The following is a 57,671-nucleotide window of genomic DNA, read 5'->3' on the forward strand; positions in this document are numbered from 1 at the left end:
GTAGAAATCAAACAAAGTATTGGTGCTGAAGAAATTTCAAAAAAAGGAATTGGTGATGTTGCTGCAGCAGTTGCCAAAACTTCGGGTATTTCTAAACAAGAAGGTTCAAGTGATATTTTTGTTAGAGGTTTGGGTGATCGATATAATTCTACTACAATGAATGGATTACCATTACCTTCAAACAATCCTTCAACAAAAAATATGTCTTTAGATGTTTTCTCTACTGATATTGTAGAGTACATTGGAATTGACAAAACATTCAACTACAAAAACTACGGAGATTTTGCTGGAGCCAATGTTGATATTGTTTCTAAAACATACAAAGGAAGTGGAATGATTGAAGTAGGAAGTGGAATGAATGTAAATTCAAATGCTATTTCTCAAAATAAGTTCTACTTACAAGATGGTCCAAATTTTCACGGATTTAGCAACCAACCGATTCCAAACAATCCTTTAAATGGATATAATTTCACAACAAGCTGGGACAAACAAGGAGCAACACCAGTAGGTAGCGCATTCTACTTAAGAGGTGGTGACTCTTACTCTGTAGGCTCAAACGGAAAACTTAGTTTCTTTTTAAATGCGTCGTTCGATAATAATTACAATTATAAAGAAGGAGCTAGAAGAGGTGGTGTTAGCACACAAGCAATTGCTGCAAGAGACTTTTTTAGACAATCGTACGAGTACAATACTAGCTCAAATGCAATGGCTAATATTAACTACAAAATAAACAGCAATCATAACATCAAATGGAATTCAATGTACATTAATTCTAGTTCACAAAAACACGAGGAATTTAGAGGTATAATCGATGTGTTTGATGCACCTGGAAATGGTTATTTATCGCGTTCAACTTTCGAAAGAACCTCTTTGCTTATCAATCAATTATTAGGTAATCATACACTTAGCAATCGTATAAATTTTGATTGGGGAATTTCATATAATATGATGACAAATGTAATTCCAGACAGAATGCAAAACACGTTTGTTCCACTAGACAATAACAATCCTAACTCTCCATTAATTGTTTCTGATTTAAATCAATCAGACAATCATAGGTTTTTTCAAGAAATGACAGATGATGAAATTGCTGGAAACTTTACTTTATCATACAAATTTGGAAAAACAGCAGATGATACATATAAAGGTAAATTTATTGCTGGTTATAGCGCTCGTTACAAAGAAATTAATTTTGATGCAACCCAATTTAATTTTGATATTTTAGAGCCTAATGTTAATTTACCAATTATCGATTTAAATAATATAGATGGTTTCTTTAATCAAAACGGAATTGATTTAGGATATTACCGCATTTCAACATTTAGAGGTAATTTAAGTAATCCAAATGCATTAAATCCACAAAATTATAATGGTCAACAAATTATTTCTGCTGGTTTTGGAGCAATTGAATATCAGTTTACCCCAAAATTATTTGTAATTGCAGGTTTCCGTTCTGAGTTTATTATTCAAGATATCTTCTATAGTACTTCATTAAAAACAGGTAAAAAACTAACTGACACTATGGAGTATTTACCTTCATTAACAGCAAAATACGAAGTAAGCGAAAAACAAAACATTAAGATTGCAGCTAGTAAAACTTATACTTTACCACAATTTAAAGAAAGAGCTCCTTTCTTATTTGAAGAAGTAGGACAAAGTTATTTTGGAAATGAAAACTTATACAACTCAACCGATTACAACTTTGATTTAAAATGGGAAATGTTCCCTAAAAATGGTGAAGTAATATCATTCACTGGATTTGGAAAATACATACAAAACCCAATTAATCAAGTTACTGTAGCTTCTGCAACAAATGATATTTCTTGGGTAAATTCTGGAGAAAGAGCTATTGGATTAGGAATAGAGGGAGAATGGAGAAAAAGCATTATTTCTAGAGAAAACAACACTACGGGTGAGAAAACCAACTTAGGATTTGGAATAAATGTATCATACTTACATACTACTCAAGATTTAGATACTGAAAAAGTAATTAACGAAAATCCTGGAATAAGTGTTGCGTTTACAAATCAAGATTCAAGATTATCAGGTGCTTCAGATTTATTAGTAAATTCAGATATTAGTTTTAATAAAGAATTTAAAAATGATAAATCGTTAACAGCAACCTTAACAGGTGGCTATTTTTCTGACAGAATTTATGCGCTTGGAGTTACAGGAAAAGGTGATTTAGTAGACAGCGAAGTAATTACTTTAGATTTTATTCTAAAATATAATATTAGTAAAAATATCGGATTTGGGTTTAGTGCAAGAAACTTAACTGATCCAACAATCGAAAGAACACAAGATATTCAAAATGTGGTTGTTGACTCTTATAAAAAAGGAAGAAACTTTAGTTTTTCTATGAAATATTCATTCTAAACATTGAATTAACAATTAATAAACAAAAGGTGAATTTTACATAAAATTCACCTTTGTTTATTTAATAAACTCATAACATTTAGATAAACACCCGAAAACAATTCAATTATAGCTTTGTAACAACAAATTAAATAACACAAAAAATGAAAAATTTATTATTATCAGCTTTAGCCATAGCTGTTTTAACTTTCACTTCTTGCTCAAGAGATGAAGATTCAAATGACAACAACAATACAGTAACTATTAATCCTGCTGATTTTAAAGGTGAATTACTAAGTGGACAATCTGCTACTTTAGACGCAACACAAGTTTACAACTTGACCGGATCTTTTATTGTAAGAGGTGGAGCAACTCTAACTATTCCTGCTGGAACAAGAATTGAAGCTACTGGTGGAACTGCATCATACATTGCAATTGCACAAGACGGATTACTTTATGTAAATGGAACTTCTACAAACCCGGTTGTTATGACAAGTGGTAATGCAGTTAAAGCTACTGGAGATTGGGGTGGTTTAGTAATTTGTGGTAGAGCAAACACAAACAAAGGTGGATCTACTGGACAAACTGCAACTTCAGAAGTTGGAGATTTAACTTATGGTGGTACTGAAAACACTGATAGTTCTGGCGTTATTCGTTATTTAAGAGTTGAATATACTGGAGCTGCTTTTAATGCTACTAAAGAATTTAATGGAGTATCATTATTTGGAGTTGGAAGTGGAACTGTTTTTGAATATGTTCAAGCTTACAAAAGTGGTGATGATGGAATTGAATTTTTCGGCGGAAATGTAAATGCTAAATATTTAATTGCTTTACACAGTGAAGATGATGCATTAGATTTCGCAGACGGGTATTCTGGAACACTTGAAAATGTTTTCATTAAAGATGCAGCTAAAGCTGGTGTTGAAGGTTCTAATAATGGAGATAACGGTGCTGCAACACCAACAACTAACGCAACTTTAAAAAACTTTACAATTCTTAAAGGAAGTTTAGCTGGATCAGAGCACGGAATGTTTATGAAAGAAGGTTCTGGAAGATGGAATTGTCAAAATATCTACATTGATGGTTTTACAAAAGGTTTAAAAATCAACTCTGTTGCTGTAGATCCAAGTTCTAATACAAATGTAGATAACGGATTTATTACTTTCAATCCTATCTATTTTGGAGCAACAATTACAACAAATTCTGAATACGCTGGAACAAATACAACTTATATTACTGTAGGTTCAAATACAGGTGCAGGTAATAGCGGAAACACTCCAAGCTGGACAACTGGTTGGACAACTGGATTCTAATATAAAACATAACTACAAAAAACATCAAAATCCCTCTTCATGAGGGATTTTTTGTTTGGCATTGTATTTGTAATTAAAAAATAGTTATCTTTACACTCAATATTAGTTTCGCATGAAAAAAAAATACTTTTATACTATTTTTCTTCTAACGGTTTTGTTTTCTTTCAGCCTTCAAGCTCAAGAGAACAAATCTGCTATTGCAACTAAAACTCAAGAACCTACAATTGAGGGCTTAGCCATTTACCCAAATCCCGTAAACTCTGGAAAAATTTACATTACTACCAAATCGTCATTAGACAAAAAGGTAGAAATTTTTAATGTACTTGGAAAAAAAGTACTAGAGACGGTTATTACTTCAAAAGAAGTAAATGTAAGTAATCTTTCGGCTGGCGTTTATATCATCAAGATAAAAGAAGGTGACGCTACTGCCACAAGAAAACTAATTATCAACTAGTTATTTAATTTATTATTCTAAAAATTAATTTAAAGTTAACATCTGATTTTGCCAGAAAACTTTAATTCTTTTTTATCTTTGTACTCAATTTTTAATTCATATAACATGAAAAAACTTTACACTTTACTATTTATTACTTTAGCCAGCGCTTCCTTTGCACAAGGACCATTTACAGGGACTTATACTTTTGCATCTGTAACAAATTCAACTGGCTTAACAGACCCTACTCCTGTTCCAACAACAGCAGGTATGACTTTTGGTTCTTTTATAGGCGTTAATCCAGCTGCACTAAATTCTACCGCTGGCGGTAGATTTTCTTTAGACAATCAACCAAATGGAGGTCTAAGCGGAGACAATACATATGCTGCTTACACAGGAACTTTAAGCACATCGCATTATTTCGAAGTTACCGTTTCTCCAAATGTCGGTACGACTTATGATTTAACAGGAATCACATTTAGACAACAAAGATCTGGAACCGGCGTAAGGACATATTCTGTTCGCTCTAGTGTAGATGGTTTTGCAGCTAATTTACCAGCTTCAATAAATCCTGCAAACACAGAATTATCCGTTGAAAGTGGAAACGTTTTTTTCAGAGTATTAGACACAAATACTGGCCATAACGGTAGTACAATCACATTAAGCGGACCTAGCTTTACTGGATTAACAACTCCAGTAACTTTTAGATTTTATGGATGGAATGCAGAAGGAACAGGCACTGGAGGAACATTTAGTATTGATGATGTTGCAATTTCTGGAAACGTAATTACTTTATCATCTTCATCATTCAACGCAATCGATGGTTTAACTATGTATCCAAATCCATTAAATGGAAATACATTATATTTAACTTCAACTGCAAATGCTGATATGTCAGTTCAGATCTTCGATATCGTTGGAAAAGAAGTTGTAAAATCAACTGTAATAAATAACTCTATAAACGTTTCTGGTTTAAACGCTGGAGTTTATATTGTAAAAGTTACTGAAGAAGGCAAAACAGCTACAAGAAAATTAGTTATTCAATAATTAGTTATACTATCATAATTAAAAGCGCCAACATTAGTTGGTGCTTTTTTTATTTAAAAAAACTGAAAATTAAGCGATTAATTAAAAAATACTCTATAAATTTGCCTCCCCAATTAAAAATTTTCACAAAATGAAAAAACTTTACACATTACTACTATTATCTATTTCGTTATTATCTTTCTCTCAAGGAAGTGTAAATTTTGATGATGTCGCAAAATGGACTCAAGGTGGAGGCGGAACTATTGCGTTTACAACTTTTTCTGACCATAGTTATGTTGATGCATCTCTAAATTTTACTGCTGTAGGAAATAGCGTTATAAGAAACAGTACAGCTGCACAAGATGGCTTCCCCTTAGCAAACGGAACTTACTCTTTTAGATTGAATCAAACTGGAACTTCAGCTTTAACCATGACAATTGCATCTGGTGGAGTTGGAAATTTTTCATTTGCAACAAGAAGATGGGATTCCGCTCCAGCAACAAACTTTACTGTTGAATATTCTACTAATAATGGCACAAGTTGGACAACATCTTCTATTATTGATGCATCAGTTACTACAGATTCAAACTGGAAAACAGTAAGTGGAGTAATTAACAGCACTAACGCAAATATTCAAATCAGAGTACGTTCAAACGGAACAACAGAACGTTTAATGATTGATGATTTTACATGGACTGCACCAACTTCAAATCCTACATTAGTTATATCATCACCAACTAATGGTACATTGTACAACCCTGCAACAACAAGTGTAAATATCAATTTCGCAACATCTAACTTTGTAATTGCAACAGTTGGAAATGGAAACGGACACTTAAACTATACTATCAATGGCGGTGCTGTACAATCAAAATTTGACAATACTGCAATTGCATTAACGAGTTTAACGCCTGGAACTTACAATTTAGCATTAGAACTAGTAAATGATAGTAATGCATCTCTTTCTCCAGCTGTTACAGCAACTGTAAGTTTTACAATACAATCTTATACCAATGCTGCAAACTTAAATGACGTAAGATTAGATGTATTAAATGATGGTATTGGAAAATATTATAACATTACAGGTGAAGCAATAGTAACATATGCAAGAGCAACTAGAAATCAGAAATATATTCAAGATGCTACTGCAGCAATCTTAATTGATGATTTAGCTGGAGTAATTACAAATCCTTTTGTTATAGGTGATGGAATTACTGGACTAAAAGGCCAAACAACTTATTTTAATGGTGTACTTCAAATTGTACCATTAGAAAACAACACTCCTTCATCAAATGGAAATGTAATAACACCCCAAGTGGTTACAGCTAGCGCTATTAACGCTAGTATTGAACAATACGAAAGTGAATTAGTAAGAATTAACAATGTAACTTTTGCTGATGGAAACGGTACAAATACATTCGCAGCAAACACTTCTTATAATATCTCTGACGGTAACACAATAGAATTTAGAACGTTTTTAACTGAAGTTGATTATGTTGTTAATACTAATGTAATTCCTAACGTAACTAGAGATGTTATCGTATTAGTTGCCAAAAATGTAACTACTCCAAGAATTGTTGCAAGATCTTTTGTTGATGTTAACACACTTTCAACTAATGATTTTGATGCAATCGAAGGTTTAAAAATGTATCCAAACCCATTAAAAGGAAATACATTATACCTAACTTCAACTGCTAATGCTGAGATGTCAGTTCAAATTTTTGACATCGTTGGAAAAGAAGTTATAAAATCAAACGTAATGAATAACACTGTAAATGTTTCTGGTTTAAACGCTGGTATTTACATTGTAAAAGTTACTGAAGAAGGTAAAACTGCTACAAGAAAATTAGTTATTCAATAATTAGTTTTTACTTCATATTGAAAAGCATCAACGAAAGTTGGTGCTTTTTTAGTTATGACAAATTTGTTTCCTATTTTTGCATCATGATTTCACAAGAAGATATTTTCCAAATTGGTTCTAAAAAAGAATTTGAAAAAATTACTTTAAAAGTTTTTCGTCATCAGTACGATAACAATTTGGTGTACCAACAATTTTGCAACTTCTTGAAGAAAGACAAAAACAATGTGAAATCGTTAACAGAAATTCCATTTTTACCCATTCAATTTTTTAAAAGCCATACTGTTTTAAGTTCATCAGAACCTATTCAGCAAACATTTACAAGTAGCGGCACAACAGGAATGCAAACGAGTAAACACTTAGTTACAGATGTGAGTTGGTACGAAATGAGTTACCGCTTGGGATTTTCAGAATTCTACGGAAATATTGAAGATTATTGTGTTTTAGCCTTGCTCCCATCCTATTTAGAGCGTGACGGTTCTTCGTTGATTTACATGGTAGAAGATTTAATTCAAAGCAGTAATCATGAAGATTCTGGATTTTATTTGAACAACTACGACGAATTGATTTCTAAATTGATTGAATTGGATAATTCAGGTCAGAATGTGATTTTAATTGGCGTTACATATGCTTTGCTAGATTTAATTGAAAAGCAAAAATTCCAATTAAAAAACACCATTATCATGGAAACCGGCGGCATGAAAGGCAAAAGAAAAGAAATGATTCGCGAAGAATTGCACACTCTTCTATGCAACGGATTTGGTGTTTCAAAAATTCATTCAGAATATGGCATGACCGAATTACTTTCGCAAGCGTATTCTCTAGGCGATGGTGTTTTCGAATGTCCTCAATGGATGCAAGTTCTTATTCGTGATACGGAAGATGCTTTAACTTATGTTTCTGAAGGAAAAACTGGCGGAATTAACGTGATTGATTTAGCAAACATCAATTCGTGTTCGTTTATTGCTACGCAAGATCTGGGGAAAAAACATCCCAACCATTCTTTCGAAGTGTTGGGACGTTTTGATAATTCTGATATTCGTGGTTGTAATCTTATGGTAGTTTAACTGTTAAAATGTTTATTTGTTAAATCGATTCTACAGCTCTACAATTTAACGATTAAACAATTTTTATCACATAATAATTTTTCTTTCCTTTTTGCAATAACAAGAATTGATTGTTGATTAAATCGTCTTTCGTAATGATTTTATCTTCACCTACTTTCTCTTTGTTTAAAGAAATCGAGTTTTGTTTTAATTCTCTACGAGCATCACTATTAGAAGCTAAGAAGTTTGTTTTTGCTGCTAATGCTGCAATCATATCCAAACCTGCATTCAAATCTTCCATCGAAATTTCGGCTTGAGGAACGCCATCAAATACTTCTAAAAACGTTTTCTCATCTAACTTTTTCAACTCATCCATCGTTGGACTAAAGAACGCATTTGAAGCCGCGATAGCATTTTCTAAATCTGCCGCAGAATGTACCATCACAGTAATTTCTTCTGCTAAACGTTTTTGCAATGCTCTTAAATGAGGTGCTTCGTTGTGTTCTAAAATTAATTTTTCAATTGTTTCTTTATCTAAGAAAGTAAAAATCTTAATGTATTTTTCAGCATCAACATCCGAAGTATTTAACCAGTATTGGTAAAATTTGTAAGGAGAAGTTCTTTCTGCATCTAACCAAATATTTCCACCTTCTGATTTTCCAAATTTCGTTCCATCTGCTTTTGTGATTAATGGACAAGTTAACGCATACGCTTTCCCAGATTCAATTCTACGAACTAATTCTGTTCCTGTTGTGATATTTCCCCATTGATCACTTCCACCCATTTGTAGCGTACATTTTTTAGCACGGTATAAATGTAAAAAGTCGTAACCTTGCACTAATTGGTACGTAAATTCAGTAAACGACATTCCTTCTGAAGTTTCTCCAGTTAAACGTTTTTTAACCGAATCTTTCGCCATCATATAATTCACAGTAATGTGTTTTCCCACATCGCGAATGAAATCTAAGAATGAAAATTCTTTCATCCAATCGTAGTTATTTACTAACTCCGCAGCATTAGCTTCCGCAGAAGTAAAATCTAAAAAGCGAGCCAATTGTGCTTTAATCGCTTCTTGATTGTGACGCAAAGTAGCTTCATCTAACAAATTTCTTTCGTTAGATTTTCCTGATGGATCACCAATCATTCCAGTTGCTCCGCCTACAAGCGCTAACGGTTTATGACCACTCAATTGGAAATGTCTCAATAACATTACACCAACTAAATGTCCTATATGCAATGAATCGGCGGTTGGATCAATACCCACATACGCCACACGCATCTGCTCCATCAAATGTTCTTCTGTGCCTGGCATTACGTCGTGGAGCATTCCTCTCCAAGTCACTTCTTCAATAAAATTTTTCATGATTTCAAATAATTTGAGCAAAGATAGTTTTTAGTTTAAAAGTTTAAAAGTTTGAAGGTTTAAAAGTTAGTCCGTTTTTAAAAGATTTGCTATTTTTACATCATGATTTTAGTCACAGGAGCAACAGGTTTAGTAGGTTCGCATTTGTTAGTACAACTTCTTCAAGAAAATGAGGAAGTTAAAGCGTTATTTCGTTCTGAAAAACAAATTGAAAAAGTAAAGAATGTTTTTGCTTTTCATAATCAAACTGCTCTATTTAATAAAATCAATTGGGTTAAAGGTGATATTACTGATATTCCATCTTTGGAAATTGCTTTTGAAAATGTCACTCATGTGTATCATTGTGCTGCTTTGATTTCGTTTGATCCTAGTGACGAAGACGAACTTCGAAAAATCAATATCGAAGGAACTGCAAACGTGGTGAATTGTTGCATTGATTTTGATGTAAAAAAACTTTGCCATGTGAGTTCGATTGCTGCCTTAGGAAATCCAAAAGAACACGAAACTACTATCACAGAAGAAACCGAATGGAATCCTGAAGAATTACATAGCGATTACGCAATTACAAAATACGGCGCCGAAATGGAAGTTCTACGCGGCCATCAAGAAGGTTTGGAAGTTGTAATTGTGAATCCGGGAGTAATTTTTGGTTATGGTTTCCCGAAAAAAGGCAGTGATGTTATTATTCAATCGGTAAAAAAAGGATTGTCATTTTATACAAAGGGTAACATTGGAATTGTTTCGGTAGCTGATGTTACTAATTGCATGACTCAACTCATGAAAAGTTCAATAAACGGAGAACGTTATACTTTAGTAGGTGAAAATATTTCTACAAAAGCATTACTCGACTTTATCGCAGAAGAATTGAAATTGAAAAAACCTTCAATAGAAGCAACCAAACTAATGACTTCTATTGCTTGGCGAATTGATTGGTTGATTTCAAAAATATTGAATCGCAAAAGGAAGTTATCTAGAAATACCGCAATCTCATCACATTCTGTAACCACTTTTGATACTTCAAAAATAGAAAAAGAACTTAATTTTACTTTTCAGAAAAAAGAAACATATTTAAAAACTATTCTACAGAATTATTATACCCGCCAACACTAGTTTCATTATTTATATTCTGAGTGTTTGCTGGATTTTCTTTCTCAAATCTTTCTATTACTTTTTTATAGATTTTTTTATATTTTCTTGCGTCAGCAGCATAATAACGTTGGTTTTCACGATAAGTAATACTGTCAATTTTATATTTTTCGAAAATATATTGATCCATTTTAATATTGTGATCTGACAACTTATATGACATAGAACCATCTGTTGCTTGTAGAATTGAAATATCGTAAATGATATTCACCATTACTTCCTCGTCCAATAAGTTATCAGGTTTTGGAACCGGATTCTTAGAACAAGAAAGCACAAATAAGCTTACAAATAAAAATAATACCTGCTTCATTACACTTCTCTTTCAAATAACAAACGCTGTCCTGCTTTTGCTTCTTTTACTTTACCATTATGATAAACTAATTTTCCGTTAACAAAAGTATGTGTTACACGTGATTTAAAGTTATAACCTTCAAACGGAGACCAACCACATTTTGCAATAATATTTTCTTTTTTAACATTCCAAGGTAAATAAGCATTTACAATTGCAATGTCTGCATAATATCCTTCCTTAATAAATCCTCTTTTCTCGATTTTGAAAATTTTAGCCGGATTGTGACACATTTTTTCTACAATCTTTTCTACTGAAATTTTTCCTTGGTGATGTGCTTCAAACATAGCCACAACAGCATGCTGAACCAAAGGCCCACCAGAAGGACATGTCAAATAAGGATTACATTTTTCTTCTAAAGTATGAGGAGCATGATCGGTTGCAATAACATCAATTCTGTCATCTAGTAACGCTTTCCACAAAGCATCTTTATCTGCTTGTGTTTTTACAGCAGGATTCCATTTAATTAAAGAACCTTTGGCATCATAATCAGCATCAGTAAACCATAAATGATGGATACATACTTCTGCCGTAATTTGCTTTTGTTCTAATGGAATCTTATTGGTAAACAAATCTAATTCTTTTGCAGTAGATATATGAAATACATGAAGTCTAGCTCCTGTTTTTTTTGCTAAAGCAATTATTCTTTCAGTCGACACATAACAAGCTTCTACACTACGTATTTCAGGGTGTTTTTCGACTGGAATATCTTCCCCATAAATTTCTTTAAACTTTGCTAAATTATTTTTAACTATGGTTTCATCTTCACTATGAACAGCAATTAACAACTTTGTACTTGAAAAAATCTTTTCTAATGAAGCGGAACTATCAACAAGCATATCTCCAGTAGAGGATCCTAAAAAAAGCTTTAATCCAGCTACATTTCTAGGATTTGTCTTTAATATTTCTTCAAGATTATCATTAGTACCTCCCATCATAAACGAATAATTCGCATACGATGTTTTAGCAGCAATTTGATATTTATCTTCTAAAAGTTCTTGAGTAACGGCATTTGGAACCGTATTTGGTTGTTCAATAAACGAAGTAATTCCACCAGCAACGGCTGCTTTACTTTCCGTCTCAATAGTTCCTTTGTGAGTAAGTCCTGGCTCTCTAAAATGCACTTGGTCATCGATAGCTCCTGGCATTACATAACTCCCTTCTGCATCAATAATAACACAGTCGGACGATTTTGGACTAATTTGCTTGGCGATTTCTTTTATGAATTCATTTTCAATCAATATATCACCTTCAAAAACAATTCCTTCGTTTACAATCTTGGCATTTCTAATTAAAAAACAACTCATTATAATCTATTAAATATTTTACGTAATCTCAACATTATCACTCCTACTACAGCTTCACGAATAATTCCACCGCTCATTTTAGATTGTCCTTTTGTTCGGTCTGTAAAAATTATCGGAACTTCTACAATTTTAAAATTATTGACAAAAGCACGATATTTCATTTCTATTTGAAACGCATAACCTACAAATTTTATTCTGTCAAGGTTAATTTTTTCTAAAACTATTCTTCTGTAACATTTGAATCCTGCTGTGGCATCAGCAATTTTCATACCAGTAATCATTCTAACATAAACTGAAGCAAAATAAGACAGTAAAACTCGACTTAAAGGCCAATTCACTACATTTACTCCGTTTGAATATCTTGAACCAATAGAAACATCTGCACCATTTTCGCAAGCAGCTAACAACTTTTCTAAATCATTAGGATTGTGCGAAAAATCGGCATCCATTTCAAAAATATAATCATATCCATGTGAAAGCGCCCATTTGAAACCCGCTACATAAGCTGTTCCCAAACCCGATTTTTTCGTTCTCACTTTCAAATGCAGTTGTGAAGGAAATTCTTGTTGCATTTCTTTCACTTTTACAGCTGTACCATCAGGAGAATTGTCATCTACTATTAAAACATCAAATGGCGTTTGCAAAGCAAAAACAGCCTTTATGATTGCTTCAATATTTTCAATTTCGTTAAAAGTTGGAATTACAACAACACCCTGAGCCATAAAAAATCGTGTATTTTAAGTGCAAAAATAAGCTATTTCTAGTAGACAATTCTTAATAATTTTATAATAATGAATATGACAGTATTTTTTGTAATTTTGCGCCAATATGTTAGCAATTCAATTACACGACCGAATTATTGAAAGCAAAGACTGGGCAACCATCTTGTTTGTTATTTGCGTGGCCATAATTGCGATTAACAAAACCATCTCTTCGGTTCGTTTTAATGAGTTTGTTCGATTGGCTTATTCAGATAAATACACCAAAATTTACCGTGATAGTAGTAACCTAATGAGTGGTTTTACCATTTCGATGTTTATACTACAACTGATTTCGTTTTCATTCTTTACTTTATTAGTATTAAATCAATTTGATAGAGCTGAAAAAACCGACTTAATTGTTTACATCCAAGTTTTTACTTTTTTAACTGTTTTTATTCTTTCGAAATTTTTAATTGAGAAAATTATTGCAACTGCTTTTAAAATTGAAGAATTTAACGAACAATTTAACTTGCTGAAAGTGAATTACAGAGCTTATTTTGGATTCATTTTATTACCCGTTAATATCATTTTATTTTACAATTCATTAAATGCCGATTGGTTCTTTTGGACTTTATTGATTATCCTAATCACTATAAACATCACTACTTACTTGGTTGCACTGAAATTATATCAAAATTTACTATTACGTAAAATATTTTATTTTATTTTATATCTTTGCACCCTTGAAATAGCACCTTACTATTTTATTTATAATTGGTTTACAAAAAATTAGAGAGAAATATGTCAAATTTGAAAGTGAAAACAATATTAGTTTCACAACCAGAGCCTAAAGTAGAAAATTCTCCTTATTTTGAGCTTCAAAATAAACTGAAAGTTAAGATTGATTTCAGACCATTCATTCACGTAGAAGGTGTTCCTGCTAAAGAAGTTCGCGCTCAAAAAATCGATTTAAACAACTATACTGCCATCATATTAACGAGTAGAAACTCTGTAGATCATTTTTTCAGAGTAGCTGAAGAAATGCGTTACAAAGTGCCAGAAGATTTAAAATATTTCTGTCAGTCTGAAGCGGTTGCTTTTTACTTACAGCGTTATGTAGTTTATAGAAAAAGAAAGATATATGTGGGTCAAAAAGACTTTGTAGATTTGTCTCCGCTAATTAAAAAATATAAAGACGAGAAGTTTTTATTACCGTCTTCTGACCAACTGAACGCTGATGTACCTCCTACATTAGACGGCTTAAAAGTAGATTGGACAAAAGGAACTTTTTACAGAACTGTAATGAGCGACTTAACCGATTTAAAAGATGTATATTACGACGTTTTGGCTTTCTTTAGCCCAACAGGAATTAAATCATTATTCAAAAACTTCCCTGATTTTCAACAAAACAATACGCGTATTGCTGTTTTTGGAAGTACCACTCAAAAAGAAGCTTTAGAGCACGGTTTACGTGTAGATATTATGGCGCCAAGCCCTGGAACTCCATCTATGACTGGTGCTTTAGAAAAATACATTGCTGAAGCAAACAAAGGAAAATAATTATTTTTTCAATATATAGAAAACCCAAATTCGAAAGAGTTTGGGTTTTTTGTTTGATTTATACAAACAAAAAAGTCCCGAAAATTTCGAGACTTTTTCCTATATAAATGTATTAGATTACAATTGAGGACCAGCTGCTACTAAAGATTTTCCTTCTTCATTGTCTGTATATTGAACGAAGTTTTTGATAAATCTTGAAGCTAAATCTTCTGCTTTTATTTGCCATTCAGCAGCATCAGCATAGGTATTTCTTGGATCTAAAATATTAGTATCTACATTTGGTAAAGCAGTAGGCACTACAAAATTAAATACTGGAACTGTTTTAGTTTCTGCATTCTCGATTGAGCCATCTAAGATAGCATCGATAATTGCTCTTGTATCTTTAATTGAAATACGTTTTCCTGTTCCGTTCCAACCTGTGTTTACCATGTAAGCTGTAGCATTGTGTTGCTCCATTTTCTTAACTAATTCTTCACCGTATTTTGTTGGGTGTAATGATAAGAATGCTTTTCCGAAACAAGCTGAGAATGTTGGTTCTGGTTGTGTTACCCCTCTTTCGGTTCCTGCTAATTTAGCTGTAAATCCTGATAAGAAGTAATATTTTGTTTGCTCTGGAGTTAATTTAGAAACTGGAGGCATTACTCCGAATGCATCTGCAGTTAAAAAAATAACTTTAGTAGCGTGACCTGCTTTAGAAACTGGTCTTACAATATTTTCAATATGGTTAATTGGATAAGAAACACGTGTATTTTGTGTAACTGAACCATCTTTGAAATCAATTTTTCCGTTGGCATCAACAGTTACGTTTTCTAATAACGCATCTTTTTTAATAGCTCCGAAGATATCTGGTTCGTTCTCTGCACTTAAATCGATAGTTTTTGCATAACATCCACCTTCAAAGTTGAAAACACCATCATTATCCCATCCGTGTTCGTCGTCTCCGATTAATTCACGTTTTGGATCTGTTGATAAAGTAGTTTTTCCTGTTCCTGATAATCCGAAGAAAACAGCAACATCGCCATCTTTTCCTTTGTTAGCCGAACAGTGCATAGAAGCAATTCCTTGTAGTGGTAAGTAATAGTTCATCATAGAGAACAATCCTTTTTTCATTTCACCACCGTACCAAGTTCCTCCAATTAATTGGATTTTCTCAGTTAAGTTGAACGCTACATATACTTCAGAGTTTAATCCGTGAGCTGCGTAATCTTTGAAACTTGTTTTTGAACCATTCATAACAATGAAATCTGGCTCACCAAAGTTTTCTAATTCCGCTTCCGTTGGACGGATGAACATATTTTTTACAAAATGTGCTTGCCATGCTACTTCCATGATGAAACGAACTTTTAATCTCGTGTCTTCGTTAGCACCACAAAATGCATCTACAACAAACAATCTTTTTCCAGAAAGCTGCTTTACCGTAGTTTCTTTCAAAGCATTCCATGTTGTTTGAGAAATTGGTTTGTTATCGTTAGCCGCTTTATCAGAATTCCACCAAACTGTGTTTTCTGTAACGCTGTCTTTTACAATGTATTTATCTTTAGGAGAACGCCCGGTGAATTCACCTGTCATTACGTTAACCGCACCAAGTTCAGATAACTGTCCTCTTTCAAATCCTTCTAAAGCTGGATTTAATTCTTCATTATATAAATAGTCGTATGAAGGATTGTATATTATTTCTGATACATTAACGATTCCGTACTTTTCTAACGAAATCGATTTCGTAATATGCGCATTCGTATCCATAAATAGTTTGTTATGTTGTGTATTTAATAAAGTGCAAAATTATAAATTATATTTTAGATAACGTTTTTTAATCACTGTTTTTTAGATAAAACAGCATAAAATAAGTATCCCCAAGCTGAAACTAAGAATAAACCACCGATTGGCGTTATTGGTCCTAGAAATTTAGTCTTCAAATTGGTAATAGTATTTGTCGCTAACAGATAAATAGACCCTGAAAAAAACAAAACACCTACTATCGTTAAATAAAAAATAATCGAACGTTCTTTCTCTCCTAAAAAAGCAAAAGTACCTACAAAGAGAAGAAACAACGCGTGATACATTTGATAACGCACACCAACCTCAAATGTTGCCAATTGCTCTACCGAAAGTAATTTTTTTAATGCGTGAGCTCCAAATGCCCCTAAAATTATTGCTGTTACTCCTAAAAATGCAGCAACCAACAGTATTCTTTTATCCATTTTTTTAAATTTGAGACCAAAGATAACAAAAGTTTTTATGTTAAATTATGACATAAATAAAGAATTTGTTTTTATAAATATAACATTTTACTATCTTCGTGTGATATTTTTAGAATTCCAAAAAATGAGACATATTTTAGTCATTGGAGCGGGTCGTTCTGCTTCTTCTCTTATAAAATATTTATTAGACCATTCCGAAGCACAAAATCTTCATGTTACTATTGGTGACTTGTCGGAAGAATTGGCCAAACAAAAAACCAACAATCACAAAAATGCCAGAGCCATTACTTTTGACATTTTTAATGAGGCGCAACGAAAAGAAGAAATTCAAAAAGCGGATGTCGTAGTGTCGATGTTGCCTGCACATTTACATTTAGAAGTAGCTAAAGATTGTATTACCTACAAAAAACATATGGTTACAGCTTCTTATATCAGCCCAGCGATGCAAGAATTAGATACTGCTGCTAAAGAAAATGGCTTGGTTTTCATGAACGAAATTGGGCTTGACCCAGGAATTGACCACATGAGTGCCATGAAAGTATTGGACGAAATTCGTGAAAAAGGTGGAAACATCATTTTATTTGAATCATTCTGTGGTGGATTAGTTGCTCCTGAAAGCGACACCAATTTATGGAATTATAAATTTACTTGGAATCCAAGAAATGTGGTATTAGCGGGACAAGGTGGGGCTGCAAAATTCATTCAAGAAGGAAAATACAAATACATTCCGTATTCAAAATTATTTAGAAGAACTGAGTTTTTAGAAGTTGAAGGTTACGGAAGATTTGAAGCATATGCTAACAGAGATTCTTTAAAATACAGAAGCGTTTACGGTTTAGACGATGCTTTAACTTGTTATCGTGGCACCATCAGAAGAGTTGGTTATTCAAGAGCTTGGGACATTTTAGTACAATTAGGTATGACTGATGATTCATACACTATTGATAACTCGGAAGACATGTCGTACAGAGAATTTACGAATTCATTCTTGCCATATCATCCAACCGATACTGTTGAAATCAAATTGCGTCATGCACAAAAAATTGATCAAGATGACATCATTTGGGACAAATTAGTGGAAATCGATTTATTCAATCCAAACAAAAAAGTAGGATTAGTTAAAGCAACTCCAGCTCAAATTTTAGAAAAGATATTAGCCGAAAAATGGGCGTTAGAACCAAATGACAAAGACATGATTGTCATGTATCATAAATTTGGTTACGAATTAAACGGCGAGAAAAAACAAATTGATGCTACTATGGTTTGTATTGGTGATGATCAAACCTATACTTCAATGGCAAAAACAGTTGGATTACCTGTCGCTATTGCTACATTAAAAATCTTAAACAAAGAAATTACAACTCCTGGCGTTCAATTACCAATTACAAAAGAAGTGTACAATCCTATATTAAAAGAATTAGAAGATTACGGAGTAATTTTCAAAGAAATGGAAGTGCCTTATTTAGGTTACAATCCATTGAATGTGACAAATTAATCCTCAATCCAAAATTTTAAAAATCCGAAATCGTAATTGGTTTCGGATTTTTTTATTTCAATTGAAATCGATTTTGTATTTTTACTTTCAAATCAACTCAGTATGAAGATAAATCACTTACAAATTGAAATCGATGGAATCGACAAAGAAATCCTTCGCGATTTAATGGACGACGCTCGTAAACCTATTTTACAAATTGCTAATAAAATTGGAATTTCGGGCGCTGCGATTCATCAACGTTTGCGTAAATTAGAACAAGCTGGAGTGATTTCGGGTTCAAAATTTATTGTGGATACGAAAGTTTTAGGCTATAGCACAATGGCTTTCATTGGAATTTATTTAGAAAAAGCTTCAAGTAATCCTGAAGTGGTAAAAGAATTAAAGAAGATTCCAGAAGTTTTAGAATGTCATTATACAACGGGAAATTGGAGTATTTTAATCAAACTAATTTGTAGAGATAACGAACATTTGATGCAATTACTTAACAAAAAAATCCAACCTATTGAAGGTGTTTCACGAACGGAAACCTATATTTCTTTGGAACAGCAGATAGAAAGACAAATTCAATTATAAGTACAAAATAAAAAATCCGTCAAACTTACGTCTGACGGATTTTGATTTTATAAAATATTCTTTTAGTCTCTCGAACCTAAAATCTGGAAAGCCCAATATAATAAGGAAGCTAAAGCTCCTAAAGCAGCTACCACATAAGTTCTTGCTGCCCATTTTAATGAATCTTCGGCACCAGCATATTCTTGTTGGCTAACCATGTTTTTATTTTTTAACCAAGCCAAAGCTCTGTTACTAGCATCGTATTCTACTGGAAGTGTTACAAAACTAAAAGTAGTTGCAATTGCCATTAAAATCAAACCTGCAACTGCTACGTAAAAACCTATACTTGATTTTGAAGCAAAACCTAAAATCAAACCTCCCATAATTAACCATTGTGACATATTTGACGAAATGTTCACTACAGGCACCATTTTAGAACGCATCGTTAACCATTGATACGCGTGCGCATGTTGCACCGCGTGACCAACCTCGTGAGCTGCAACTGCTGCTGCCGCTGCATTTCTTTGATTGTAAACTGCTTCTGACAAGTTAACTGTTTTGTTTGCTGGGTTGTAATGATCGGTTAATTGACCAGGTGTTGAAATTACTTTTACATCAGTAATTCCGTGGTCTTGCAGCATTTTTTCTGCAATTTCGGCACCACTCATTCCGTTACGCAAAGTGACTTTTGAATAATACGCAAACTTGCTTTTTAATTTTCTACTTACTAACCAACTGAAAAGAGCAATTGCTCCAATCATAATATAATATCCTAACATATCTTTTATATTTTAATTTCTAAATTTACTAAAATCAATAACAAATTACAAGCCAAAGTTACAAAATGACAATTTGACATTAGTTAAATAATTCTAAAAACAATTACTCTTGCATTTGTTTTACTGGAGATTTTTTCGAAACATCCATCACTGGAACCATTCCGTTAGTTGGCACGTAGATGATTTGTGGTAAATCGCCTTTATCGGCTAATTTCTCTAAGGTTCTAATGAATAAATATTGGTTGTAGGTTTCGCTTAACGTTCCATTTTCTAATTTCATGGCTTCTGCCATTCCTTTTGCACGTTCAATTTCGGCTTGTGCGTTTAATTTTTCGGCTTCTAATTTGGCTTTAGCTTCTTCTACTAAAATTCTACGATTTTGTTCCGCTTTTGCCATTTCTGCTTTTCCTGCCATTTCTTGTTGCCACACATTATATCTTGGCAATCCAAACATTAAAGCGGCAATAAACACAAACCCAATGACCACAACTCCAGCAATTAGTTTCCCAATGTTTCTCTTTTCCATTTTTATAGTTTTAGTTTATCTATTATACGCAAAAAATGAAAAATGTTACAAAAAAATCCCAAACTTTTAGATTTGGGATTTTAAGTATTATTATTTGAAATTTATATTATCCAACCAAATTAATAATCTTACCAGGAACGATAATGACTTTGTTTGGTGTTCTACCTTGTAATTGCGCTTGCGTTCTTTCATCAGCCATTACGATTTCTTCGATTTGAGCTGCAGTTAAATCTAAAGGCAACTTAATAGTGAAACGCATTTTTCCATTGAATGAAACTGGATATTCTTTTTCAGATTCAACTAAATATTTGGCTTCAAATTTTGGAAAAGCAACGGTTGCAATTGAACCTTCGTGACCTAAAGCGCTCCATAATTCTTCTGCAATATGTGGTGCATAAGGTGAAACTAAAATAGCTAATGGTTCTAAAATCGCACGGTGATTGCATTTTAATTGTTGCAATTCGTTCACGCAAATCATAAACTGAGAAACCGAGGTGTTGAATGAGAAATTCTCAATATCTTCTGTAACTTTTTTGATGGTTTTATGTAACGATTTGTACATTTCTGCCGTTGGTTCATCATTTACAATTACAGAACCGTTATCATCAAAGTATAATCTCCAAAGTTTTTTCAAGAAACCAGAAACACCTGTAATTCCTGCTGTGTTCCAAGGTTTAGATTGCTCTAATGGACCTAAGAACATTTCATATAAACGTAAAGTATCAGCACCATATTCTTCACAAATATCATCTGGAGAAACCACATTGTATTTCGATTTCGACATTTTTTCTACTTCACGACCAACAATGTATTTTCCATCTTCTAAAATGAATTCTGCATTTGCATAATCAGAGTATAAAGGATGATTTTTAAATTTTTCTATATCCAATTCATTCGTAATATCATTGATTACTGATAAATCAACATGGATTGGATGAACGTTTTTATCTTTAATTAATCCTTTAGAATATAAAGTTTTAGAATCTTCACTTCTGTAAACAAAAGCACTCATTCCCAAAATCATTCCCTGATTAATCAGTTTTTTGAATGGTTCTTCTGTTGGTGCGTAACCTCTGTCTTTTAAGAATTTATTCCAAAAACGAGAGTACAATAAATGTCCGGTTGCGTGCTCGCTTCCACCAATGTATAAATCTACGCTTTCCCAATATTTAATAGCTTCTTCGTTAGCAAACTCTTCTGTATTGTGCGCATCCATGTAACGCATCCAATACCATGAAGAACCCGCCCAACCTGGCATCGTGTTCAATTCTAATGGGAAAACTTTTGTGTTATCAATTAAATCATTGTTAACTACTGCATTGTTTTCAGAGTCCCAAGCCCAAACTGGCGCGTTACCTAATGGTGGTTGTCCGTCTTCGGTTGGTAAATATTTTTCTACTTCTGGTAAAACGATTGGCAAGTGTTTTTTGTCAATCATTTGTGGTAAACCATTCACGTAATACACTGGAAAAGGTTCACCCCAATATCTTTGGCGAGAGAAAACAGCATCACGTAAACGGTAATTTACTTTGGCATTTCCTGCTCCGATTTTTTCTAATTCTTCAATGATTTTCTTCGTTCCCGATTTGTAATCTAATCCGTTTAAGAAATCAGAATTTACTAATTCGAAACCACCTTTTTCTCCGTAAGCTGCTTCTGAAATATCTTGATTGAAAATGTTTTTAATTGCAGGCATTCCGTTAGTTCCTTTGAAGAAATTCGCGAAAGCATAATCACGTTCGTCACCACAAGGAACGGCCATAACAGCTCCAGTTCCGTAACCAGCTAATACATAATCGCCAATCCAAACTGGAATTGGTTCTTTTGTGAAAGGATGTTCGGCATAAGCACCTGTGAAAACACCTGAAATGGTTTTAACATCTGCCATTCTTTCACGTTCTGAACGTTTTGCAGTTGCTTCTACATACGCTTCAACGGCTGCTTTTTGTTCTGGAGTGGTGATTTGTGAAACTAATTCGTGTTCTGGAGCTAAAGTCATAAAGGTAACTCCGAAAATGGTATCAGGACGAGTTGTGAAAACTTCAATAGATTGCTTCGCTTCGCTCGCAATGACTTTGAATGAAACCATCGCTCCAACCGATTTTCCAATCCAGTTTCTTTGCGATTCTTTAATAGATTCACTCCAATCGATTTCGTTTAAACCTTGTAATAATCTTTCCGCGTAAGCAGAAATTCGCATTGACCATTGTGTCATTTTCTTGCGAACAACTGGATGTCCACCACGTTCTGAAACGCCGTTTACAATTTCGTCATTCGCTAAAACGGTTCCTAAAGCCGCGCACCAGTTTACTTCGGTTTCTGCTAAATACGTTAATCTGTATTGTAAAAGAATTTTTTGTTGTTGTTCTGAGGAGAATGATTTCCAATCTTCTGCTGAAAATGGTGCAATATTATCATCGCAAACCGCATTCACATTCGCATTTCCGTTCTTTTCAAATTCTTGAATTAACGTACAAATGCTTTCCGCTTTATCCGAATTTTTATTGTACCAAGATTCGAATAATTGAATGAAAATCCACTGTGTATGCTTGTAATAATCTGGATTCGAAGTTCGCACTTCACGACTCCAATCAAACGAAAAACCAATTCTATCCAACTGATTTCTGTAGCCTTGAATGGTGTTCCCTGATTTATCCACACCACCTTCGATATTCATACGAGTCGTATCTGCTGGATGTTGTCCCGTTTGAATCGCATATTGTTCGGCCGGCAAACCAAATGAATCGTACCCTTGCGGATGCAATACATTAAAACCTTGATGTCTTTTATATCTTGCGACAATATCAGAAGCAATGTAACCCAGCGGATGCCCAACGTGCAAACCCGCTCCAGAAGGATAAGGAAACATGTCTAATACATAGTATTTTGGTTTTTCGCTATTATTTGATGCAGCAAAAGTTTGGTTTTCTGCCCAATATTGTTGCCATTTGGCTTCGATTTTTTCGTGGTGGTATTTCATGAGTTTGTTTAAATGTTTAAAGTTTAAATGTTTAAAAGAATTTCTTTTTAAATCATTTAACGCTTAAAAATCGGTGCAAATTTACGCTTTATAAAACTTTTATAAAACTAATCTTTAAAATATAGTGTTCCGTTTGGATTAGCGTAACCTTTGAAGTTTCCATTTTCGTCTTCTAAAGCGATATATTCTATTGCTTCCAATAAGGAAATTCCTTTTTTGCCACTACTAATGGTGTATTTAATTTCTCTAACAGGATACGGATAATACAAAGGAAGTAATGTCAACACATAATCTGAATTACTGTAATAACTAATGTAAGCCGAATGCTGGTTTCCTTTTTTTACTCTCAAGAAACTTTGATTTTCTGGATTGAATCTAATGTCATCAAACTCGAGAGGTAATTTGAACTCTTTGTTTTCGGTAACCAATCCAAACAAGTTATTTTTCTTTACTAAAAACACTTGCTCTTTAAATGATGATGTTATGGAGTATCCCATTTTGATATCATCATATTCAGCAGGCAAGATAAAAGTATGATTGACATCGATAATGCCATATTTCATGATTTTGGTTTTTTTATCCAACATCCCAACTTTGAAATAATTTTTACCGCTTGGATCATATTTTCTTTCAGATTTCATAGGCTCTAGGAAATCATATTCAACACTTTTTTGAAATGGAAATTGATAAACTAAACCAAATTTATTTTTCTTTTGGTAAATGACGTAATTAAAATATGTTTGTATAGTATCAGCATTTGATTTATCATCTGTAAGAACACCATTCGTTTTGAAAACTTCAATTTTATCAGCTTTAACTGTGAATTTTACGGTCTTTTTACTTTTGGTAACATTGTTTGAAACCTCAACTTCAATTTTATTTTCTATTAAAGCATATTTGTAATAAGAAGATCCTTTTGGCTTTTTTCTGGTAGTATTTCCTCTTCCTGGCCCATCTCCACTTCCTGAACCAGTTCCTGAATAACCTCTTGGCTCTTCTACTTCCGCTACCATATCGCTATCCATATTGGGAACCGCTACATTATTGTCATACCCATTGTAGCTGTCTTTTTTCTTTTTTACTCCCGTATTTTCTTGAATATACTGACTGTCTTTTTTAGCATCTAAAAGAATGATTTGACTTCCTTCTACTCTAAAATATTTAGTTTCAACAGCACTAGTTGCGGTTTGTTTTACGTAGGCAATTGCTAATTCTTCTTTCGACTTTTTATTATCTAATTCTATCGAAAAAACATCTTTTAACACATAACTTAATTTGTTCTCATTGTAGTAATCTAGATTTACTAATGACTCTTTTCCTTCTAAATCCTTTATATAAAAACCAATTATAAAACTACTATCATAACGATTGTCATTCCCTTTGATTCCTTTTAAAAAAGAAAGCGGTTGATTAATTAGTAATTCTCCTTTTGTGTTGTATAAATAGTTAATTTCTTTTTTATCAGCTCCTTTTTTTACGGCAATTATTAAATTATTTGAGACATAACGTAAATCTTGAAATTCTACTGGAATTACATTTTTTGAACCTATGTAAACTCCCGAATTATTTCCTAAAGAAGCTTGAAAAAAAGTAGCGCCTTTACCTCTTTCTTTTTTTATGGCATCGTATTTTGGAGCTATCAAAACCGTTGCTTTTTCATCACATAAACCCCATAAATTACCTTCTCGATAAGGAAAAATATTTTCTTGTGCCGTTAAGCTTAGTGCAAAAAAGAATAAAAGTGCCGAAAACTTAAATTTTAATGTCATTTTTATGAATTTAAAGCTTCAAATTTACAGATAATAAATACTAAAGTTAAAACTTTGTTGTTATATTCTATGTAAACAAAATTTCTTTACTATTTTTACGGCTTAAATAGAATTTTATGGCATCATCTTTTGAAAATTACAACAAGCGACGTTTAATATCGTCTTACTTTTCGGTAGTTTTAAGTATCTTTTTAGTATTGTTTCTTTTAGGAGCTTTAGGACTTTTTGTAATCAATTCAAAAAAGATAACAAATGATTTTAAAGAAAATATTCCAATGACCGTTTTCTTTAATAACGATGCTAATGACACTATGATTAGTGCATTTGACACCGAATTGAAAAACGCAAAATTCATTAAAGACTATGCGTTTGTTCACAAAGACAGCGCTGCTAAAAACAACGTAGATATTGTAGGTGAAGATTTTATGGAATTCCTAGGTTTCAATCCTTTACAGAATTCATTTGACATCCATTTAAAAGGAGATTATGTAATTGCAGATAGCATCCAAAAAATTGAACGCAATATTCGTAAAAACGAAATGGTTACAGAAATTATTTACGATAAAGAATTAGTAGATATGGTAAACAAAAACGTAACTAAAATCAGTTTTTGGATTTTAATCATCAGTGCCATCTTAACTGTTGTTGCGATGTTATTAATCAACAGTTCGTTACGTCTTTCTGTTTATTCGCACCGTTTTACTATCAAAACCATGCAAATGGTAGGAGCTACAAAATCGTTCATCAGAAAACCATTTATTTGGAGAAGTATTAAATTAGGATTAATTGGTTCTGGATTAGCAATTATTGCTTTACTATTTTTAGTATTTTATGTTGACAGCTTATTCCCTAGTTTAGGCATTGCAAAAGATTACGTTTCTATTGCAATAGTAATTTTCGGAGTGTTAGTTGTTGGAATTATCATTACTTCAATTAGTACATTCTTTGCTACACAACGTTTCTTGAATTTAAAAACAGATGATTTATATTAGTATTCAGTGTTCAGTTTATAGTGTTCAGTGGATTTAAAAAAACATAAAAATGGAAAATAACAACAAACCCGAATTTCTTTTTGATAAAGTAAATTATAAAATTCTTTTAATTGGATTAGCTGTAATTGGACTTGGATTCATTTTAATGAGCGGTGGCGGAAGCGAAGATCCTAACGTTTTCAATGGTGAAGAATTATTCAGTTTCAGAAGAATTCGTTTGGCTCCAACCGTAGTTTTAATTGGATTCGGAATTACGATTTATTCGATTTTAAAAAATCCGAAGAAGTAATACTTTATGGATGTTTTACAAGCCATTATTCTTGCCATTATTGAAGGAATAACCGAATTTTTACCTGTGTCATCAACGGGTCATATGATTATTGCTTCGTCTTTTTTTGGCATTGCACAAGACGATTTTACTAAACTTTTTACGATTGTTATTCAATTAGGAACGATACTTTCTGTAATTGTGCTGTATTTCAAACGCTTTTTTCAATCACTTGATTTTTACTTCAAATTATTCGTTGCTTTTATTCCAGCCGTAATTTTCGGATTATTGCTTGGTGATTTTATAGACAGCCTATTAGAGAATCCTATCACAGTAGCTATTTCGTTAATCATTGGTGGATTTTTATTATTGAAAGTCGACGAATGGTTTGGCAATTCAGAAGGAACCGAAATTTCCTATTTAACCGCTTTTAAAATTGGTTTGTTCCAATGTTTAGCTATGATTCCTGGTGTTTCTAGAAGTGGCGCTAGCATCGTTGGTGGAATGACACAAAAATTATCGCGAACAACAGCAGCTGAATTTTCGTTTTTCTTAGCGATTCCAACCATGTTAGGAGCAACTTTGAAAAAATCATACGATTATTATAAAGATGGCTTTGTGCTTTCTGACGATCAAATTAATTTATTAATTATTGGAAATGTAGTCGGATTTATTGTAGCCCTAATTGCTATCAAATCATTCATCGGATTTTTAACCAAACACGGATTTAAAATTTTTGGTTATTACCGAATTGTTGCCGGAGTTGCAATCTTATTAATTCATTTCTTCGTACAAAAATTAACTATTATCTAATGAATGCCGAAGAAATTTTAGCAGGAAAAGTCCTTTTAATCGACAAACCCTTGAAATGGTCTTCCTTTCAAGCGGTTAATAAATTGAAATACATTTTAAAACGCAAATACGATTTACCAAAGAAATTTAAAATCGGTCACGCCGGAACATTAGATCCGTTAGCAACTGGTTTATTAATTATTTGTACAGGGAAATTCACCAAAAGTATTACTGAAATTCAGGCACAAGCTAAAGAATATACTGGAACTATTGTGGTTGGCGCTACTACTCCATCATACGATTTAGAAACCGAAATTGACGCTACTTTTCCAACTGAACACATTACAGAAGCCTTAATTTTAGAAACTACAAAACAGTTTATTGGTGAAATCGACCAGAAACCACCTGTTTTTTCTGCTATTAAAAAAGATGGAAAACGTTTGTATGAGCACGCTCGCGCAGGTGAGGAAGTGGAAATTCAATCTAGAAAAACTACGATTTACGAATTTGAGATCACGAGAATTCAATTACCAGAAGTAGATTTTAGAGTTAAATGTAGCAAAGGAACATACATTCGTTCGTTAGCTTTTGACTTTGGATTAGCGTTACAATCTGGCGGACATTTAACAGCGCTTCGTAGAACAAAAATTGGTGATTATTCAGTTGAGAATGCGATTACTCCTGATGATTTTGCACAATTGCATGAAGATGAAAAATAAAACATTCCTTCTATTATTTCTTTTATTCCAATTTAGTTTTTCTCAAAATGTAAAACTAAAAACAGGCGATATTTTATTTCAATCGATGAATTGCGGGCCACTTTGCGAAGCCATTAACGAAGTTACCGAAGGTTATCAAGGAAAAGATTTTAGTCATTTAGGAATGGTGTACATCAAAAACGATTCGATATTCGTGATTGAAGCTGCTGGAAAAGCAGTGAAAGTAACTCCATACGAAACCTTTAAAACCTACACCACAGAAGCAATGTTTGTAGGAAGACTAAAAAACAAATACCACAAATACATTCCAGAAGCCATTGCTTTCTCATTGCAACAAGTTGGCGTTCCTTATGACGACGAATATTTATACGACAACGGAAAATATTATTGTTCGGAATTAATTTATGATGCGTTTTTACATTCGTACAAAAAACCATTATTTGATTTGTATCCTATGACTTTCAAATCGCCAAAATCAAATGAATATTTCGAAGTTTGGGCAGATTATTACCAAAAACTAAAAATGGAAATCCCAGAAGGCCAACTTGGTTGTAACCCTGGTGGAATTTCCACTTCTAATAAGTTAAAAATTATTGGAACTTTACGCTAAGATATTTTCGTGCATTTCCACAATTTCATTCTGAATCGAAATGCCTTTATCGTGTAAATACCATTTTTGCAATTCAATTTTAGCCGTTTCATCTACTACTCCATGAGCCGCTTTGTAATCTAAGATTAATTGTTTTGCACCATGAGGTCTTGGTCCCCAATCTAAAACTACTTCTAAAGTTTCAGCATCTAAAACGATTAATTTAGGAATTGCTTTTCCTCCATTCGTTAAAAAATGTTGCATTAAAGCATCGTTATCATCGCGCAAAGCAATTTTTAATTCCACCTTATCTGTTGCTTCCGCCATTTTATGAATCACGGGAACAATTTGAGCCGCATCGCCGCACCAACCTTCACTTAGCACTAACCAAATGTACTTTTTATCTAAGTTTTTTAGTTTAGTTTTCACTTCTTCAGTAACCTCAATAGTTTTTTCTAAACGATTCATTCTGGTTTCGTTTAGTTCGGAATATTTTAATAAATCTTCTGATTGCGTGTGACCTGTAGATTTCCCTTCAGCAATTAAACTGGTTACTTTTTTTCTGTAATCGGCAAAAGAAAAACTATTTTCTAATGCTTGTTTTATAGTATTTATCATCTTCTTAACTTTATTTGGCAAATTTAAGTCTAATTTTGGAAATTAAATGAAAGAATTGTTACATATGGATTTAACTTCAAAATCAATCGGATTAGCGCTTTCTGGTGGCGGTTCCAAAGGAATTGCTCATGCTGGAGTTTTAAAATTCTTAACCGAACAAGGCATTGAACCTTCTTGTATTTCAGGCTCAAGCGCAGGAGCCATTGTAGGAACCATGTATGCTTTTGGCAAAAAACCAGAGGAAATTCTAGATTTTTTCAAGTCGATTTACTTTTTTCATTGGAAGCATTTTACGTTTAAAAAACCTGGAATTGTAGATTCAGAATCATTCAAAAAATATTTTGAAGAGATTTTTGGAGAAACTACTACACTTAGCGATTTAAAAATTCCAACTTACATCACGGCAACTGATATGGTAAATGGAAAATTGAAAATATTTAGTCCCGAAACCAGAATTGTTGATGCGATTTTGGCTTCAACGGCTGTTCCTGGGATGATTTCTCCTTACGTCATTAAGGATAAATTATATAGTGATGGTGGTATTTTAAATCATTTTCCAGCCGATTTGTTACAAGGAAAATGTGATTCAATTATTGGTGTGTATGTTAGTCCAGTTCAAAACATTGAGGCAAAAAACTTGAATTCCATAAAATCGGTTACTTATAGAGCATTAGAACTATTGACGGCTAATTCCAATCTTCAAAAATTTAATCATTGCGATTTAATCATCGAACCTAAAGAATTGACTAAATTTAGTACGTTTGAAACCAATAAAGCCAAGATGGATTTAATTTTTGAAACGGGTTACAACGAAGCAAAAAAAGCATTTGAAAATTTAGCAACATAAATGTTAAAACATTTTTTTTAGAAAAAAGCTATTTAACTATATTTGCACCACAAATAATACAACACAATGAAGTACAAAAGAATTCTTCTAAAATTAAGCGGTGAAGCTTTAATGGGTGATAGACAATATGGAATTGACCCACAACGCTTGGCTGAGTACGCTGAAGAGATAAAACAAATTCACGATAAAGGTGTAGAAATCGCTATAGTTATTGGTGGTGGAAACATTTTTAGAGGTGTAGCTGGTGCAAGTAACGGCATGGATAGAGTGCAAGGGGATTATATGGGAATGTTAGCAACAGTTATCAATGGAATGGCTTTACAAGGCGCTTTAGAAGAAGCTGGAATGCAAACGCGTTTACAAACTGCTTTAAAAATTGAAGCAATTGCCGAACCTTATATCAAAAGAAGAGCAACGCGTCATTTAGAAAAAGGAAGAATTGTAATTTTTGGTGCAGGAACAGGAAATCCTTATTTTACAACTGACACCGCTGCAGTTTTAAGAGGAATTGAAGTGGGTGCTGACGTAATTTTAAAAGGAACTCGTGTAGATGGTGTTTACACTTCTGACCCAGAAAAAAATGCTGATGCGGTAAAATTTGACTTCATTTCGTTTGAAGATGTATTAGCAAAAGGATTAAATGTAATGGATACAACTGCTTTTACATTGAGTCAAGAAAATAAATTGCCTATTATTGTATTCGATATGAATAAAGATGGTAACTTATTAAAAGTATGTGAAGGAGAAACTATCGGAACAACGGTAACAATATAAATACGAAGTACAAAACTAGAAGTACAAAGTAAAAATTTAGAGAGATGACAGAAGAAATTAACTTTATTTTAGACAGTGCAAAAGAAGCTATGGTAGGTTCTGTTGCGCATTTAGAAAAAGAATTTTTAAACATTAGAGCTGGAAAAGCTTCACCTCAAATGTTAGGTGGTGTTTTTGTAGATTATTATGGTTCTCAAACACCATTGTCGCAAGTTGCTAACATTAATGCTCCTGATGCTCGTACCCTAACGGTAACGCCTTGGGAAAAAAACATGTTACATCCTATTGAAAAAGCAATTATGATTGCTAATTTAGGGTTAAACCCAATGAACAATGGTGATAACATTATCATCAATATTCCAGCATTAACTGAAGAAAGAAGACGCGACTTGGTAAAACAAGCAAAATCTGAAGCTGAAGATGCAAAAATTGGTATCAGAAACCACAGAAAAGATGCTAATTCTGATATCAAAAAAGAAGAAAAAGACGGAACTGCAGAAGATATTTGCAAAAAAGCTGAAGAAGATGTTCAGAAACTGACCGATTCATTTATCAAGAAAATAGATGAACTTTTAGCTGTTAAAGAAGCTGAAATCATGAAAGTATAAATTTTAAATCCCGATTAACACTCGGGATTTTTTATTTTGAATATATTTGTAAAAAATCTTCCTCTACATGAAATATTTTTGGCTTTTTTTGTGCTTTTTCATTACTACTAGTTTTGTAGCACAAACCAAAATTAAAGGACAAATTATTGACTTTGACACAAAAGTACCTATTGCTTTTGCTACTATTACTTACAACAATACTAAATTCAATGCCGACTGGGAAGGAAAATTCTCTGTTAATGTGAATGATTTTAAAGTGCCTATAAAAGTCAATTTTAAAGGTTATTATGAAAAAATCACCTACCCAGAACCGAAGGTTGCCAATATTACGATTAAGTTGGTAAACGATTTAAACGAAAAAAAAGCCGAAATTTATACTGAAAACGGCGTTAACAATATCATCAAAAAAGTAATTGAAAACCGAAAATCGAATGATCCTGAAAAAGGATTATCAAGTTTTCAATATAAAAACTACGAATACCTTCAAGTAACAGCAAACCCAGATAGTATTTCTTCAAAAATAGATACTATTTACAAAAAACGTTTTTTAAGAAAACCTTTGATGAAACTAGATTCAACGAATTATAAATTCAAGAAGTTTTCTGAAAAACAACATTTGTATCAAACAGAAAAAGTCAATTTAATTCAGCACAATCAATTTCAAAACAAGGAAACCGTTTTAGCCACTCGAATGGCTGGTTTTGAACAACCGGTTTATGAATATTTAGGTTTAAAACTTATCTCCTATTCGGTTTATGAAAATCCGTTTGAAATTTTGGAAATTCCAGTGCAAAATCCCATTTCAAATTTTGGACGAAAACTGTACAACTACAAATTAATTGACACTGTAAAAATAGACGGAAGAAGTGCATACCGAATTTACTTTGAACCCAAAAAACTAAATGCAAATCGTTTAAGAGGTTTACTTTATATTGACACTCAAAATTATGCAATTGCAAAAGCGTATTTTCGTATTTATGGTGTAGTAAATATCAATGCGACTTACACCTTTGATTACAGAAAAGATACCGACATTTGGTTTCCTAAAAATAGAAAATTTAAAGTTTCAAAAGGAAACAACCAAGACGATATTAAAATTTTAGGAGGTACTATAAAATTTAGTTCCGATTTAGATTTAACCGAAAGCAAAAATGCAACCGACCAAGCCTATATTTCAATAGAATCGACCCCTTTTGACATTGAAATCAATAAACCAATTTCTATTTCAAAACCAAGAGTAAAAATTGAAGTTCCACAATCAAGCTTAAAACAAGAAAATGAGTATTGGAATGCGTTTAAAAAAGACACACTCGATAAGAGAAAACTCCGAACTTATACTTCAATCGATAGTTTATCACTTTCAGAACGAATTGAGCACAAAGTATTTTTAGGAAGAAAAATTATTAATGGCTATTTTCCTGTTTCAATTTTTGACATAGACTTACGAAGTATTATAAAATATAACAATTTTGAAGGATTTAGATTAGGTGTTGGTGCGGTTACCAATTCAAAATTATCAGAAAAATACAAAGTTGCTTTTTATGGCGCCTACGGATTTAAAGATGACGAATTCAAGTATGGAATCACACCTTCCTATTTAGCGCATTCAAACTCTGAAACATGGGTAAGTGCATCTTATTCAGATGATATTAGTGAGATTGCACAAACCAATTTTATCACCGATTCTCGTAGATTTAAAATTTACGATCCTCGACCAATCAATATTTCCACTTTTTACAACAATAGAATGAGTTCGGTTTTTGTAGAAAGTAAGTTTTTACCAAAAACATCCAGTTATTTTGGGGTTTCGCACAATCAAATTCAACCCCTTTTTGATTATACTTTTGTAAATGATGGAAAATCGTATACCGATTATACTATTAGTACAGTGCAGTTAGCATTCCAATGGAATCCTTTTAGCAATTACATGCAAACACCAATGGGAAAAATTGAATATGAAAAAAGACATCCAAAATTTTCGCTTCAACTTACTCAAACATTACCAGGTGTGTTAGAAAATGATTTTACTTTCTCAAAAATAGATTTCAAAACGTTCTACGAATTGCCTTATTTATCAGGTCAAAAAAGTTCTATTTTACTACAAACAGGAATTGCTTTTGGAGATGTTCCAATTACACATTTATACAGCATTGTTCCTAATAATTTGAATCGTGACGCTATTTTACAACGTGTTACCTTTGCAGGAAAAAACAGTTTTGAAACTATGTATTTTAACGAGTTTTTCTCTAATCAATATGCTTCTTTGCAATTGAAACATACTTTTAATAAAATTCGTTTAGGCTATAAAATTAATCCCGAATTTACAGTTGTTACACGAATGGCATTTGGTTCCAGCAACGACAACAACCAACATCTTGGTATCAGCTACAACACGATGGAAGATGGTTTTTTTGAAAGCGGTATAGAATGTAATAAAATCTACAAAGGAATTGGTTTAGTGGCATTTTACAGATATGGTCCATATCAATTAGCTAACTTCGATGACAACATTGCCATTAAAGTTTCTTACTATTTGGATTTAGGACTTTAAATTTAACTTAATTGTCACGTTCAAAACCAATAAATTAAGTAAGATTTACTACCTTTGCACCCTAATTTTTGAGAGATGTTAAAGTGGTTAAGCACCAGTTTTTGGGATTATATTGCCAGTAAAATTTTAAGAAACCGCGTTTTTCTTTTAATCCTTATTTTACTATTTACTATTTTTATGAGTTTTCAGTGGAAAAACATGCGTTTTACCTTCACTGAAGCTAACTTACTACCTGATGATCATGAGGTAAATATTCAGTACAATTCATTTTTAGAAAAATTCGGCGAAGAAGGAAACTTAGTAGTTCTAGGATTTAAAGACAAAAATTTCTTTACCGAAAAAAATTACAAAGCCTGGGAAAAATTTGTTTCAGAAATAAAAAAAGACAAAGCAACCGAGCTTACACTTTCTATTGAAGATTTACGTGTATTAGAAAAAGATACGATTGCTCAAAAATTCAAATTAGTTTCTTTTATAAACAACGATAGTATTTCAGATAGTTATTTAAAAACTAAAGAAAAAGAGTTCTATAACGACTTACCTTTTTACGAAGGAATGCTTTTTAATAAAGAAAGTGGCGCTGTTCGTTTTGCAATTTACATGGATAAAAAAATTGTAAACACACCCGCTAGAAAAGCTTTCATCGAAAAACATCTTAGCCAAGAGAAGATAAACGCCTTTGAAAAAGAAACCGGATTAGACCTCCGTGTTTCGGGAATGCCATACATTCGAACATTAAACGCTAACAGTATCATTAGCGAAATTGGATTGTTTGTGGGAGCAGCACTTGGAATTACTTCTTTGTTGTTCTTCTTCTTCTTTAGAAGTTTCAGAGCGACTATGATTTCCATGTTTGTGGTTATTATTGGCGTAATGTGGTCGTTTGGAACACTAGGGCTTTTAAACTACGAAATCACGGTTTTAACGGCGATTATTCCCCCATTAATTATTGTAATTGGTATTCCTAACTGTATTTTTCTAATTAATAAATACCAACAAGAAATCAAGAATCATGGTAATAAAGCCAAGTCTTTACAACGAGTAATTTCAAAAGTAGGAAATGCTACTTTGATGACGAATTTAACAACCGCAGCTGGTTTTGGTACCTTTATTTTTACGGATAGTAAACTGTTAAGTGAGTTCGGTATTGTTGCGTCATTAAACATTGTTTTCTTGTTTATTTTATGCTTAATCATCATCCCAATTGTTTACAGTTATATGCCAATGCCAAAGGAAAAACACTTGGCGCATCTTGGTAAAAACTATATGGCTGCTTTCATAAATTGGATAGAAAACACCATTAGACATCATCGTGTTGCGGTTTTTTCAACTGCAATTGGAATATTAGTTTTAGGAATTATTGGAATTTATCAAATTACTGTTTCAGGAAGTATCATTGAGGATATGCCTAAAAAAGCGCCTTTCTTCAAAGATATTGTATTCTACGAAAAAGAATTTGATGGTGTAATGCCTTTAGAAATTGTAATTGACACAAAAAGACCAAAAGGCGCTTTAAAATCAGTTACGTTAAAACGAATTGAAGAACTGCAGGAAACTATTATTGAAATTCCAGAATTATCAAAACCAGTTTCGGTCGTGAATTTGGTTAAATATTCCAAACAAGCTTACTATAACGGAAATCCGGAATTTTACGAATTACCTACTAAACAAGAAGAAGCTTTTATTCTATCCTACATAAAAAATTCCACTCAAAAAGGAAATGAAAACATGCTGAAAAGCTATGTTGATAGTACAGGTCAATATGCTCGTATTACGACTTTCATGAGAGATATTGGTACCGATAAAATGCAAAAAATAGAAGAACGTTTACAAGATAAAATCAATCATATTTTTCCAAAAGAACGTTATGAAGTTTCACTAACTGGAAAAGCATATGTATTTGAAAAAGGAACCCATTATTTGATTGACAATTTAGTACAATCGTTACTTTTTGCGATCGTTTTGATTTCGCTATTAATGGCATACATGTTCCGTTCGTTCAAAATGATTATAGTATCATTATTGCCAAATATTTTACCTTTGGTAATGACCGCAGGATTAATGGGCTTTTTAGGAATTCCAATTAAACCATCCACCATATTAGTATTTAGTATTGCTTTCGGAATTTCGGTTGACGATACGATTCACTTTTTGGCAAAATACCGTCAAGAATTAAAAGCTAATGATTGGAAAATAAAACGCTCTGTATATGCTACTCTAAAAGAAGCAGGAATTAGTATGTTTTACACTTCAGTTGTATTGTTTTTTGGATTCTCTGTATTTACGCTTTCAGATTTTGGAGGAACGGTTGCTTTAGGAGGATTAGTAGCGACAACCTTATTATTCGCCATGTTATCCAACTTGATTTTGTTGCCAGCCTTGCTGCTTTCATTAGATAAAACCATTGCCAACCAACAAGAATTCTTAGAACCAACATTAGATATTTTAGCTGAAGATATTGAAGAAGAAAATTCAAACGAGAAATAGTATATTTGCATTATAAATAATAAATCGAAATGAAACACTCAAAAGTTATAGACCTTTTAAACAGCACGAAAACATTACATGAAGTAACAGCTAAAGGTTGGGTTAGAACATTTAGAAACAATCAATTTATTGCGTTGAACGATGGTTCAACCATTCATAATATTCAGTGTGTGGTAGATTTTGAAAACACACCTGATGAAACTTTAAAAAGAATTACAACTGGAGCAGCTATTTCTGTTACAGGAGAATTGGTAGAAAGTAAAGGCGCAGGTCAAAAATTTGAAATTCAAGTTTCTAAATTAGAGATTTTAGGAGATAGCGATGCGGAGAAATTCCCAATGCAACCTAAAAAACACTCATTAGAATTCTTACGTGAAAATGCTCATTTACGTGTTAGAACCAATGCGTTTGGAGCAATCATGCGTGTGCGTTCAACATTAGCGTTTGCAGTTCACCAATATTTCCAAGAAAAAGGATTTTTCTATGTAAACACGCCTATCATCACAGGTTCTGATGCTGAAGGTGCAGGAGAAATGTTCCAAGTAACTGCTTTACCAATTGACGGTTCTGCGCCAAGAAACGAAGATGGAAGCATCAACTACAAAGAAGATTTCTTCGGAAAACAAACCAATTTAACCGTTTCTGGACAATTAGAAGGTGAAACTTTCGCAATGGCTTTAGGCCAAATTTATACTTTTGGACCAACATTCCGTGCAGAAAATTCAAACACTTCGCGTCACTTAGCTGAATTTTGGATGATTGAACCAGAAGTTGCTTTCAATGATTTGGCTGACAACATGGATTTGGCTGAAGATTTCATCAAATACGTTATCAAATATACAGTTAATAAATGTGGCGATGATTTAAAATTCTTAGAAAGCAGATTATTAGAAGAAGAAAAGTCAAAACCGCAAGCGGATAGAAGCGAAATGATGCTTTTAGAAAAATTAAGTTTCGTATTAGACAACAACTTCAAACGTGTTTCTTATACCGAAGCCATTGATATTTTAAAAGATTCTACACCAAATAAAAAGAAAAAATTCCAATATATCATTAACGAATGGGGTGCTGATTTACAAAGTGAGCACGAACGTTTCTTAGTGGAAAAACACTTTAAATGTCCGGTAATTCTATTTGATTATCCAGCAAAAATTAAAGCGTTTTACATGCGTTTGAACGACAATACTGAACCAGGAAAAGAAACTGTTAGAGCAATGGATATCTTATTCCCTGGAATTGGAGAAATTGTTGGAGGTTCGCAAAGAGAAGAGCGTTACGATGTATTAGTTGAAAAAATGAAAGCTTTAGGAATCGACGAAGAAGAACTTTGGTGGTATTTAGATACGAGAAGATTCGGTTCGGCTGTTCACTCAGGTTTCGGATTAGGATTTGAAAGATTAGTACTTTTTGTAACCGGAATGGGTAACATTAGAGACGTAATTCCTTTCCCAAGAACACCACAAAACGCAGAATTTTAGAATCTTGTTAAATTGTTTAACTGTTGATGTGTTAAATCGTAAATTTGATAAACAATTCAACAGTTAAACGATTAATCAGTTAAACAAATAAACATTAATGTTAAAACACAGTTTACAATTCAAATTATCTCAAAAATTATCGCCTCAACAAATTCAGTTGATGAAGTTAATTCAATTGCCTACGCAAGCATTTGAGCAACGTCTTCAGGAAGAATTGGTTGAGAATCCTGCTTTGGAAGAAAGTAGCAAGGAAGATAATTACGAAGCAGATGATTACGAAGTAAACACAAACGATGATGATTACGACGATTATGATAACGACCATATCGACGCGCAAGACATCAACATCGATGAGTATTTAAGTAACGACGAAACGCCAGATTACAAATATCAAACTAATAATTACAGCGATGACGATGATGACAAATCACTACCATTTGCTGCACCTGTTAGTTTTCATCAAGATTTAATCAATCAGTTAAATACATTTATTTTAGGTGATGACGAACGCGATATTGCCGAATTTTTAGTCGGAAGTATTGACGATATGGGTTACATCAGAAGAACTACACAAGATATTGTAGACGACATGGCTTTTACGCAAGGCATATATACCGATGAAGCTACTGTAGAACGTATTTTGCATTTGGTTCAGGATTTAGAACCTGCTGGTGTAGGTGCGCGCGATTTGCAAGAATGTTTGTTGTTGCAATTAAAACACAAAACACCATCGGATTCTATCAATTTAGCCATTCAAGTTATTGAACAGCAATTTGATGCTTTTAGTAAAAAACATTACGATAAATTATTGCAGAAATTTGACGTTTCGCAACAACAACTTCGCAAAGCTATTGATGAAATTGAAAAACTAAATCCGAAACCAGGAGGTAGTTTTGATGGCAATCAGAAAATGGTAGAACACATTGTTCCCGATTTTACGATTCGAATTGTTGATGGCGAATTAGAGCTTTTGTTAAACGGAAGAAATGCTCCAGAATTGCACGTTTCTAAAGATTATCAAGAAATGTTGCAGAGTTATAAAGATACTTCTGAAAAATCGAGTTCTCAAAAAGACGCGGTTCAGTTTATCAAGCAAAAATTAGATTCGGCAAAATGGTTTATTGATGCGATTAAACAACGCCAGGAAACCTTATATGTGACCATGAATGCGATTATGTTTTATCAGCAAGAATACTTTTTAGAAGGAGAAGAAACCAAACTTCGTCCGATGATTCTAAAAGATATTGCTGATATGGTTGGTTTAGATATTTCAACTGTTTCACGTGTAGCAAATAGTAAATATGTTGATACACCTTACGGAACGAAATTAATCAAAGAATTTTTTAGTGAATCGATGACCAATGACCAAGGTGAAGAAGTTTCTACTATCGAAATTAAAAATATCTTACAACAAGTTATTTCGGAAGAAGACAAAAAGAAACCTTTACCAGATGATCAATTAGCCGAAATTTTAAAAGAAAGAGGTTATCCAATTGCCAGAAGAACCATCGCAAAATATCGCGAACAATTAGATATTCCGGTAGCGCGTTTGAGAAAGAAAATCTAACGGAGTAATTATGGATTTAAAAAAAATATTACCTGTTTTTTCGTATATTTTTCATCCCATATTTGTTTCCATTTATGGTACTTTATTTTTCTTTTTAATTACCAACTCTTTCTATTACAATTCGCAAATAATAGTCACTTTAGTACAAGTAACAATATTGACATTGCTATTACCTTTATCAATGTATTTTTTATTTAGATCGTTAGGAGTTGTAAGTTCGTTTACAGAAGCAAGCATTAGCGAAAGAAAAATGCCAATTGCTGTACAGGCTATTTTGTTGTTTGTTTTAATAAAATTCAGCGTTTCACAAGATTCGGTTGCTGAATTGTATTTCTTTTTCCTTGGTGGATTTTTAAGCAGTGTAATCGTCTTAGCCAGCGTAATTTTAAAATTCAAGGCAAGTTTACACATGATAGGAATTAGTGCTTTAACGTGCTTTATTTTTGGATTAAGCATGTATTACCAATTGCCTTTTGTAAACCTTATTGCTTTTTGTATTGTTTGTATTGGTTTGGTTGCTTCTTCGCGCTTATACATGAAAGCACACACTTACACAGAACTTATTGCTGGAATTATTATTGGTGCTGGACCACAGGTGTTTTTGTATCAGTATTGGTTATAAGAAATTAATAAATTTAACACTTCACGAAAACAAACTTCTTACCATCTAAAGTTATAAAGATTGTAAAACCTTTGTTATTAAAGAACGAATATACTTGTTCTTCAGAATAATGAGTTTTATACGTAAAATAGGGAGAACTTACATTTAATTCATATTGTTTTTCTCCAATTTTAGAAATCTCAAACATCATAGTTTTAAAAGATTTCTTATAATCAATAATGACTTCTACAAGTCCATACTTTTCTTTATTATTTTCAAAAACAATATCATTGCTTGAAATTTTAAAGGTAATCAAATCAGGTCCAGGGTTTTCATTCTCTCTTTGAAATTTCATATCTAAAATACAATTTTCAACAGATTTACTATTGTTTAAGTAAGCTATTGTAAAACCACTTGTTATGATAAATAAAAAACTAATTATGTAATTATAGATACTATTTCTTTTTATGAAATTTGAGAATGATTCCTTACGTCCAAAATATAACCATCTAAAAAAAGCTCCTGGAATTTCAAAGAGAACTTCAATTAAAAAGCCAAAAATTAATTCGATTATAATCATTATAACTACAAAATATAAAACATCAAACCAATTTTCAAAGTCGTCATGTTGTTTTCAGCAGCCGTTTTATCCTTATCAAAATATGGGTTTAAACCATAATGAATGTAGGCATTCCAAGTGTTGAATCCGAAAGTTAAATATGTTGCGTACTGAAATTTATTTAAAATATCGTTGATATTTTCGCTTCCTGTTAAACCACCTTCATATTTAAATTTACCATTAATTAAATAACTTGCCATAAAACCAGCATGAATTCTCCAAAATTTGTGGCTATCAGGAGTTGTATTTCGCCAACGAATTTCTAAAGGTAAATCAACATAATGCAAAATAATTCTACTTTTCACTAATTCAAAATCAGGATTTTCTGTAACAGCAGATAAATCGATTGTTTGCTTTAAATCGTTGTAAGAATAACCGATTCCAGGAGCTATTGCCCAATGTCTATTTTCAGAAATTGGAAAATCTCTTAAAAACCCTGCAGATAAACCCGTTGAAAAAGAATACTGATTAAAATTATCAGGTTTTTTTTGAATAAAATTATAGGCGATGGAAACATAGAATTGATCTTCTCTAAAAAGAGAATCTACAACTGGTTTTGACACAGATTCCGTTTGTGAAAAGCCTATTGTTATAAAAAACAGAAAAAAAAGGGATACAAATAGTCGCATTATATATTTTTTATAAAAATAATAAAAAAAGGCACGCAAATGCGTGCCTTTTTATTTATAATATAAAAATACTATTCAACAGGATTTCCTTGTGCTGTTGTATAATTTACTTTTAATTGTTCTATTTTACGTAATTCTAGTTTAATAGCACCTACTAATCCCATTTTGACATTTTTGTCAATTTTCAATGAGGCAGTAAGGTATTTTTCGTCTTCAGAGTTACGTTGTGCTCTTTCCGTAATAATGAAATTTCTGATTTCTGATGGCGAAGCCATTTTATCAGCTAATTGAATACGATCTGAACCTCCAAGAGTAGTGCGATATCTTTCACTTGGTTTACCAGCGTAAATATACATTACATATTCTTTCTTATGCAATTTAGCAGTTTGATTTGCTTTAGGTAATGTATTTTCAATTTTTAAATCAGTGTCTTTCATGGTAGTAGCAGTCATGAAGAAGAACAAAAGCATAAATACAATATCTGGTAAAGATGCTGTTGAAATTGCAGGAGTCCCCTCCGTATTTTTCTTTTTAAATTTAGACATACTTTCTTAATATTATATAATTATTTTTTTGGCTCTGCTTCAGAAAGTCTCATAGGAAATAATTCCTGAATCTTTTTTACTTTCGGCTCTAAATCCTCTACTAAACCTTCGGTTGCTTTAGAAGCTGGATCATTAAAAATGTATTCCATTTCTGTAAAAGTCATACCGTAACGCTTCTTACATTCTCTATCTCTTAAAAAGTTATAAGCTGCTACTAGTTCATTTTGAACCGCAATATAAGTTTCATAAGTCGTTTGCCCATCATTATTTAATGAAATTACCGCATCATCAGGACCGTCTGATGAATTTGGATCTTTTTTTCCATTACAATATGTACAAGTACCTTTTCCATTATTTTCAAGAAAATCAATAGCAGTTTGTCTTAAGTCTTTAATATCAACTAGTTTCTCTTCAACAAGTAACTGATTGTCTTTATTAACTAAAACTGTTAAAATATTTCTTTCATTAATAGGCGGAACAGGTGGGTTCTCTTCATAACGAGGTAAGAGTCTATTAATTCCCTGATCTACTCCAATTGTAGTAGTAACTAAGAAGAAAATTAAAAGTAAGAATGCAATATCTGCCATAGAACCAGCATTCACTTCTGGCGGTGCACCTCTTTTTTTACCCATGATCTATTATCTTTTAATTTTTGAAAATCCAGTCCAAGCTAATACTCCTACTGAAATAAAAGCAAGAATATAAAATGTATTCAAACTAGTACTGATTAACTTAGAAGAAAATGAAGAGATAACTCCACCATCTTTCAATTTAACTTCAGTGCTATCTGCAAGAATAAAGGCTACTAAAACAATAGCAGCAAACAATCCTAAAGAAATAAGCGCTCTTTTTAACTGATCTTTGTGCGTAATTAAATTTTTAAATACGAAGTAAACAACAGAAAAGAAAGCAATTGCCATTGCTAAATAGGATACATATATAAAGTAATCTACAATATAAGAATTATTCTCCATTGAAATCTCCATACCTAAAGCAGATACGAATAAAATAGAGGCAATAATACCAATTATAATTACTACAATTTTTGAAATTTTGTATACGTTCATAACAATAATTTGTTAATGTATTATTTGTTTAATTTCTCTTTGAAGTAATCTGACAACATATCAACTAAGCTGATAGAAGCATCTTCCATATCATTAACGATAGAGTCAATTTTAGCTGTAATATAGTTGTAGAAAACTTGAAGAATCATCGCAACGATAAGTCCAAATACCGTTGTTAATAACGCTACTTTAATACCTCCAGCTACTAATGATGGCTCCATAGATCCTGCAGACTCAATTTGGTCAAACGCAACAATCATACCAATTACCGTTCCTAAGAACCCTAACATCGGTGCAAGAGCAATAAATAAAGAAACCCAAGAAACGTTTTTCTCTAATTGTCCCATTTGAACACCACCGTAAGCAACGATAGATTTTTCAGCAGACTCTAATCCGTGAGATGAACGCTCTAAACCTTGATAGAAAATAGATGCAACTGGACCAGCTGTGTTTTTAGCTACTTCTTTAGCTGCTTCGATACCACCTGAATTTAATGCAGATTCTACGTCAGAAACGAATTTTTTAGTGTTAATAGTAGAAAGATTTAAGTAAATAATTCTTTCAATAGCAATTGCTAAACCTAAAATTAAACACAATAATACTGGAGACATCCAAATTGGATCTCCTTCAATGAAACGCTTTTTCATTGATTGAGTAAAAGTAGCTTCTTCAGCTACAGCCTCTTCAGTTGTTGCTGCTGCTTCATCAGTTGTTGCTGCTGCAGTTGTGTCAGCTACTTGTTCTGTAGCAGGAGCTGCTGCTTGAGTTGAATCTTGAGCTTGAACATTTCCAAAAGTCATAAGCCCCGTGATTGCTAAAATAGAAAATAATCTTTTCATCGCTTTTGTTCTTAAATTTAATTAGTTAATTGGGTTTAAAGATATAAAAATATTTATAAAATTTTAAAATTAATATCATTCTGCAGAGAGGAAGGGATTCGAACCCTCGATACCCTTGTGGAGTATACACACTTTCCAGGCGTGCGCCTTCGACCACTCGGCCACCTCTCTATTGAAACGACACCAAATTTTAAGGGTGCTAAATAACGCAAAAAAACTCATGTATAAAAATTTTAAACGTTATTTTTATAACATTTCTCCACGTATTCCTGTTTCAAATATGGTCTTAAAAACATTATTTGACACTTTTTGACCTAAGAGATACATTAATTTAGTGATAGCAGCCTCAGTAGTAATGTCTTTGCCTGAAATTACTCCTATATTTTTTAATTGTGTACTAGTTTCGTAATTCCCCATGGAAACACTACCTCCACTACATTGTGTAACGTTAATTACATGTATATTATTATGAATAGCGCGCGCTAATGTTTGCACAAACCATTCTTCTGTTGGCGCATTTCCTGAACCATAAGTTTCTAAAACTATACCTTTTAAATTAGGAATGGCAAAAAAAGCATTTAAGACATTTTGATTGATGCCTGGAAAAATCTTTAAAATTGCTACATTATCATCAAAATCAGTATGTACTTTTAGCTTTTTAGTTGCTTTTTGTTTTAGAATGATATCCTTATTTACTTTTAAATGCACACCAGATTCTGCTAATTCAGGAAAATTTGGCGAAGTAAAAGCATTAAAATGTTCTGCACTGATTTTTGTAGTTCGGTTTCCTCGGTATAATTTATATTCGAAATACAAACACACTTCTTGAATAGCTGGCTTTTTATTTTCTTGAAGCGAAGCTACCTGAATTGCCGTAATTAAGTTTTCTTTGGCATCGGTTCTTAAATCACCAATTGGTAATTGCGAACCTGTAAAAATTACTGGCTTTGATAAATTTTCTAACATAAAACTCAATGCAGATGCGCTGTAAGACATCGTATCTGAACCGTGCAAAACCACAAAACCATCAAATTGAGAATAATTTCCCTCAATAATTTTCGCCATTTTTTGCCAACTAGAAACATTCATGTTCGATGAATCAATCGGCACTTCAAAAGAATAGGTTTCAATTTGACAATCTAACAAGTGAAGTTCTGGAATTCTACTTAACAACTCATTAAAATCAAAAGCCTTCAAAGCTCCTGTTTCAAAATCTTTTACCATTCCGATGGTACCACCGGTGTAAATTAAAAGTATTTTCGGTTTATGAGATGTCATCAGTATATTTCAGTTTATTCACAACCGGATTTGCATACATCGCCAAGAAACCTTCTCTCATGGTTTCATTATCGGCATCAATTCGCATTTCTAATCTTCTTTCGAACAATTGACGCTCTTTTTCGTTGTACAAATGTTCAAATCGAGTTGTTTTGTATAAAATATCGTAAGCGATAAAATTTGTTGGCCATAATTTATACGATTGTAAAATAGAATCATCAATTACTTGAGCCAGTGCTTGAATTTGCTTGTTATTATTGTCATTTTCAGCAATAATTTTTTCGTATTCATTTTCTAAAACATCACCCACATGAATATGAATGCGTTTCTTTTGACCAATAATCCCACTTAAAAGCGTGATAAAATCTTCGTTTTTCTCTTTTATATATACTTCGTCTTTTGAAAGCGCAATTAATTGTGGCATTTTCAAAGCATCTGTTGGGTCGTATTCGTACGAAATAGAAACAGGAACAATTTTTAACTTCTTAAAATAGTCCATTACTCTTACTTCATCATTAGCCATAGCCACCATTTTCAAAACCCCTTGATGAGTTGCATCATTACCGTCCTTGGTTCTTCCTTCTCGTTGAGCAATCCAAACAGAACGATTTTCTTTAGACAATAAATGATACATATATTCCGCCATCAACTTAGAACTTTGTAATAATTCTCTTGGGGACAAACCTCTTTGAACTAAAAAGTTTCTATTAAGTTTTGATAATTTTAAAAGGAAATCTTTTTGAACTAAATTATCTCCAATAGCCGAAGCAGTCATCACCAATCCATGATCAATTAATGAAACATTCAACAATGAAGTGTCTAAAATAATATCGCGATGGTTGGAAATAAATAAATACGAAGTATTAGGTTCTAATTTCTCAAAACCCGAAGTGGTAAGTCCTTCCGAACTTCTCTCTAAAACTCTTTGAATCGATTGGTACACAAAATTAACCTGAAAATCACGAATAGAATGTGTTCTACTCAATTGTGATTTCCATTCCTCGTCCTCCATTTCTGGAAAAGTAAAATCCATCATAGCCTTCATCATAGGATGATGTAACAAAGACTTCAAGGCTTCGTTTACTTCAGAATCATAATAAGGGCGAATAGAATCGAATTTTGTCATAATTATTTTAAAACAATTCACAAAAGAACAAAATTTTTATCAATTGCAACTTTAAATTTACATTAAATTCCGAAAATTTGTTTAGAGTTTTCTGTAGTAATTTTTGCAATTTCTTCCACTGATAGCTGATAAATTTCAGCTAACTTTTGTGCAACCAATAAAGTATAACTGCTTTCGTTTCGTTTTCCACGATATGGAACTGGCGCTAAATAAGGCGAATCGGTTTCTAAAACAATGTGTTTCAAATCGATTTCATTCAAAAATTGGTCGATTTTTCCGTTTTTGAAAGTGGCTACTCCTCCAATTCCTAATTTCATTCCTAACGAAATCGCTCTTTGGGCTTGACCCAAATCACCCGTAAAACAATGAAAAATTCCAAATAAATCAGCTGATTTTTCGCTTTCCAAAACCTCAAAAACTTCATCAAAAGCATCACGACAATGAATATTGATTCCTAATTTGTACTTTTTTGCCAATTGAATTTGGTGTTTGAAAGCATGTTGTTGTTCTTTCAAAAAAGTTTTGTCCCAAAATAAATCAATTCCGATTTCACCTATTGCATAAAATTTTCTAGAAGCCAACTCTCTTTCTACATGCGCCAATTCTTCTAAGTAATCCTCCTTCACATATGTTGGATGCAAACCCATCATCAAAAACACGTTTTCGGGATATTGCTTTTCTAATTCGTACATTTTAGTTGTATAATTAGAATCTATTGAAGGAACAAAAAAACGAGAAACGCCTGCATTTATAGCACGTTGCATCATTTCGTTGCGGTCTAAATCAAATTCTTCTGAATATAAATGTGAATGGGTATCGGTAAGTATCATTTGTTGATTGGGTTACAAAGTGGCAAAGTTACAAAGTTTGATTCAGAAATTTGATTTACTTTTGAAGTATGGAAGATTTACAAGACTTTTTAAAAGGAAAAAAATATAAAAAAATAAAATTTACGGTGCTAAAAACCCAACATTTATTAATCAAAGGAAAGATAAATGGCGTAAAAGGCAACTTTATTTTAGATACTGGAGCGAGTAATAGTTGTGTAGGATTTGAAAGTATTGAACAGTTCAAATTAGATGCCCAATTTTCAGAAACCAAAGCCGCTGGTGCTGGTGCCACAGGAATTGAAACGCAATTAGCAAGGAATAATGAAATTCAATTGGGAAGATGGAAAAATAATAAATTTCACCTGATTGTTTTTGATATGAGTCATGTAAATGATGCGCTTCGTCATTACAAAACCAAACCGGTTGATGGTATTATTGGTGCCGATATTTTACTAAAAGGAAAAGCAATTATTGATTATAGTAATCATTGTTTGTATTTGAAATAACTAGCTCGAATGGTTTTTTTTCAGTGTTCGGTAAGCTAAAATCGTACTAATCAACATTAAAATTCCTCCCAAAATAAAGGGTGCTCCTGGGAATAAAAAAGGCGCTTCATTGTGAGTAAAATAATAAAAAACAGATGCCATCATAGGTGGACCTACTATTGAAGAAGCACTCATTAAACTTGTTAACGTTCCTTGAATTTCACCTTGTTCTGATGGAGGTACTTGTTCAGAAACCACTGCTTGCAATGCTGGACCGGCAATTCCTCCTAAACAATAAGGAATTAAGAATAGAAACATCATCCAACTTTCTGTTGCAAATGCAAACAAAAACATCCCGATAGTATATAACGCTAAACCGAAATAAATACTTTTTACATTTCCGATTTTTGGGTTTATCCAACGAATTAAACCACCTTGAACGATTCCAACTAACAATCCGATGATTCCAAGAGAAATACCAACCATTTTTTCATCCCAATTAAATTGGTACATGGTAAAATAATTCCAGTTGCTTTGCACGGCATGCGAACCTACATAGAGAATGAAAATCGCTAATACTAATCCAATTAAATTAGGGTATTTTTTCAAATGTAAAAGAGCTCCAATTGGGTTAGCTCTTTTCAATTCAAATGGTCTTCTTTTATCTTTATCTAAAGATTCTGGCAAAATAAAATAACCGTATAAAAAATTAAGCATGCACAAAATAGCTGCAGCAATAAAAGGAACTCTTGTTCCAAATTGCCCTAACAATCCACCTATAACCGGGCCAATAATAAATCCTAATCCAAAAGCTGCACCCATTAAACCAAAGTTTTTAGCTCGATTTTCATTTGTACTAACATCGGCTATATAAGCAGATGCAGTGGTAAAACTTGCTCCTGTAATCCCAGATAGAATTCTACCAATGAACAACCAAATAATAGTTGGTGCATAAGCCAATAATAAAAAATCTAACGAAAAACCAAATAAAGAAATTAACAAAACTGGTCTTCTGCCATATTTATCACTTAAATTTCCAATGACTGGAGCAAAAATAAATTGAGTAATAGCATATGCAAAAGTTAGCCAACCTCCATATTTTGCTGCTTCACTAATATCTCCATTGATAAGCTCTTTAATTAGATTTGGAATTACAGGAATAATAATTCCCCAACCAATAACATCTAACAAAACGGTAATAAAGATGAAACCAACGGCCGCTTGCTTCTTAGATTTTTTCATAGCTAAATTTTGAAATACAAAGAAAAGAAAAATCCCAAACTCTTTAGGAATTTGGGATTTTATTATTGGGATTTATATTTCTATAATTCTAATGCTTTTTTCACATTTCCACCCATTAATAATTCTGCTGGGTTTTCTAATGCTTCTTTAACAGCTACTAAGAATCCAACCGACTCACGTCCGTCGATGATTCTGTGGTCGTATGATAAGGCAACGTACATAACTGGAGCAATTACGATTTGACCGTTTTTAACGATAGCTCTTTCTACCACATTGTGCATTCCTAAAATACCAGATTGTGGAGGATTGATGATTGGCGTAGATAACATACTTCCAAAAACACCACCATTAGAAATTGTGAATGTTCCACCTGTCATTTCATCAACTGTGATTTGTCCATCACGCGCTCTGATAGCTAATCTTTTGATTTCTGCTTCAACACCTCTGAAAGATAATGTTTCTGCATTTCTCATAACCGGAACCATTAATCCTTTTGGACCAGAAACCGCTACAGAAATATCACAGAAGTCATAAGAAATTTTCTCTTGACCATCAATCATAGAATTTACATCTGGATACAATTGTAAAGCACGAGTTACTGCTTTTGTAAAGAACGACATAAAGCCTAATCCTAAACCATGTTTTGCTTTGAACTCTTCTTTATATTGATCACGTAAAGCGTAAATAGCCGTCATATCTACTTCATTAAAAGTAGTTAACATTGCTGTTTCGTTTTTAGCCGAAACTAAACGCTCAGCTACTTTTCTACGTAACATAGAAAGTTTTGTTCTTTCTGAACCACGGTTTCCACCTGTTGGTGTTCCCATTGATGGTACTGCATTTACAGCGTCATCTTTAGTAATTCTTCCACCTTTACCTGTTCCAACGATGTCAGAAGGCTCGATGTTTTTCTCGTCTAATATTTTTCTAGCTGCTGGAGATGGCGCTTGAGTCGCATATGTTTTTTCTGCTACTGGAGCCGCTTTTGGAGCCTCAGCTTTTGGAGCTTCAACCGTTTTTGCTTCTTCTTTAGCTGGAGCCGCACCACCTTCTGGTTTTGCTGCACCTGTATCGATTAAACAAACTACAGCACCAACTGCTACTGCATCACCTTCTTCTGCTTTTAATGTAATGATTCCACTTGCTTCAGCTGGCAATTCTAATGTTGCTTTGTCTGAATCAACCTCAGCAATCGCTTGGTCTTTTTCTACATAATCACCATCTTTTACTAACCATGTAGCAATTTCTACTTCTTTAATTGATTCCCCTGGAGAAGGGACTTTCATTTCTAAAATCATATCTTTTTATTTAAAAAGTTTACCCTTCGACAAGCTCAGGGTGATAATTGAGTTGTTTTTTATTGAAATAATGTTTTATCAAAAACCATTGCGATAGCGTTCTTTTGACGTTTTTTAGAACGTTCATAACTACCCGCTGCTGGTGCACTATATGCTTTTGGCGAAGCTAATCTTAATTTTACTAAATCGAAATTCATTAACATATACGAATAAGCTCCCATGTTTTTAGGTTCTTCTTGTGCCCAAACATAATCATCAACATTTGGATAACTGTCGATAATAGCTTTGATTTGGTCAACTGCTAATGGGAACAATTGTTCTAAACGAACAACCGCCACATCGTTTCTACCTAATTCTTCTCTTTGTGCAATGATGTCAAAATATACTTTTCCTGTACAGAAAACCAATGTTTTAATCGCTTTCTTATCAGCAACATTTGGATCATCTAACACTTCTTGGAATTGTCCGTTTGCTAATTCATCCATTGAAGATACTACATCTGGATGACGTAATAAACTTTTTGGAGAAAACACTACTAATGGCTTACGGAATTCTGTTTTTAACTGTCTTCTCATTAAATGGAAGAAGTTGGCTGGCGAAGTTACATCGGCAATATACATGTTGTGTTTTGCACACATTTGTAAATAACGTTCCATACGTGCTGATGAATGTTCTGCTCCTTGGTTTTCATAACCGTGAGGCAATAACATTACCAATCCGTTTTGATTGTTCCATTTATCTTCACCTGCAGAAATGTATTGGTCAATCATAATTTGAGCTCCGTTAGAGAAATCTCCAAACTGTGCTTCCCAAATTACTAAAGATTTTGGCGATGCTAACGCATATCCGTATTCAAAACCTAAAACACCATATTCTGAAAGGTGCGAATTGTAGATATAAAAGTTTCCTTTTTTATCTTTTATTTTGTCTAAAAGAATTACTTCTTCTTCTGAATCTTCTACTTTAACTACAGCATGACGGTGTGAGAATGTTCCACGTTCAACGTCTTGCCCAGAAATACGCACGTCAAAACCTTCCGAGATTAAAGAACCATAAGCTAATAATTCGCCCATTGCCCAATCTAATTTATTGGTTTCCACCATATTTTTTCTATCACCAATTAACTTCGTAATCTTACTGATGAATTTCTTATCAGCAGGAAGTTCGGTAATGGTTTTAGCAATATCAGCTAATTGTTTTTTATCAAACTTAGTGTCAAATTTTTGAAGCATTACATCATCAGAAACTTGTTTGTAACCTTCCCACTCATTTTCCATGAACGGAGTAATTACAGTTAAGTCTTTTTTACGAGAGGCTTCTAAATTTTCATCTAGTTTTGCTTTGTAAGCTTCTTCTAATTCTTTTACAAATCCAGCCGAAATAACATTTTCTTGTGCTAATTTCTCCGCATAAATATCTCTTGGATTTTTATGTTTTGCAATTAATTTATATAAAACAGGTTGTGTAAAACGAGGTTCGTCTCCTTCGTTGTGACCATATTTTCTGTATCCTAATAAATCAATAAAAACGTCAGTTCCAAACTCCATACGATAATCTAAAGCAAATAACATCGCATGAACAACAGCTTCTGCATCATCAGCATTTACGTGTAAAACTGGCGACAAAGTTACTTTAGCAATATCCGTACAATACGTTGACGAACGCGCATCTAAATAATTCGTTGTAAATCCAACTTGGTTATTGATTACTAAGTGAATCGTTCCACCTGTTTTATAACCATCTAATTTAGCCATTTGAATGATTTCATAAACAATACCTTGACCTGCAACCGCAGCATCACCGTGAACGGCAATTGGTAAGACTTTTGAAAAATCATTTGGATAATTTCTATCTTGTTTTGCTCTTGTAATTCCTTCAATAACGGCACCTACTGTTTCTAAGTGCGAAGGATTTGGAGCTAAATTTAAGTTGATTTTTTTACCTGAATCAGTTACTCTATCAGAAGTTAAACCTAAGTGATATTTAACATCACCATCAAAGTTAGCGTCTTCATCGTAGTCTTTTCCGTCGAATTCAGAGAAGATATTTTGAGTATTTTTTCCAAAGATGTTTGCCAATACATTCAAACGACCTCTGTGTGCCATTCCCATTACGAATTGCTCTACGCCTTTATCAGCAGCAGCTTCCACTAAAGCGTCTAAAGCAGGAATAACCGCTTCACAACCTTCTAATGAGAAACGCTTTTGACCTACATATTTGGTGTGTAAGAAGTTTTCGAAAGAAACTGCTTCGTTTAATTTTTTAAGAATGTGTTTTTTCTTGTCAGCAGTAAAGTTTGGTAAATTGTCGTTAATGTCTAAACGATTTTTTATCCATTCTAATTTGTGTGGTTCGCGAATGTACATGTATTCCACACCGATAGATTGGCAATACACATTTTCTAAATGCTTAACAATTTCAGACAAAGTACATGGTTTCATGTTAACCATTTTAGCAGCATCAAAAACCGTATTCAAATCGGCTTGAGATAAACCAAAATTTTCAAGTGCCAATGAAGGTCCGTGAAGTCTTCTGTCTCTTACTGGATTTGTTTTTGTAAATAAGTGTCCACGTGTTCTATATCCTTCAATTAATTTCAGAACATTGAACTCTTTTTGCATTTTTTCAGAAATTTCACCTGAATCACCAGAAGCTACTTGAACTACTTGTGCGGCAAATTCTTCAGAACCATAACCCGCTTGAGCGAAGTCAAATCCTTGAAAAAAACTTCTCCAGCTTGGCTCTACGCTATCTGGATTTTGTAAATATTGTTCGTATAAATCTGCAAAAAATGCAGTATGTGCAGCGTTTAAAAAGGAAAACCTATCCATAGTGTGTTGTCGGTAAGACCTATTAATTAAAAATTTTACGCAAAAGTAAAACATTTTATGATAATCTTTCAAGGATTTTTATACTTTTATAACATTAATTTTTTCAAAATTGATTTATGAAAAAGAATTCCGTAATGAAATTAACACTTTTACTAAGTATTGTGTTTTTATTTGGATTTAATTCTGAAATTTCTGCACAAGAAAACACCGAAATGAAAACAAAAAGTGATTTTTGGAACCATGTACAATTTGGTGGAGGATTAGGCTTAGGAGTTGGTAATGGTTATGCCGATATTATGGTTGCGCCAAGTGCTATTTACAACTTTAATCAATACGTTTCAGCGGGTTTAGGTGTTCAATATAACTATGTAAAACAACGTGATTTATACAAAGCGAATATGTATGGTGGTAGTGTAGTGGCTTTGTTTAATCCTATAGAAGAATTACAAATTTCAACCGAATTAGAACAATTAAGAGTAAACAGAACTTTTAATGATTCATTTGGAAGCGATTCTCAAGATTTTTGGAATACCGCTTTGTTCGTTGGAGCAGGATATCGCAATGAAAATGTAACTATTGGAATTCGATACAATGTGTTGCACAAAGACAGAGACAATATTTACGCGGAACCATTTATGCCTTTTGTAAGGATATTTTTTTAATACTTATTACGAAACCAAACCTTTTGCCATTCACGCTTTAACACTAAAAAAGCAACTTGTTCAGATAATTCTACTAAATCAGAACCATCTAATTTTTTGATTTGATCTTCTGGAACATCAATTATGTAGAGTAAATTCAGATATTCAGCAAATTTATATTGGATGAGTTTGTAAATTTTTTCTTGTACCAAATTTTTAAATTCAAACGGGAAAATACTTGATGGTACATCTAAAGATTCATTAGCTAAGGCAAAATCTTTGTTTACTTGCTCAATCAACTTAAAGTACAAATGTTCTTCTTCGGCTTGCGAAATTAAGGCATCAATATTTGCTGGTGGATTATACATTTCTTCCCATTAAATTCTCACCAAAAGCTTTTAAAACGGTTTTCTTTTCATTTTCAATATCCATTTTTTCTAAGGTTTCAAATGCTTTGAAAGTATAGTCTTGAATGGCTTTTTTAGTAGCTTCGCTTGCACCAGAAGAATTAAAAATAGCTTTTACTGATTCTATTTTATCTGTGTTTTCTGAAGGTTGAATGGAAAACAAATGCAATAATTGTTGTTTTTCTTCTGCTTTAGAAAACTCAATAGCTTTTAAGTATAAATAGGTTTTTTTGTTTTCAATAATGTCTCCACCCACTTGTTTACCGAAGGTTTCTGGATTTCCAAAAGCATCTAAATAATCGTCTTGTAATTGGAAGGCAATTCCTAAATTTAATCCAAAATCATAAATCAAATCAGCATTTTCATCAGAAGTTTCGGCTACAATTGCTCCCATTTTCATAGCAGCACCAACCAAAACCGCGGTTTTATATTCAATCATTTTTAAATATTCCTGAATCGTAACATCGTCACGCATTTCAAAATCCACATCATATTGTTGCCCTTCACAAACTTCTAAAGCCGTTTTACTGAATAATTTGGCTAATTTTTGGAAAGTTGCTGGCTCATAATTTTCAAAAAATTGATACGCTAAAATCAACATAGCATCACCTGATAAAATTCCGGTATTCAAATCCCATTTTTCATGAACGGTTTGATTACCTCTTCGTAAAGGCGCATCATCCATAATGTCATCGTGAATTAATGAAAAATTATGAAACACCTCAACCGCTGTTGCTGCTGGAATGGCTTTTTCACAATCCACATTAAAAACTTCGCTTGCCATTAAAGTTAAAACCGGACGCATTCTTTTTCCACCAAGCGATAAAATATACTCGATAGGTTCGTATAAGTTTTTAGGTTCTTTATTAGCCACAATTTGCGAAAAATGATTACTCATTTTTTCTTGATAGTACGATATAGAATGCATTATTTGAATTTTTTGCTAAAATACTCCAATATTCTGAAACGACACGAATATATCAAATGTTAAATTTATGCAAAAACAATGGAAACTATTTTGGTGTTAAAAGTTTCCATTATACATTTGTACCCGAAGATAAAATCCAAAAAAGAGATTTTACTGTAAATATGAAAGATAAAATTATAAATAAAGCAAAAGAAATGTTTTTGAGACTGGGTTTCAAAAGCATTACTATGGATGATATTGCTTGCGAAATGTGTATTTCAAAAAAAACAATTTATAAATACTTTTCTAATAAAGATATACTAATAGAAGAAAGTGTTCAAATGGTGCACAAAGAAATTCATGAAACAATTAACACAATCGTAGCACAGAATTTTAACGCAATTGAAGAAAATTTCGAAATCAGAAGAATGTTTAAAGAAATGTTCAAATCAGCAGAATCTTCTCCTATTTATCAGTTAAAAAAGCATTATCCAGAAATTTACGAGAAAGTTCTGAGCATGCAAGTTAGTGTTTGTGAGGAATGTTTTCGAGACAATATCATAAAAGGAATCAACGAAGGTTTGTACCGAAAAGATTTAGATATTGAAAATTATGTCAAGTTTTATTACACTTTAATATTCAATATAAACGAAAACACAATGCTTGAAAAAGATGCTCAAGAATTAGAATTAAAAGCTTTAGAATACCACATTAGAGCAATGGCATCATTAGCTGGAATAGTAGAACTTGAAAAACAATTAGAAACACAAATACTTAATCATTAACCACCATATGAAACAAAAACTATTACTAACCCTTTTGTTCGTTTCTGTATTCTTGAACGCACAAGATAAAAAAGAAACCTATAGCTTTACATTGCAACAAGCAATTGATCATGCTATTGAAAACAACTATACTTCAATTAATGCAAAACGTGATATTGAAGCTGCCAAGCAAAAAAAATGGGAAACAACTGCTTCTGGACTTCCACAAATTAGTAGTAACTTACAATATTTAAACAATCTTGACTTTCAAGTACAAGGGGTTTCTGGAAATGCTTTCAATCCTGGAGGCGATCCAAATGAAATTTCAACTATTGCCTTTGGAACTAAACACAGTGCAAATGCTTCTGCAACATTAAACCAATTAATTTTTGATGGTTCATATATTGTAGGATTACAATCGGCTAAAGTGTATTTGCAAATTTCACAAAATGCAAAAGAAAAAACCGATTTAGAAATAAAAGAAATGGTTACGAATGCATACGGAAATGTGCTGTTAGCAAAAGAAAGTGTTTTAATCTTAGAAAAAAACAAAACCACCTTAGAAAAAACATTATTTGAAACTAGCGAAACTTTTAAAAACGGTTTAACCGAGGAAGAAAACGTCGAGCAACTTCAAATTACGTTAACACAATTGAAAAGTTCTTTATCAAATGCACAAAAAAGAGCTGAAATTGCATTGAATCTTCTAAAAATTTCTATGGGAATCGACATCAATAATGATGTTACTCTTACAGAAAAATTAGACGATTTAGCACTTAAAAATGTTGATTTAGCTGTGCTTGCGGAAGAATTTAATTCTCAAAATTCAGTAGATTTTAAAATTCAAAAAAATAACGAAGAATCGAAACGTTTGTTGTTAAAATTAGAACGTTTTAGAGCATTGCCAACAATTGGCGCGCAACTGAACTATGGTGCCAATACTTTTTCTAATGAATTTGATATTATTTCAACACAACAAAAATGGTACAATTATTCAAATTTTGGTGTAAATGTTAGTTTGCCAATATTTAGTAGTTTTAGAGATAGAGCCAGAACCCAACAAGCAAAAATTGCTTTTGAACAAGCAAAAACACAACTTACTGAAACAGAGCAACGTTTAAAACTTCAATTTCAACAAGCTAAAACCGATTACGAATACAGTATTGAGCAATATTCAGCCTCAAAAAGTAATTTAAAATTAGCCGAAAGAATCGAAGGCAAACAACAAATAAAATTCAAAGAAGGACTTTCTACAAGCTTTGAATTTACAGAAGCTCAACGTCAATTATACACAGCGCAACAAGATTATTTACAAGCTATGATTGATGTTATGAACAAAAAAGCAACTTTAGACAAACTAACCAATAAAAAATAAAAACGCACAATGAAAAAAATACTATACATCAGTTTATTAGGTTTACTAATTACTTCTTGTGGAGGTGATTCAAAAACTGCATCTGTTGATAAAGCGATTGAATCAAAAGATTTAGCAACTATTAAAGCATCAAGAGCAGAAATTCAGAAACAATATGATGCTATTGCTGCTGAATTAGCAAAACTTGATTTGGCTATTGCCGAATTAGACACACTAAAAAAATCAGCTTTAGTTACAACTGCAATTGTTAACGATACAATTTTTACGCATTACATTGACATTCAAGGAAATGTTGATACCAAACAAAACCTTATTATTTACCCAGAATATTCGGGAGTTTTATCTCAAGTGTATGTAAAATCAGGTCAAAAAGTAAATAAAGGACAAATTTTAGCCCGAATTGACGATGGTGGTTTAAGCAATCAATTGGCACAAATGGAAACACAAGCTACATTGGCAAAAACTACATTTGAAAGACAAAAAAATCTTTGGGATAAAAAAATTGGTTCAGAAATTCAATTTTTACAAGCAAAAACAAATTACGAAGCTCAAATGAAAGCAGTTGCCCAAATGAGAGCGCAACTTGGAAAAACAATTGTGAAAGCACCATTTAGTGGTGTTATTGACGAAGTAATTACTGAAAAAGGTCAGGTTGTTGGTCCAGGTCAACAATTAATGCGTATTGTAAATTTATCCGACATGTACGTTTCTGCAAATGTTCCTGAAAGTTTCATTGGGAAAATTAAAAATGGAGCTATCGTAGATGTTGAAGTAAAATCTACTGGTAAAATATATAAAGGAAAAGTGAGACAAATTGGAAATTACATCAATCCAAACAATAGAAACTTTAGTATTGAAGTAGCTGTTCCAAACTCAGATAATTTATTACGTCCAAATCAAGTAGCTGTATTAAAAATCGAAGACTACAAAAAACCGAATGCTATTTTAGTTCCAGAAAGTATTGTTACTGAAAATGCAGTTGGCGAAAAAATTATTTATACAGTTGACACCTCTGGGAAAGAACCAAAAGCAATCAAAAAAACCATCGTAGTAGGTTTAACTTCTGGAGCAAATATTGAAGTAAAATCTGGATTAAACAAAGGGGAACAAATCATTATTGAAGGCGCAAGAAGCGTTC

54 protein-coding genes and 1 tRNA gene (2 of these 55 running past the window's edge) are annotated in these 57,671 nt (G+C 32.7%); 29 read left to right on the top strand and 26 right to left on the bottom strand.

The features are described 5' to 3' along the window. The 6 genes from C8D80_RS06540 to C8D80_RS06565 all read left to right on the top strand — a co-directional run. Positions 1-2,376 carry the 3' portion of a TonB-dependent receptor gene (locus C8D80_RS06540; RefSeq protein WP_133608595.1) on the top strand. Its footprint begins 387 nt before the window's first position, so only the last 2,376 of its 2,763 coding nucleotides appear in the window; the start codon falls outside the window, past its left edge; the stop codon is at positions 2,374-2,376. 143 nt (positions 2,377-2,519) lie between these two features. Next, positions 2,520-3,668, top strand: coding sequence for a hypothetical protein (locus C8D80_RS06545; protein ID WP_133608597.1), 1,149 nt, complete (start codon positions 2,520-2,522; stop codon positions 3,666-3,668). Between the two features lie 112 nt (positions 3,669-3,780). Beyond that, positions 3,781-4,122 (top strand): T9SS type A sorting domain-containing protein, encoded by a 342-nt coding sequence (locus C8D80_RS06550; protein WP_133608599.1) that lies wholly within the window; start codon positions 3,781-3,783, stop codon positions 4,120-4,122. A 105-nt stretch (positions 4,123-4,227) separates the two neighbouring features. After that, on the top strand, positions 4,228-5,148 hold the full coding sequence (locus tag C8D80_RS06555) for a T9SS type A sorting domain-containing protein (RefSeq protein ID WP_133608601.1): 921 nt from the start codon (positions 4,228-4,230) through the stop codon (positions 5,146-5,148). Between the two features lie 130 nt (positions 5,149-5,278). Beyond that, positions 5,279-6,988, top strand: a complete 1,710-nt coding sequence (locus C8D80_RS06560; RefSeq protein ID WP_133608603.1) for a T9SS type A sorting domain-containing protein — start codon at positions 5,279-5,281, stop codon at positions 6,986-6,988. An 83-nt stretch (positions 6,989-7,071) separates the two neighbouring features. Continuing rightward, the gene (locus C8D80_RS06565) at positions 7,072-8,052 is read left to right on the top strand and encodes a LuxE/PaaK family acyltransferase (RefSeq protein WP_133608606.1); all 981 of its coding nucleotides are present in this window, start codon (positions 7,072-7,074) and stop codon (positions 8,050-8,052) included. Positions 8,053-8,104: 52 nt separating this feature from the next. Here the strand turns inward: C8D80_RS06565 and tyrS are convergent, their stop codons facing one another. After that, a complete protein-coding gene (gene tyrS / locus C8D80_RS06570; protein ID WP_133608608.1) occupies positions 8,105-9,394 on the bottom strand; it encodes a tyrosine--tRNA ligase in 1,290 nt (429 codons plus the stop codon). A gap of 102 nt (positions 9,395-9,496) precedes the next feature. Here tyrS and C8D80_RS06575 point away from each other — a divergent pair, with 102 nt between their 5' ends. Then, on the top strand, positions 9,497-10,504 hold the full coding sequence (locus tag C8D80_RS06575) for an NAD-dependent epimerase/dehydratase family protein (RefSeq protein WP_133608610.1): 1,008 nt from the start codon (positions 9,497-9,499) through the stop codon (positions 10,502-10,504). Here C8D80_RS06575 and C8D80_RS06580 read toward each other — a convergent pair. From C8D80_RS06580 to C8D80_RS06590, 3 genes are read right to left on the bottom strand one after another with little or no spacing between them, the layout of a single operon-like run. Further along, positions 10,470-10,850, bottom strand: a complete 381-nt coding sequence (locus C8D80_RS06580; RefSeq protein ID WP_133608612.1) for a DUF4296 domain-containing protein — start codon at positions 10,848-10,850, stop codon at positions 10,470-10,472. The two genes, C8D80_RS06575 and C8D80_RS06580, sit on opposite strands and share 35 nt — an antisense overlap. Beyond that, positions 10,850-12,196, bottom strand: a complete 1,347-nt coding sequence (locus C8D80_RS06585; protein ID WP_133608614.1) for a dihydroorotase — start codon at positions 12,194-12,196, stop codon at positions 10,850-10,852. Before C8D80_RS06585 ends, C8D80_RS06580 begins: the two co-directional genes overlap by 1 nt. Beyond that, positions 12,196-12,918, bottom strand: a complete 723-nt coding sequence (locus C8D80_RS06590; RefSeq protein WP_133608616.1) for a polyprenol monophosphomannose synthase — start codon at positions 12,916-12,918, stop codon at positions 12,196-12,198. Before C8D80_RS06590 ends, C8D80_RS06585 begins: the two co-directional genes overlap by 1 nt. Positions 12,919-13,024: 106 nt before the next feature. Here C8D80_RS06590 and C8D80_RS06595 point away from each other — a divergent pair, with 106 nt between their 5' ends. After that, the gene (locus tag C8D80_RS06595; RefSeq protein ID WP_133608618.1) at positions 13,025-13,690 is read left to right on the top strand and encodes a DUF4271 domain-containing protein; all 666 of its coding nucleotides are present in this window, start codon (positions 13,025-13,027) and stop codon (positions 13,688-13,690) included. Positions 13,691-13,707: 17 nt separating this feature from the next. Next, entirely contained in the window at positions 13,708-14,457 is a 750-nt protein-coding gene (locus tag C8D80_RS06600) for a uroporphyrinogen-III synthase (RefSeq protein WP_133609446.1), read from the top strand. A gap of 117 nt (positions 14,458-14,574) precedes the next feature. Here C8D80_RS06600 and pckA read toward each other — a convergent pair whose 3' ends face one another. Beyond that, positions 14,575-16,200 carry a phosphoenolpyruvate carboxykinase (ATP) gene (gene pckA / locus C8D80_RS06605; protein WP_133608620.1) on the bottom strand — a complete coding sequence of 542 codons (1,626 nt, stop codon included), beginning with the start codon at positions 16,198-16,200 and terminating at the stop codon, positions 14,575-14,577. Between the two features lie 71 nt (positions 16,201-16,271). After that, positions 16,272-16,658 carry a DUF423 domain-containing protein gene (locus C8D80_RS06610; RefSeq protein ID WP_133608622.1) on the bottom strand — a complete coding sequence of 129 codons (387 nt, stop codon included), beginning with the start codon at positions 16,656-16,658 and terminating at the stop codon, positions 16,272-16,274. Positions 16,659-16,782: 124 nt separating this feature from the next. Here C8D80_RS06610 and C8D80_RS06615 point away from each other — a divergent pair, with 124 nt between their 5' ends. Both C8D80_RS06615 and C8D80_RS06620 read left to right on the top strand, forming a co-directional pair. Further along, positions 16,783-18,153, top strand: coding sequence for a saccharopine dehydrogenase family protein (locus C8D80_RS06615; protein ID WP_133608624.1), 1,371 nt, complete (start codon positions 16,783-16,785; stop codon positions 18,151-18,153). A 102-nt stretch (positions 18,154-18,255) separates the two neighbouring features. Further along, on the top strand, positions 18,256-18,726 hold the full coding sequence (locus C8D80_RS06620) for an Lrp/AsnC family transcriptional regulator (protein ID WP_133608626.1): 471 nt from the start codon (positions 18,256-18,258) through the stop codon (positions 18,724-18,726). Between the two features lie 62 nt (positions 18,727-18,788). Here the strand turns inward: C8D80_RS06620 and C8D80_RS06625 are convergent, their stop codons facing one another. The 4 genes from C8D80_RS06625 to C8D80_RS06640 form a co-directional block, all read right to left on the bottom strand. Continuing rightward, complete coding sequence (locus C8D80_RS06625; protein WP_133608628.1) at positions 18,789-19,484, bottom strand: zinc metallopeptidase; 696 nt, start codon at positions 19,482-19,484, stop codon at positions 18,789-18,791. Between the two features lie 103 nt (positions 19,485-19,587). Beyond that, positions 19,588-20,010 (bottom strand): flotillin family protein, encoded by a 423-nt coding sequence (locus C8D80_RS06630; RefSeq protein ID WP_133608630.1) that lies wholly within the window; start codon positions 20,008-20,010, stop codon positions 19,588-19,590. 106 nt (positions 20,011-20,116) lie between these two features. After that, entirely contained in the window at positions 20,117-22,990 is a 2,874-nt protein-coding gene (gene leuS / locus C8D80_RS06635) for a leucine--tRNA ligase (RefSeq protein WP_133608632.1), read from the bottom strand. A 107-nt stretch (positions 22,991-23,097) separates the two neighbouring features. Continuing rightward, a complete protein-coding gene (locus C8D80_RS06640; protein ID WP_133608634.1) occupies positions 23,098-24,759 on the bottom strand; it encodes a WG repeat-containing protein in 1,662 nt (553 codons plus the stop codon). A gap of 116 nt (positions 24,760-24,875) precedes the next feature. Between C8D80_RS06640 and C8D80_RS06645 the strand changes: the two genes are divergently transcribed. From C8D80_RS06645 to C8D80_RS06665, 5 genes are read left to right on the top strand one after another with little or no spacing between them, the layout of a single operon-like run. Further along, positions 24,876-25,751: a cell division protein FtsX gene (locus C8D80_RS06645; RefSeq protein ID WP_133608636.1), complete on the top strand. Its 876-nt coding sequence runs from the start codon at positions 24,876-24,878 to the stop codon at positions 25,749-25,751. Between the two features lie 49 nt (positions 25,752-25,800). After that, on the top strand, positions 25,801-26,040 hold the full coding sequence (locus C8D80_RS06650; protein WP_133608638.1) for a DUF3098 domain-containing protein: 240 nt from the start codon (positions 25,801-25,803) through the stop codon (positions 26,038-26,040). Positions 26,041-26,046: 6 nt separating this feature from the next. Next, entirely contained in the window at positions 26,047-26,832 is a 786-nt protein-coding gene (locus tag C8D80_RS06655; protein WP_133608640.1) for an undecaprenyl-diphosphate phosphatase, read from the top strand. Further along, the gene (gene truB, locus C8D80_RS06660; protein ID WP_133608642.1) at positions 26,832-27,530 is read left to right on the top strand and encodes a tRNA pseudouridine(55) synthase TruB; all 699 of its coding nucleotides are present in this window, start codon (positions 26,832-26,834) and stop codon (positions 27,528-27,530) included. The genes C8D80_RS06655 and truB overlap by 1 nt, the downstream gene beginning before the upstream one ends. Then, entirely contained in the window at positions 27,520-28,140 is a 621-nt protein-coding gene (locus C8D80_RS06665; protein ID WP_133608645.1) for a YiiX/YebB-like N1pC/P60 family cysteine hydrolase, read from the top strand. The genes truB and C8D80_RS06665 overlap by 11 nt, the downstream gene beginning before the upstream one ends. Here C8D80_RS06665 and C8D80_RS06670 read toward each other — a convergent pair. After that, entirely contained in the window at positions 28,132-28,737 is a 606-nt protein-coding gene (locus C8D80_RS06670) for a thioredoxin family protein (protein ID WP_133608647.1), read from the bottom strand. The two genes, C8D80_RS06665 and C8D80_RS06670, sit on opposite strands and share 9 nt — an antisense overlap. Before the next feature lie 46 nt (positions 28,738-28,783). Here C8D80_RS06670 and C8D80_RS06675 point away from each other — a divergent pair, with 46 nt between their 5' ends. From C8D80_RS06675 to C8D80_RS06710, 8 genes are all read left to right on the top strand, one after another. After that, positions 28,784-29,584: a patatin-like phospholipase family protein gene (locus tag C8D80_RS06675; protein ID WP_242004811.1), complete on the top strand. Its 801-nt coding sequence runs from the start codon at positions 28,784-28,786 to the stop codon at positions 29,582-29,584. Positions 29,585-29,650: 66 nt separating this feature from the next. Next, positions 29,651-30,358, top strand: coding sequence for a UMP kinase (gene pyrH / locus C8D80_RS06680; RefSeq protein ID WP_133608649.1), 708 nt, complete (start codon positions 29,651-29,653; stop codon positions 30,356-30,358). Between the two features lie 44 nt (positions 30,359-30,402). Then, positions 30,403-30,966: a ribosome recycling factor gene (frr, locus tag C8D80_RS06685; protein WP_133608651.1), complete on the top strand. Its 564-nt coding sequence runs from the start codon at positions 30,403-30,405 to the stop codon at positions 30,964-30,966. Between the two features lie 67 nt (positions 30,967-31,033). Then, positions 31,034-33,517, top strand: a complete 2,484-nt coding sequence (locus tag C8D80_RS06690; RefSeq protein WP_133608653.1) for a DUF5686 family protein — start codon at positions 31,034-31,036, stop codon at positions 33,515-33,517. A gap of 75 nt (positions 33,518-33,592) precedes the next feature. Continuing rightward, the gene (locus C8D80_RS06695) at positions 33,593-36,004 is read left to right on the top strand and encodes an efflux RND transporter permease subunit (RefSeq protein ID WP_133608655.1); all 2,412 of its coding nucleotides are present in this window, start codon (positions 33,593-33,595) and stop codon (positions 36,002-36,004) included. Positions 36,005-36,033: 29 nt separating this feature from the next. Then, complete coding sequence (gene asnS, locus C8D80_RS06700) at positions 36,034-37,482, top strand: asparagine--tRNA ligase (RefSeq protein WP_133608657.1); 1,449 nt, start codon at positions 36,034-36,036, stop codon at positions 37,480-37,482. Between the two features lie 97 nt (positions 37,483-37,579). Then, positions 37,580-39,049, top strand: a complete 1,470-nt coding sequence (gene rpoN / locus C8D80_RS06705) for an RNA polymerase factor sigma-54 (protein ID WP_133608659.1) — start codon at positions 37,580-37,582, stop codon at positions 39,047-39,049. Between the two features lie 10 nt (positions 39,050-39,059). Continuing rightward, complete coding sequence (locus C8D80_RS06710) at positions 39,060-39,671, top strand: hypothetical protein (protein WP_133608661.1); 612 nt, start codon at positions 39,060-39,062, stop codon at positions 39,669-39,671. A 13-nt stretch (positions 39,672-39,684) separates the two neighbouring features. On the opposite strand, the gene C8D80_RS06715 is transcribed toward C8D80_RS06710, so the two are convergent. From C8D80_RS06715 to C8D80_RS06760, 10 genes are all read right to left on the bottom strand, one after another. Continuing rightward, the gene (locus C8D80_RS06715) at positions 39,685-40,005 is read right to left on the bottom strand and encodes a hypothetical protein (protein ID WP_133608663.1); all 321 of its coding nucleotides are present in this window, start codon (positions 40,003-40,005) and stop codon (positions 39,685-39,687) included. Between the two features lie 230 nt (positions 40,006-40,235). Next, positions 40,236-40,898, bottom strand: a complete 663-nt coding sequence (locus C8D80_RS06720; protein WP_133608665.1) for a porin family protein — start codon at positions 40,896-40,898, stop codon at positions 40,236-40,238. A gap of 71 nt (positions 40,899-40,969) precedes the next feature. Then, positions 40,970-41,443, bottom strand: a complete 474-nt coding sequence (locus C8D80_RS06725) for an ExbD/TolR family protein (RefSeq protein ID WP_133608667.1) — start codon at positions 41,441-41,443, stop codon at positions 40,970-40,972. 20 nt (positions 41,444-41,463) lie between these two features. Continuing rightward, positions 41,464-42,075, bottom strand: a complete 612-nt coding sequence (locus C8D80_RS06730; RefSeq protein WP_133608669.1) for an ExbD/TolR family protein — start codon at positions 42,073-42,075, stop codon at positions 41,464-41,466. 6 nt (positions 42,076-42,081) lie between these two features. Beyond that, complete coding sequence (locus tag C8D80_RS06735; RefSeq protein ID WP_133608671.1) at positions 42,082-42,510, bottom strand: hypothetical protein; 429 nt, start codon at positions 42,508-42,510, stop codon at positions 42,082-42,084. A gap of 20 nt (positions 42,511-42,530) precedes the next feature. Continuing rightward, the gene (locus C8D80_RS06740) at positions 42,531-43,349 is read right to left on the bottom strand and encodes a MotA/TolQ/ExbB proton channel family protein (protein WP_133608673.1); all 819 of its coding nucleotides are present in this window, start codon (positions 43,347-43,349) and stop codon (positions 42,531-42,533) included. A gap of 83 nt (positions 43,350-43,432) precedes the next feature. Beyond that, positions 43,433-43,520 (bottom strand) — tRNA-Ser (locus tag C8D80_RS06745). A 75-nt stretch (positions 43,521-43,595) separates the two neighbouring features. Further along, positions 43,596-44,627 (bottom strand): asparaginase, encoded by a 1,032-nt coding sequence (locus C8D80_RS06750; protein ID WP_133608675.1) that lies wholly within the window; start codon positions 44,625-44,627, stop codon positions 43,596-43,598. Next, positions 44,614-45,753 (bottom strand): 1-acyl-sn-glycerol-3-phosphate acyltransferase, encoded by a 1,140-nt coding sequence (locus C8D80_RS06755; protein WP_133608677.1) that lies wholly within the window; start codon positions 45,751-45,753, stop codon positions 44,614-44,616. Before C8D80_RS06755 ends, C8D80_RS06750 begins: the two co-directional genes overlap by 14 nt. Before the next feature lie 62 nt (positions 45,754-45,815). After that, a complete protein-coding gene (locus C8D80_RS06760; protein ID WP_133608679.1) occupies positions 45,816-46,583 on the bottom strand; it encodes a TatD family hydrolase in 768 nt (255 codons plus the stop codon). Positions 46,584-46,651: 68 nt separating this feature from the next. On the opposite strand from C8D80_RS06760, the gene C8D80_RS06765 reads away from it, so the two are divergent. After that, positions 46,652-47,089 (top strand): retropepsin-like aspartic protease, encoded by a 438-nt coding sequence (locus tag C8D80_RS06765; RefSeq protein ID WP_133608681.1) that lies wholly within the window; start codon positions 46,652-46,654, stop codon positions 47,087-47,089. Here the strand turns inward: C8D80_RS06765 and C8D80_RS06770 are convergent, their stop codons facing one another. The 3 genes from C8D80_RS06770 to C8D80_RS06780 form a co-directional block, all read right to left on the bottom strand. Next, positions 47,090-48,310, bottom strand: coding sequence for a TCR/Tet family MFS transporter (locus tag C8D80_RS06770; RefSeq protein WP_133608683.1), 1,221 nt, complete (start codon positions 48,308-48,310; stop codon positions 47,090-47,092). Positions 48,311-48,390: 80 nt separating this feature from the next. Beyond that, positions 48,391-49,608 (bottom strand): 2-oxoglutarate dehydrogenase complex dihydrolipoyllysine-residue succinyltransferase, encoded by a 1,218-nt coding sequence (gene odhB, locus C8D80_RS06775; RefSeq protein WP_133608685.1) that lies wholly within the window; start codon positions 49,606-49,608, stop codon positions 48,391-48,393. Positions 49,609-49,667: 59 nt separating this feature from the next. Next, complete coding sequence (locus C8D80_RS06780; RefSeq protein WP_133608687.1) at positions 49,668-52,439, bottom strand: 2-oxoglutarate dehydrogenase E1 component; 2,772 nt, start codon at positions 52,437-52,439, stop codon at positions 49,668-49,670. Positions 52,440-52,555: 116 nt separating this feature from the next. Here C8D80_RS06780 and C8D80_RS06785 point away from each other — a divergent pair, with 116 nt between their 5' ends. Continuing rightward, on the top strand, positions 52,556-53,101 hold the full coding sequence (locus C8D80_RS06785; RefSeq protein WP_133608689.1) for a hypothetical protein: 546 nt from the start codon (positions 52,556-52,558) through the stop codon (positions 53,099-53,101). Here C8D80_RS06785 and C8D80_RS06790 read toward each other — a convergent pair. Both C8D80_RS06790 and C8D80_RS06795 read right to left on the bottom strand, forming a co-directional pair. Next, positions 53,098-53,448 carry a hypothetical protein gene (locus C8D80_RS06790; protein WP_133608691.1) on the bottom strand — a complete coding sequence of 117 codons (351 nt, stop codon included), beginning with the start codon at positions 53,446-53,448 and terminating at the stop codon, positions 53,098-53,100. The genes C8D80_RS06785 and C8D80_RS06790 overlap by 4 nt on opposite strands. After that, complete coding sequence (locus tag C8D80_RS06795) at positions 53,441-54,415, bottom strand: polyprenyl synthetase family protein (protein ID WP_133608693.1); 975 nt, start codon at positions 54,413-54,415, stop codon at positions 53,441-53,443. Before C8D80_RS06795 ends, C8D80_RS06790 begins: the two co-directional genes overlap by 8 nt. A gap of 161 nt (positions 54,416-54,576) precedes the next feature. Here C8D80_RS06795 and C8D80_RS06800 point away from each other — a divergent pair, with 161 nt between their 5' ends. The 3 genes in view from C8D80_RS06800 to C8D80_RS06810 are tightly spaced (at most 9 nt apart) and all read left to right on the top strand, a layout consistent with a single transcriptional unit that may run on beyond the window. Beyond that, complete coding sequence (locus tag C8D80_RS06800; protein ID WP_133608695.1) at positions 54,577-55,179, top strand: TetR/AcrR family transcriptional regulator; 603 nt, start codon at positions 54,577-54,579, stop codon at positions 55,177-55,179. A 7-nt stretch (positions 55,180-55,186) separates the two neighbouring features. Then, positions 55,187-56,533, top strand: coding sequence for a TolC family protein (locus tag C8D80_RS06805; RefSeq protein ID WP_133608697.1), 1,347 nt, complete (start codon positions 55,187-55,189; stop codon positions 56,531-56,533). 9 nt (positions 56,534-56,542) lie between these two features. Beyond that, positions 56,543-57,671, top strand: the 5' portion of a protein-coding gene (locus C8D80_RS06810) for an efflux RND transporter periplasmic adaptor subunit (RefSeq protein ID WP_133608699.1). The gene runs 35 nt beyond the window's last position; 1,129 of the gene's 1,164 nt are visible here — the first part of the coding sequence; its start codon is at positions 56,543-56,545; its stop codon lies beyond the right edge, outside the window.

Origin of the sequence: Flavobacterium cheniae (assembly GCF_004363695.1) — a bacterium.
In the GTDB taxonomy this organism is placed as follows: Bacteria; Bacteroidota; Bacteroidia; order Flavobacteriales; family Flavobacteriaceae; genus Flavobacterium; species Flavobacterium cheniae.

Coding starts and splice junctions, on each gene's coding strand:
- asnS (WP_133608657.1), top strand. CDS start 36,034: ATGAAACACTCAAAAGTTATAGACCTTTTAAACAGCACGAAAACATTA.
- C8D80_RS06665 (WP_133608645.1), top strand. CDS start 27,520: ATGAAAAATAAAACATTCCTTCTATTATTTCTTTTATTCCAATTTAGT.
- C8D80_RS06675 (WP_242004811.1), top strand. CDS start 28,784: ATGAAAGAATTGTTACATATGGATTTAACTTCAAAATCAATCGGATTA.
- C8D80_RS06805 (WP_133608697.1), top strand. CDS start 55,187: ATGAAACAAAAACTATTACTAACCCTTTTGTTCGTTTCTGTATTCTTG.
- C8D80_RS06740 (WP_133608673.1), bottom strand. CDS start 43,349: ATGAAAAGATTATTTTCTATTTTAGCAATCACGGGGCTTATGACTTTT.
- C8D80_RS06735 (WP_133608671.1), bottom strand. CDS start 42,510: ATGAACGTATACAAAATTTCAAAAATTGTAGTAATTATAATTGGTATT.
- C8D80_RS06670 (WP_133608647.1), bottom strand. CDS start 28,737: ATGATAAATACTATAAAACAAGCATTAGAAAATAGTTTTTCTTTTGCC.
- C8D80_RS06625 (WP_133608628.1), bottom strand. CDS start 19,484: ATGTTAGGATATTATATTATGATTGGAGCAATTGCTCTTTTCAGTTGG.
- C8D80_RS06800 (WP_133608695.1), top strand. CDS start 54,577: ATGAAAGATAAAATTATAAATAAAGCAAAAGAAATGTTTTTGAGACTG.
- C8D80_RS06690 (WP_133608653.1), top strand. CDS start 31,034: ATGAAATATTTTTGGCTTTTTTTGTGCTTTTTCATTACTACTAGTTTT.
- C8D80_RS06545 (WP_133608597.1), top strand. CDS start 2,520: ATGAAAAATTTATTATTATCAGCTTTAGCCATAGCTGTTTTAACTTTC.
- C8D80_RS06620 (WP_133608626.1), top strand. CDS start 18,256: ATGAAGATAAATCACTTACAAATTGAAATCGATGGAATCGACAAAGAA.
- pyrH (WP_133608649.1), top strand. CDS start 29,651: ATGAAGTACAAAAGAATTCTTCTAAAATTAAGCGGTGAAGCTTTAATG.
- C8D80_RS06580 (WP_133608612.1), bottom strand. CDS start 10,850: ATGAAGCAGGTATTATTTTTATTTGTAAGCTTATTTGTGCTTTCTTGT.
- C8D80_RS06720 (WP_133608665.1), bottom strand. CDS start 40,898: ATGCGACTATTTGTATCCCTTTTTTTTCTGTTTTTTATAACAATAGGC.
- C8D80_RS06575 (WP_133608610.1), top strand. CDS start 9,497: ATGATTTTAGTCACAGGAGCAACAGGTTTAGTAGGTTCGCATTTGTTA.
- C8D80_RS06560 (WP_133608603.1), top strand. CDS start 5,279: ATGAAAAAACTTTACACATTACTACTATTATCTATTTCGTTATTATCT.
- truB (WP_133608642.1), top strand. CDS start 26,832: ATGAATGCCGAAGAAATTTTAGCAGGAAAAGTCCTTTTAATCGACAAA.
- C8D80_RS06610 (WP_133608622.1), bottom strand. CDS start 16,658: ATGGATAAAAGAATACTGTTGGTTGCTGCATTTTTAGGAGTAACAGCA.
- C8D80_RS06730 (WP_133608669.1), bottom strand. CDS start 42,075: ATGGGTAAAAAAAGAGGTGCACCGCCAGAAGTGAATGCTGGTTCTATG.
- C8D80_RS06590 (WP_133608616.1), bottom strand. CDS start 12,918: ATGGCTCAGGGTGTTGTTGTAATTCCAACTTTTAACGAAATTGAAAAT.
- C8D80_RS06615 (WP_133608624.1), top strand. CDS start 16,783: ATGAGACATATTTTAGTCATTGGAGCGGGTCGTTCTGCTTCTTCTCTT.
- C8D80_RS06595 (WP_133608618.1), top strand. CDS start 13,025: ATGTTAGCAATTCAATTACACGACCGAATTATTGAAAGCAAAGACTGG.
- C8D80_RS06755 (WP_133608677.1), bottom strand. CDS start 45,753: ATGACAAAATTCGATTCTATTCGCCCTTATTATGATTCTGAAGTAAAC.
- C8D80_RS06565 (WP_133608606.1), top strand. CDS start 7,072: ATGATTTCACAAGAAGATATTTTCCAAATTGGTTCTAAAAAAGAATTT.
- C8D80_RS06785 (WP_133608689.1), top strand. CDS start 52,556: ATGAAAAAGAATTCCGTAATGAAATTAACACTTTTACTAAGTATTGTG.
- C8D80_RS06630 (WP_133608630.1), bottom strand. CDS start 20,010: ATGGAAAAGAGAAACATTGGGAAACTAATTGCTGGAGTTGTGGTCATT.
- C8D80_RS06750 (WP_133608675.1), bottom strand. CDS start 44,627: ATGACATCTCATAAACCGAAAATACTTTTAATTTACACCGGTGGTACC.
- odhB (WP_133608685.1), bottom strand. CDS start 49,608: ATGATTTTAGAAATGAAAGTCCCTTCTCCAGGGGAATCAATTAAAGAA.
- frr (WP_133608651.1), top strand. CDS start 30,403: ATGACAGAAGAAATTAACTTTATTTTAGACAGTGCAAAAGAAGCTATG.
- tyrS (WP_133608608.1), bottom strand. CDS start 9,394: ATGAAAAATTTTATTGAAGAAGTGACTTGGAGAGGAATGCTCCACGAC.
- C8D80_RS06765 (WP_133608681.1), top strand. CDS start 46,652: ATGGAAGATTTACAAGACTTTTTAAAAGGAAAAAAATATAAAAAAATA.
- C8D80_RS06645 (WP_133608636.1), top strand. CDS start 24,876: ATGGCATCATCTTTTGAAAATTACAACAAGCGACGTTTAATATCGTCT.
- C8D80_RS06655 (WP_133608640.1), top strand. CDS start 26,047: ATGGATGTTTTACAAGCCATTATTCTTGCCATTATTGAAGGAATAACC.
- C8D80_RS06710 (WP_133608661.1), top strand. CDS start 39,060: ATGGATTTAAAAAAAATATTACCTGTTTTTTCGTATATTTTTCATCCC.
- C8D80_RS06770 (WP_133608683.1), bottom strand. CDS start 48,310: ATGAAAAAATCTAAGAAGCAAGCGGCCGTTGGTTTCATCTTTATTACC.
- C8D80_RS06795 (WP_133608693.1), bottom strand. CDS start 54,415: ATGCATTCTATATCGTACTATCAAGAAAAAATGAGTAATCATTTTTCG.
- C8D80_RS06695 (WP_133608655.1), top strand. CDS start 33,593: ATGTTAAAGTGGTTAAGCACCAGTTTTTGGGATTATATTGCCAGTAAA.
- C8D80_RS06780 (WP_133608687.1), bottom strand. CDS start 52,439: ATGGATAGGTTTTCCTTTTTAAACGCTGCACATACTGCATTTTTTGCA.
- C8D80_RS06760 (WP_133608679.1), bottom strand. CDS start 46,583: ATGATACTTACCGATACCCATTCACATTTATATTCAGAAGAATTTGAT.
- C8D80_RS06550 (WP_133608599.1), top strand. CDS start 3,781: ATGAAAAAAAAATACTTTTATACTATTTTTCTTCTAACGGTTTTGTTT.
- C8D80_RS06555 (WP_133608601.1), top strand. CDS start 4,228: ATGAAAAAACTTTACACTTTACTATTTATTACTTTAGCCAGCGCTTCC.
- C8D80_RS06725 (WP_133608667.1), bottom strand. CDS start 41,443: ATGTCTAAATTTAAAAAGAAAAATACGGAGGGGACTCCTGCAATTTCA.
- pckA (WP_133608620.1), bottom strand. CDS start 16,200: ATGGATACGAATGCGCATATTACGAAATCGATTTCGTTAGAAAAGTAC.
- rpoN (WP_133608659.1), top strand. CDS start 37,580: ATGTTAAAACACAGTTTACAATTCAAATTATCTCAAAAATTATCGCCT.
- C8D80_RS06585 (WP_133608614.1), bottom strand. CDS start 12,196: ATGAGTTGTTTTTTAATTAGAAATGCCAAGATTGTAAACGAAGGAATT.
- C8D80_RS06790 (WP_133608691.1), bottom strand. CDS start 53,448: ATGTATAATCCACCAGCAAATATTGATGCCTTAATTTCGCAAGCCGAA.
- C8D80_RS06715 (WP_133608663.1), bottom strand. CDS start 40,005: ATGAAATTTCAAAGAGAGAATGAAAACCCTGGACCTGATTTGATTACC.
- C8D80_RS06640 (WP_133608634.1), bottom strand. CDS start 24,759: ATGACATTAAAATTTAAGTTTTCGGCACTTTTATTCTTTTTTGCACTA.
- leuS (WP_133608632.1), bottom strand. CDS start 22,990: ATGAAATACCACCACGAAAAAATCGAAGCCAAATGGCAACAATATTGG.
- C8D80_RS06650 (WP_133608638.1), top strand. CDS start 25,801: ATGGAAAATAACAACAAACCCGAATTTCTTTTTGATAAAGTAAATTAT.